Here is a 57,671-nt window from a genome sequence, read left to right on the forward strand (position 1 = left end):
GCGCCTCTATCCGAGGCGAGGTCTCAGCGACAGGCATTGCAGGCACTGTCGAGCGGAATCAGGCCAGCGCCGGTCAGCATGTCGTCGATACGGCTGCGCACGTAGGCTGCATCCGCTGGTGCAGCGCTACTCAGCACCGCTTCGGCACGCGCCTGAAAATCGAGATAGTCGAAATCTGCATCTTCATCTGCCGACAACTGCGGCAGCGTGTCCTGCAGCGCATCCAGCTGGGTATCGAGTTGTTCGCGCGTAGGCATTGCACACTCCAACGACAAGACACGCTACGGTTACGGCAAGGCCGTCAAGGGTGTGCGAAGCACGACTGCGCAACGCTTCATTTTCCTGTCCGGTGTCGCGGCCCGTGCATGCTCAACTTTCGCAAGGCACAGCCGATAATGATCCCGACTCCTACAGAACCTTCCCTGTGATCCTCCACCTGCGGCGGGATTTTCGCCTCGGCATCGTCAAGATGCTCGGGCCAATCACCGCGCTGTTGCTTTGCCTCTATGCGGTGTACCTGGCCATGACCGGTCAGGTGGTTGCTTGTCTTGTCACCGCGTCGCTCGGCCTGTTGGCGATCTGGCGGGGCTGGCAGATGCGCGATGCCGAACACACCGGCGTCGGCGGGATCTGGCTGGCATCGATCAATGTCGGCGGCTGCCTGCTGGCCTGCTGGACCGGCGGTGATGGCGCCCTGCCCTGGCTGTTCCCGGTGCTGGCCACCAATTATTTCCTGTGCGGGCCGCGGCGCGCGGTTCTGCTGAGCCTGCCGTTATTGGCGGCGCTGTTGTTCCTGCCCGGTTTGATCGTCAGCCCCGGCCAGGGCACATCGACGGTGGTGGTGACACTGGTGACGCTGGCGGTGGGCTATGCGTTTTCGCTGCGGATGCAGGACGACCGGGTGCATCTGGAAGAGCTGGCCTCGCTGGATGCGCTCACCGGTTTGCCCAACCGCCGCATGCTTGAGCGCGCGCTCACCCATCAGATCGATCAACGCCAACCGCACGACCGCCTCAACAGCCTGATCATTCTGGATCTGGATCATTTCAAGGAGGTCAACGATCTGTACGGTCATGCCGCGGGCGATGCGGCGCTGTCGGATCTGGCGACCATCCTGCGCTTTGAAATCCGCGATCCGCATCAGGTGTTCCGCTTTGGCGGCGAAGAATTCGTGGTGTTGCTGCGTGCCGGCTCGTTGCAGGAACTGGAAGCGGCCACCGAACGCCTGCGCAAGGTGATCCGCAATGGCTTGCGTGGTCCGGGCGGACGCATCACGGTGTCGTTGGGCGCCGCACGTCACGATGGCGAAACCCATTGGCAGGACTGGTTCTCGCGCGCAGATGCTGCACTGTATCTGGCCAAGAACGGTGGCCGTGACAGCGTACGGGTTGCCGACTGACGCACGATCTGCGGGGCGACCTGGCGGCCGCCCCGCACGCGTGTGTCAACGTTTGACCACAGCCACCGGTGCTGCAGGCGCCTCGCCCTGCTTCCAGCCGCCCAGCGCCTTGTACACGCCGACCACACCGACATTCACCGCCGCTTCGGCCTGGGCCAATGCATCGTCGGCCGCCAGTTGGGTGCGTTGCGCGTCCAGCAGGGTCAGGAAATCTTCCGAACCCTCGCGGTAGCGGATCTGCGCCAACTGTTCGGCACGCCGTGCGGCATTGGCCTGCTCTACCACGATCGCCAGGCGCGCCTGCTGACGGCCATAGCCGATCAATGCGTTCTCGGTGTCTTCCAACGCCAACAACACGCTCTGCTGGTATTGCGCCAATGCACCCTCGGCCTGTGCCTTGCTGGCACGCAGGCGTGCACGCACGGTGCCGAAGTCCAATGCCGCCCAACTGATCGATGGAGTGATCGACCAGGCCTTGCCGCTGCTTTCGGTGAGTCTGGCCGCATCGCCGGACAGGAAACCGACGAAGCCGCTCACGCTGATGCGCGGAAACAGATCGGCAGTGGCAACGCCAACTTGCGCAGTGGCCGCCGCCAACCGACGTTCGGCGCTGCGCACGTCCGGGCGCTGACGCAGCAATCCGGCGGTATCGCCCAATGGCAGCGGACGGGCGAACGCGGGCATGCTGCGTGCGACCAGGGTGGCGTCCAGCGCGTTGGGCTGCTGGCCGAGCAACACCGCCAGACGATGACGGTATTGCGCTTGGGCAGTTTCCAGCAACGGAATATCGGCCTCGATGGCCTTCAACCGCGCCAGGCTGCTCTGCACATCCAGCTCGCTGCCGGCGCCCAGGTCCCAGCGCGTCTGCGTGAGCCTCTTGGTATCGCGCAGATTGGTCAGTGTGCGCCTTGACACTTCCAGCTGCTTCTGCGTGCCACGCAACTCGAAGTAATTACGCGCCACTTCTGCGGCCACGCTGACCTGCACGTCCTGCAGGCCAGCCTGCTCGGCGTCGAGATCGGCACGCGCCGCTTCGGAGGCGCGCCGCTGGCGACCGAACAGGTCCAGCTCCCAGGCCGTATCCAGACCGAGCGTGGTGGTCTCGGTGAGAAAGCGTTGATTGCCGGCGATCACCTGCTGTTGTTCGCGACGATCGAAGCTGCCTTGCGCGGTGATATGCGGTGCCTGGTCGAGGCGACGCTCGACGAACACCGCGCGCGCCTGCTTGACGCGGGACACGGCGATGCGCAGATCGTGGTTGGCGAACAAGGCATCGCGTACCAGTTGCTCCAGTACCGGGTCGTCGAACTGCGACCACCAGTTGCCCACCGTCGATTCGGCGCTGAAGGCCGCATCCTGCGCACCCTGCAAGGTCACCGATGCGGGCGGGTCGGGCCGGTAATCCGGCCCGACCGCGCAACCGCTGAGCACCAGTGCGGCCAGTGCCGCACTCAGGAAGGTTCTTACCATGGCAACACCTCGCCCAGATGGGTAAAGCTGCCGGTGGCGCCGTGCGCGTCGAGCAGTGCCATCTGCACGCTGCTGTGTGCGCCCTGCTCCACTTCGATGTCGCCGCCACCACCGTTCATGTCGGTCTTGACGTAGCCCGGATGCACGGTGTTGACCTTGATCGCGGTGTCGCGCAACTCATAGGCCAGATGCACGGTCCAGCTATTGAGCGCGCTCTTGGACGCGTTGTAGGCGGGAATCTTGAAGTCGTAGATCGGCGAGCCGGGCTGGCTGTGCAAGGTGAGCGAGCCGAGAATGCTCGACACATTGACGATGCGCCCGGCCAACGAGCGACGCAGCAGCGGCAGGAATGCCTTGGTCACACCGACCACTGCGAACAGATTGGTCTGAAAGGTGCGTGTCCACACTTCCGCGCTTTGCTGCGACGGGGTGCGCTGCATGTCGTCGACCATGATCCCGGCGTTGTTGATCAAGATATCCAGGTGGCCGTAACGCTGCTCCAGCGTGCCCACCGCCGCTGCGATGCTGATCTCGTCGTTGACGTCGAGCTGGATGGCTTCCACCGGCAGGCCTTCGGCCTGCAGCTTGAGTGCCGCGGCGATGGCATCGTCGCGCTTGCGGCCGGCCAGCAGCGTGTGCACGCCGGCCTGCGCCAGTTGCCGAACGGTTTCCAGGCCGATGCCGCGGGTGGCGCCGGTGACCAATGCGATCTTGTCGTTGCTCATGTGAATGTCCTTGGATTGCGAATGGGAAGGAGGAAAAATCGCGCGCTCACGCCTTGGCGTGATCGTGCGAAACAGCGGCCGGTGCGGCGGACTCGCCACGGGTCACCCACTTGCGCAGGGCCACGTAGAACACCGGGGTCAGGAACAGGCCGAACAGGGTCACGCCGAGCATGCCGGCGAACACGGTGATCCCGGTGACCGAGCGCACTTCGGCGCCGGCACCATGACCGAACACCAGCGGCACGGTGCCGGCGATGAAGGCGATGGAGGTCATCACGATCGGGCGCAGACGCAGGCGACAGGCTTCCAGCGCTGCTTCGACGATGCCCTTGCCGTGCATTTCCAGTTCGCGGGCGAACTCCACGATCAGGATCGCGTTCTTGCACGCCAGGCCCATCAGCACCACCAGCCCCACCTGCACGAACACGTTGTTGTCGCCACCGGTGAGCCACACACCGAACAACGCAGACAGCAAGGTCATCGGCACGATCAGGATCACCGCCAGCGGCAGCGTCCAGCTTTCGTACAACGCGGCCAGCACCAGGAACGCCAGCAGCACCGCCATCGGGAATACGATCAACGCCGAGTTGCCCTGCGTGGACTGCTGATAGCTCAGGTCGGTCCACTCGATGTTCATGCCATTGGGCAGCACCTTCGGCGCCATGCCGGCCAGCGTGTGCATCGCTTCGGTGGACGACAGCACACGCGGGTCCGCTTCGCCGATCAGATCGGCGGCCGGGTAGCCGTTGTAGCGGATCACCGGATCCGGGCCGTAGGTCTGGCCCAGCGTGACCATGCTGCCGATCGGCACCATTTCGCCGTTGGCATTGCGGGTGCGCAGGTTGGCGATGTCCTCGACGCTGTCGCGGAACTGTCCATCGGCCTGGGCGATCACCTGGTAGGTGCGACCGAAGCGATTGAAGTCGTTGATGTACGACGAACCCAGGTAGGTCTGCAGCGTGTCGAACAGATTGGTCAACGGCACGCCCTGCGCCTTGGCCTTGTCGCGATCGACCTTGGCGTCGAGCTGCGGCACGTTGGCCTGGTAGGTACCGATCGGGAACTGCATGCCCGGGGTTTGCGAGATCGCACCGGACATCGCATTGACCGCACTCTGCAACTGGCCATAGCCCAGACCGGCGCGGTCCTGGATGTACAGCGAGTAGCCCGAGCCCTGCCCCAGGCCCAGAATCGGCGGCGGCATGAAGGCGAACGCAAAGCCCTGCTGGATCTGGCTGATACGCGCGTTGATCTCCGCATTGATCTGCACGGCACTGCGGCTACGCTGGCTGAACGGCTTGAGCGTCAGGAACACCGTGCCGGTGTTGGGCGTGTTGGTGAACTGCAGCGGGTTCAGACCCGGGAACGCGATCGCGTGGTCCACGCCTTCGGTCTGCAGCGCGATCTGGGTGATCTGGCGGATCACCTCGTTGGTGCGCTCCAGCGAAGCACCTTCCGGCAGCTTGGTGCCGGCAATCAGGTACAGCTTGTCCTGGGTCGGGATGAAGCCGCCCGGCACGATCTTGAACATGAAACCGGTGCCGACCAGCAGCAACAGATACACCATGAACACCGCACCACGCTTGCCCAGCGCACGCGACACCGCGCCTTGATACTTGTGCGAGCTGCTGTTGAAAAAGCGATTGAACGGACGGAACAACCAGCCGAACAAGCGATCGATCAACCGCGACGGGCCATCCTTCGGTGCGTCGTGCGCCTTGAGCAACATCGCCGCCAGCGCCGGCGACAAGGTCAGCGAGTTGATCGCCGAAATCACCGTGGAAATGGCGATGGTCACCGCAAACTGCTTGTAGAACTGGCCGGTCACGCCCGACAGGAACGCCATCGGCACGAACACCGCGCACAGCACCAGCGCGATGGCGATGATCGGCCCGGACACTTCGCGCATCGCCTGATGCGCAGCAGCCAACGGACTCAGGCCTTCTTCGATATTGCGCTCGACGTTTTCCACCACCACGATCGCGTCGTCGACCACGATGCCGATCGCCAGCACCAGGCCGAACAGGCTCAGCGTGTTGATCGAAAAACCCAGCAGGTACAGCGCCGCAAACGTACCGACCACCGACACCGGCACCGCCAGCAACGGAATGATCGAGGCACGCCAGGTCTGCAGGAACAGGATCACCACCAGCACCACCAGCAGCACCGCTTCCAGCAAGGTATGCACCACCGCGCTGATCGAATCGCGCACGAACACGGTGGGGTCATACGCAGCCGACCACGCCATATCCTGCGGGAACTGCTTTTCCAGCTCGGCCATCTTGGCGCGCACTGCGTCGGACAACTCGATCGCGTTGGCACCGGGCGACTGGAACACGCCCATGCCGACCGCGTTCTGGTTGTCCAGCTGCGAGCGCAAGGTGTAGTTGCCGGCACCCAGCTCAAGACGCGCCACATCCGACAAACGCACGATCTCGCCGCTGTTGCCGCTGCGGATCACGATGTTGCCGAACTCTTCTTCGGTGGTGAGGCGGCCCTGTGCATTGATCGACAGCAGGAAATCGCTCTTGTTCGGCATTGGTTCGGCACCGAGCTGACCGGCGGAGACCTGCACGTTCTGCTCGCGGATCGCGGCGACCACGTCGCTGGCAGTGAGCCCGCGCGCAGCGACCTTGTCCGGATCCAGCCAGATGCGCATGGCGTAATCGCCCGCACCGAAGATCTGGATCTGGCCCACACCTGGCAGGCGCGACAACTCGTCCTTGACCTTCAAGGTGGCGTAGTTGCTCAGGTACAACGAGTCGTACTTGCCCTTGGGCGAGGTCAGATGCACGACCATGGTCAGCGTTGGCGATTGCTTCTGCGTGGTCACGCCCTGGCGCCGCACGTCCTCGGGCAGACGCGCCTGCGCCTGACTGACGCGGTTTTGCACCTGCACCTGCGCCTGGTCCGGATCGGTGCCGGGCTTGAAGGTCACGGTGACCACCAGCACGCCATCGGAGCCGGCGACCGACTTCATGTACATCATGTTTTCCACGCCGTTGATGGCTTCCTCAAGCGGCGTGGCGACGGTCTCGGCGATGACCTTGGGATTGGCGCCCGGATACACCGCACGCACCTGCACGCTCGGCGGCACCACTTCCGGGTACTCGCTGATGGGCAGCAGCGGCATGGCGATCAGGCCGGCAGCGAAGATGATGATCGACAGCACCGCGGCAAAGATCGGCCGGTCGATGAAAAAACGGGAAAAGTCCATTGGGGTGGTCCTGAAAGAGGTTGCCGCCGGGTGGCGGCGCGGCACAGCGGCCCCGAACCGGCCCTCCAGGAGGGCCGGCGGTCGTGGGCGCGATGCAGCGATGAATCAGTTCGACGCGGTGCGTTTGTCCGGTGCAGCGGCCATCGCCACGGTCTTGGCATCGACCGGCATGCCGGGCATGAAGATCTTCTGCACGCCGTCGACCACCACGCGGTCGCCAACGGCCAGCCCCTTGCGCACGATGCGCAGACCATCGGCATTGCGGCCGAGCTCCACATCGCGCCGCTGCGCCTTGCCGTCCTTGTCGACCACGTACACGTACTTGCGGTCCTGGTCGGTCAGCACGGCCTTTTCGTCGACCAGCATGGCCTTGAACTGGCCGCTGCCCAGCAATTGCACGTGGGCATACAGGCCCGGCGTGAACTGCCGTTGCGCGTTGTCCAGCACTGCACGCACGCGGATGGTGCCGGTGCTGCGGGTCACCTGGTTATCCAGGAAATCCACGCGCCCGGTGTGCGGGAAGCCCTGCTCGCCGACCAGGCCGATACGCACCGGCAACTCGCCACCGCGCGCATCCGGACGCTCGCCGTTGCGGGCCATCTGCGAATAGCGCAGGAAGGTGCCTTCGTCGGCATCGAAGTAGACGAACACCTTGTCCAGCGACACCAGCGTGGTCAGCACGCTGGCGCTGTCGCTGGCGGTGACCAGATTGCCGGCGGTGACCATCGCCCGTCCGGCGCGGCCGTCGATCGGTGCGCGTACGCGGGTCCAGTCCAGGTTGAGCCTGGCGGTATCCAGCGCGGCCTGTGCGGCCAGCAGATCGGCGTCGGCCTGATCGGCGGCAGCGCGACGCTGCTCCCAGGTCTCGGTCGAAATGGCCTGCTGCTCGGACAACTTGCGTGCGCGCGCCGCTTCGCTGCGGGCCAGCGTGGATTGGGTGCGCGCCCGCGCCAGCGCTGCGTTGGCGCGGGCGAATTCGGCACGGTAGCTGCGGTCGTCGATGCTGAAGAGCACGTCGCCCTTCTTCACTTCGGCGCCTTCGACGTAGTTGACCTGCTCGATATAGCCGGACACGCGCGGACGCAGCTCGACGCTTTGTACCGGCTCGATGCGGCCGCTGAATTCGTCCCACTGGCTGATGTCCTTGCTCAGCACCGGAGCGACGCTGACGCTGGGCGGTGGCGGAGCACCGGTCTCGGCAGCCTGGCTGCCGCAACCGGCCAGCACGACCGCCAGTACGGCACCCGTCAATACGGTACGCAGGGGAAAACGGAACGGAGTGGCGTTCGGGGTCATGGGGAAATCTCTCGGGTGGGGATGGGAAACTGCAGACCGGCCAGGCGGTCCGCCGACGGGGCGGCCTGCGGACGACGGCTGACGGTCACGATGGCTTGTCCGGGCTGGCCAGGCCCGGCGATCAGGGAGACAGCGGCGCGGCCGACATCCACGGCGCGAATCCATTCCGGACATGCGTCCTTGGCCCGGCCGGGCGTACACACCGGCTGCTCGACCGACAACAGCTGCACGCGAATGCCCAGTGGCTTGGCTTCTTCGTGCAGTACCTGGGCGAGCATGCGGGTGGCCGCCGCCGCAACCGACATGTCGCCATGCGCCGACCAGGCACGCAGCGCGCACGGGCTGCCGAGCAATAGATAGCGACCGCCGCCATCGGCTTCGGCCAGCAACGGCATCAGATGACGCGCGGCCGCCAGATGCGGCAGCACGTCGCGTTCCAGGCGTCGGCGCAGCGCGCTGATCGGGCGGTCCAGCAGGCGTCCGGCCTTGAGCGGGCTGCCCAGACTGGCGATCACCGCTCCCAGCGGCCGTGGGCGCTGCGCCAGTTCGGCAGCCAGTGCCTGGGCTGCGGCATCGTCGGCCACCGAGCCTTGCAAGGTTTCCAACAGCGGGCAATCGCCGTGCCGGGCGCGCAACGCGTCGAGCTTGGCGGCATCGCGTCCAATCACCAGCACCGGCAGGCCGGCATCGAGCAGCGCAGCGACGATGCCGGCGCCCACGTTGCCCGCGCCGCCAAGGACGACTGTCTCGGATTGGACCATCCCAGTCATGGGACTTTCACTCCCGACATCGGGACAATTCCGCGCTGCATCCAGCGCCGTTGCAGTCCAGTCCGCTGCGTTGGCGCACCGCCGGCCTGCCGCTTCGGCGAGGTGGCAAACGCCCGCGGCACGTTGGCACGCGGGCTTCTGCCCGTGGGAATCACTGGGTCGAAGGCAGTTTCGATGGCGCTACGCGCACTGGAAGACACGCCGAACACATTGCACAACCACATGGCCGTGCTCCTGCATGGAGGGGATGCCGCATAAGCTAGGCCTCAAAGCAGCACTTGATTAGTCCTGATTTAGGGGAATAATCGTCCCGTAAGCGGTCTAATCCCTCCTGACCTGCGGAAGCCACCCAATGACTCACGATCTCAACGACACCCTGATCTTCGTCAAGGTGGTCGAACAAGGCAGTTTCATCGCTGCCGCCAATGCGCTCGGCCTGCCCAAGACCACCGTCAGCCGCAAGGTGCAGGAACTGGAAACCCGGTTGGGCGCGCGTCTGCTGCACCGAACCACCCGTCGCATCGGCCTGACCGAAGCCGGCTCGGTGTATCACGAGCATTGCCAACGCATCGCGCGCGAACTCGAAGAAGCCGAAAGCGCGGTCGGACAGTTGCAGTCCGGCCCACGCGGCTGGTTGCGCTTCACCGTGCCGTATTCGCTGGGCATCACCTGGATCGCACCGTTGCTGGGCGAATTCCACGCGCAATACCCGGAAATCCAGCTGGATATGCATCTGGGCAACGAGAAGCTGGACCTGATCGGCGGCGAAGCGGATCTGGCGCTGCGCGTCGGTGCCCTGCCCGATTCCAACCTGGTGGCGCGCAAGCTCGGCAGCCTGCGCACCCAGGTGTTCGCCAGCCCGTCCTATATCGAACGCTATGGCGAACCGCTGCATCCGGACGAGCTGCAATTCCACCGCACCCTGGCACTGCGCAAGAACCGCAACGTGCACAACAACCGTTTCTTCTGGTCGCTCAGCGACGGCAGCGACGTGCGCGATTTCCCGGTCAACCCGCTGATGGTGGCCAACGACCCGGCCGCGTTCAACGGCGCAGTGCTGTGCGGCGAAGGGTTGCTGCTGACCGGCGATGTGATGGCCAAACCTTTCGTGCAATCGGGCCTGGTGCGTCGCGTACTGGCCGGTTGGACGGGACCGGAAGTGGATTTCAATGCGGTGTTCGCCGGCGGCCGCCTGGTCTCGCCGAAGGTGCGCGCCTTCGTGGACTTCCTGGTGACGCGGATGAATTTCGACGCCGACTACATGATGGCGCAATGCCCAGCGCGCCTGGCCGAGCAGAAGGCGGTCAACGATGCAAAGGTCGAGGTCGGAGCGGAGGCGACATTGCGCGCTGAAGGCAAGCGCATCCTGGAAAATGTCACTGCGTAGCGCTGCAGGGCGTCCCGGCGATGGTCGGCGATGCCATCTTTCTGCTGCGGGGAGAAGGTGCCGGAGTGCGGATAAGGCTAAGGGTCACTTGCGATGATTGACCACGCTAAAGACCAAGCTTTCATGCTGGAACGCACACGCAACCTTATCCCGCTCAGACACCCTCCCTTCTCCCGCCCCGGGAGAAGGTGCCCGAAGGGCGGATGAGGGCGCTTTTCACACCGAAAAAAGGCCGCTTTTGCGGCCTTTTTTCTATTGCTGCACCATCAGCGCGCTAGCCACACACTCTCAGCGCATTGCATCGCGCGACACGACTCAGCGCATACCGGTGCTATTGGCCGCACCCTCGGCACGCAATGGAATCAAACGAATTTCCACGCGGCGGTTCTGTGCACGGCCGGCGTCTGTGCTGTTGTCGGCAATCGGGTAACGCTTGCCGGCGCCCATGGTTTCCATACGCTCGCGCTGCACGCCCTGTGCGGTCAGATACTGGGCAACTGCGCCGGCACGCTCCTCGGACAGGCGCTGATTGACCTCGTCGCTGCCGACACTATCGGTATGCCCGACCACTTCCACCATGGTCTGGTTGTACTCGCGCAAGGTGGAGGCCACGCCGTTGAGCGCACCATAGAACTGCGGCTTCAATGCAGACTTACCGAAGTCGAAGGTGATGCCGTCCGGCAGGTTCAAGGTGATGTTGTCGCCCTGGCGCTGCACGTCGATACCGGTATTGGCGGTGCGCTCGCGCAACGCGCGTTCCTGACGATCCTGGTACTGGCCGACCGCCGCGCCGCTCAGCGCGCCGATGCCTGCACCCACCATCGCATGCTGGCGACGCTCGGTGGCGCTGTCGCCGGTCAGCAAGCCTGCAGCCACACCGATGGCAGTGCCGATCAGCGCATTGCGGCCAGTGCGGTTCTGCTGTTGCGTCTGGTCGCCGTACTGGTCGCGCTGCACATACGAGCCGCCGGTGGCGCAGGCGGACAACGCGATGGCGCTGGCCAGGGCAACGGCAAGGCTCTTGGTGGCTGCTGGGGACATGGTGTTCTCCTATGGCCGGACGATCCGGCATTCAATCGTGACGGCGAGGATAAACAGGCCAACGCGACTGGCGCATGATGAAACTCACCGCAGCGCCCATGCGGCTAGTGCTGCATTCAGGAAAACGCTTTCGGTCGAGCGTGACTTGAAACCCTGCCTGCGATTTCCGGATGCAGCGAGACAGCACGCACACCTGCCACCAACATCGAGGTCTGCAGGTCGAACGCCGAACGCACAGCGCGTTGGAACGCGCATGTGCTTGCGCCACGCGGCTATCCACGCGTTTTCGCATACGCCGCCAACGCCGCATCGCGTCCTTCGGCCAGGCCGATGATCGGCATGCGCGGGTACTCCGGCGCCAAGCGTGCCAGCGACAGCGGATGCAACCACGGGGCAAACCGTTCCTTCACCGCGAGCTTGCCGAGTTCCGGCACCCAGCGCGTGATGTAGCTCGCCTGCGGATCGAACTTCTCTGCCTGGGTGACCGGATTGAACACGCGAAAATACGGCGCGGCATCTGCACCGGTACCAGCGACCCACTGCCACCCCATCGTGTTGTTGGCCAGATCCGCATCCACCAGCGTGTCCCAGAACCAGCGTGCACCCTCGACCCAGTGCACGCGCAAATGCTTGCACAACAGGCTGGCCACGATCATGCGCACGCGGTTGTGCATCCAGCCGGTCTGCCAGAGCTGGCGCATGCCGGCATCGACGATCGGAATGCCGGTGCGGCCGCGCCGCCAGGCCTGCAATGCGACCGGGTCCACCTTGGCCCAGTCGAAACCTTCGAAGCGCGGGTTGAGATTCCGGTTGGCGGTGTCGGGAAAGTGATGCAACAGGTGATAGGCAAAATCGCGCCAGCCCAGTTGGCGGATATAACCGTCGATCTCCGCAGCGTTGCGTGCGTTGCGATTGGCTTCCAGCGTGCTGGCGATCCGCCACGGGGCGATCTCGCCGAAGTGCAGATGCGGCGATAACTGCGAGGTGCCGACCCGGTCGGGCCGATCGCGGTTTTCGCGATAACCGGACAGCGCACCATCGATGAATATCTCCAGCATCTCGTGCGCGCCGGCCTCGCCGGGCTGCCAGTGCTCCCAGAAGCCACGATCCCAGTCCAGCGTCGGCAGCAACCCGAGCGTGTCCAGCGCAGCGGTGTTCAATTGCGCAGGCAACGGCGGCAGGCTGCGCGGTGCCGGCACGGCAGCAGGCAGGTGCAGCTGGGTGAGCGCATTACGCCAGAACGGGGTGAACACCTTGTACGGACCGCCCTGCTGCGTCGACAACTGCCAGGGCTCGAACATCAGTGCGGAGTTGCAGCTCTGCACCTCGATACCGCGCTCGCGCAATGTGCGTTTGATCTGCGCATCGCGCGGCTGCGTGGCTGGCTCGTACTTGCGGTTCCAGTACACCGCTACCGCGTTGGTCTGGGCGATTACCGCGTCCAGCACCTGCGCACTGTTGCCGGCGCGAATGACAAGGCCACTGCCGAGCGCACGCAACGCCGCATCGAGCGCGGCGAGCGAGCGATGCCGCCAGCTGCGCGATGCGGCGCCCGGGGTCCACTCGCCTTCTTCGTGCGGCGCATCGATGTACAACGGAATCGGGTCGTGCCCGGCATCCAGCGCAGCACGCAAGGCCGGGTTGTCTTCCAGGCGCAGATCGCGACGGAACCAGACGATGGCGTATGACATACAAGCTCGGCAGCGGCAGTGAGGCGCGCAGGATAAGCCAGCCGCTGCAACGATGGCGCGATGCCGGGGCGAGCATGTGTCGCCCGGCAGCGTGGACGATGCTTACTCGAAACTGCCCACCGAGTCGTGCGCAAGATTATCGAAACGGGTGTATTCGCCGAAGAATTTGAGCTTGCACGAACCGGTCGGTCCGCCGCGGTGCTTGCCGATGATGATCTCGGCCAGGCCCTTGTCCGGCGAATTTTCCTTGTTGTAGTAGTCGTCGCGGTAGATGAAGACGATCATGTCCGCGTCCTGCTCGATCGCGCCGGATTCGCGCAGGTCGGCCATCACCGGGCGCTTGTCGGTACGGGTTTCCAGCGAGCGGTTGAGCTGCGACAGCGCAATCACCGGCACGTTGAGTTCCTTGGCCAGACCCTTGAGACCACGCGAGATTTCCGAAATTTCGGTCGCGCGGTTTTCGCTGTTGCCCGGCACCGACATCAGCTGCAGGTAGTCGATGACGATCAGGCCCAGGTCGTGTTCGCGCTTGAGCCGGCGGCACTTGGAACGCAGCACTTCCGGCGACACGCCCGGCGTATCGTCGATGAAGATCTTGGTTTCTTTCAGCATCTTGATCGCGCCGGTCACACGCGCCCAATCCTCGTCTTCCAGCGCACCGGTACGCAGACGCTGCGCGTTGATGCGACCGTTGGAGGAGATCAGACGCATCGCCAGCTGCGATGCCGACATTTCCATCGAAAACACCGCCACGCCCTTCTTGGACTTGATCGCGGCGTATTCGGCGATGTTGAGCGCCAGCGTGGTCTTGCCCATCGCCGGACGCGCGGCCAGGATGATCAGGTCGGTCGGCTGCAGGCCGGCGGTCATCGCATCGAAGTCGGTATAGCCGGTGGGCAGGCCGGTGATGTTGCCGCCGTTTTCGAAACGGTTGCGCAGCTCTTCGAACGCGTCCTTCAACGCGCCCGGCATCGCCACGAAATCGGTGCGCCCGCGCGCGCCGGCTTCGGCGATCTTGAACACTGCTTTTTCCGCAGATGCCAGCAACTCCACGCTCTCGCGGCCTTCCGGCTGGAAGCCATCGTTGACGATGGTGGTGCCCACTTCGATCAGCTGCCGCAACACCGCCTTGTCGCGCACGATCTCCGCGTAGGCGGCGATATTGGCGGCCGAGGGCGTGGTGCTGGCCAGTTCGATCAGGTACGCGCCATCGCCGACCTGTTCCAGCTTGCCCTGCGACTCGAACCACTCGCCCAGGGTCACCGCATCGAAGGGACGGTCTTTCTCGTTCAGTTCGCGAATCGCGCGGTAGATCAACCGGTGATCGCGGCGGTAGAAGTCGTTGTCGGTCAGCTGGTCGTTGACCCGATCGAACGCATCCGGCGCCAACATCAATCCACCGAGCACGGCCTGCTCGGCCTCGACCGAATGCGGCGGCACCCGCAGCTGATCAAGACGCGGCTCGGGACGATCGTAATCGTCGTCGTCGCGATCACGATTGCGCTTGGAACGGAAACCAGGACGAGCGGACATGGACAAACAGACCTGACGCGAGGGAGACGAAGGCAGGAAGCATAGTCATCGGCGCCGCCGACGACCATGCACAACTCTGTGGATAACTGGTGGACAGCCGGTGTATCACCGTTCTACCCGGAGGCCGTCGCAGCGACCGAGACCCTTGACCTGTCTGGCTTTGCGCGACATGGCCAGGCCCACCCGGCATAGGCCACCGGGTGGACCGCCGCTGTGATCAACTCAGCGCTTGCTGTGCGCGATCAGACCCAGGAACTTGTCGACAAAGCCTTGCAGGAACTTCCGGCTGTCGGCGTTGGCGACCTGATCGTCGGCGCCGAACAGGCCGTCCTTGTACTGCAGGAAGACTTCCGGCTGACCGAGCACCTGCATGTCCAGATACGCCAGCACGTTGCGCAGATGCTGCTGCGCGGTGGCGGTGCCGATCGCCCCGACCGAGATGCCGACCACCGCCGCCGGCTTGCCGGCAAAGGCGCTGTCGCCGTAGGGGCGCGAGCCGGTATCGAGAGCGTTCTTGAGCACGCCGGGGATCGAGCGGTTGTATTCGGGGGTCACGAACAGCACCGCGTCCGCCGCCCGGATCTGCTGCTTCAGCCGCGCGCCTTCTGCCGGGTAGTCGCCGTCGCGGTCCTGGTTGTACAGCGGGATGTCGCCGATCTCCACGTAGTCGAACACGGCCTTGTCGCCGGCCAGATGTTCCAGCGCGCGCGCCAGCTGACGGTTATACGACGCTGCACGCAGGCTACCGACCAGCACGGCGATGGTGATCTTGCTCATGGGAACGCTCCATTGGGGAAATCAGCGCCCGACTCTAGTCAGCCTGGCGCTCACACCCGGTGAAGCGCGGCCGCCTCAGCGGCCGATCGCGGCGCGTTGCGTGCGCCAGTGCGCCTGCCAGGCCTGGAACATCAGCACCGTCCACAGATGCGTATGCCATTTGCGTTCGCCGCCGTTGAAGTCCCGCCATAGTCCGGCCACGGTGTCGGCGGCGAACACGCCGTCGCGCTCCAGCGTGGCATGCGCCAGCAAATCGTCGGCCCAGCCGTGCAGATCGCCGCGCAACCACGCGCTGACCGGCGCACCGAAGCCGCGCTTGCCACGGTAGACCATCGGCTCGGGCAGATAGCGGCACAGCACGCGCTTGAGCAGGTACTTGCTGACCCCGTCGCGGTACTTCAACGACAACGGCAGCGACCAGGCGAACTCGGCTACCCGCCAGTCCAGCAACGGCGCGCGCGCTTCCAGCCCCACCGCCATGGTGGTGCGATCCACCTTGCATAGCAGATCGTCGGGCAGATACGCCGCGAAGTCGGCCAGCATCATCGCGTCGGCCGGCGTACCGGAGCCATGCAGCGGGTCGGCCAGGCTGTAGAAACTGTCCGGTTCGGTCGCGCCCAGCACCACCGCGGCCGGATCGCGCCAGCGCGAAATACGGTTGCGGTAGATATCGCCGATGCCACGTGCGCCGGCTTCGGCCACCAGGGCCGCAAGGCCGCCGGTGCGCGAGGACTCGCCATTACGGCGCGCTGCCACCGCCATCAGCTTGCGTAGCGGCCCCGGTACCAACCCGTGCATGCGCCAGTTGCGCAGCGCACGCTGGTAACGGCCGTAGCCGAAGAACAACTCGTCGCCACCGTCGCCGGACAGCGCCACCGTCACTCCGCCACGCGCCAGCCGCGCGACCAATGCGGTCGGCACTTGCGAGGCATCGGCGAAGGGTTCGTCGAACATGTCCGGCAGGCTCGGCACCACCGCCAGCGCATCGGCACCGCTGACATACAGCTCGGTGTGATCGGTGTGCAGATGGGTGGCCACTTCGCGCGCCAGCGGCGCTTCGTCGTGGTGCGAGCCCTCGAATCCGATGCTGAAAGTGTGCACCGGCTGGCTGCTCTGCGCCTGCATCATCGCGGTGACGATGGACGAGTCGGTGCCGCCGGACAGGAACACGCCCACCGGCACATCAGCCACCATGCGCAGCGCCACCGCATCGCGCAGCACGCCATCGAGCTGTTCTTCGGCCTGCGCGTCACTGCCGGTAAACGGCGCTGCCAGGGCGCGCTGCATCGCTTCGCGTGCGTTCCAGAACGGCTGTTGCGCCTGGTCGGGACGGTGCGCTGCCGCACCTGCCGCCACGGTTTGCGCATCCATCCGCAACACGCGCCCGGGCATCAGCTTGAAGGTGTGCTCATGGATGCAGGCCGGCGCCGGGATGTAGCCCAGCCGAAGCAGCAAGGTCAACGCATTGCGATCGACGCCGTTGTCGAAATCCGGGTGCTGCCACAACGCCTTGAGTTCGGAGCCGAATACCAGCGTGTCGCCGGCCCAACCGTAGTACAGCGGCTTCTTGCCGACGCGGTCGCGGGCCAGGAACAGGCAGTTGTCGCGCTCGTCCCACAGCGCAAGCGCGAACATGCCGTTGCAGCGGGTCAGGGTGTCGTCCAGCCCCCACTCCACCACCGCCGCCAACAGCACTTCGGTATCGGAGTGACCACGGAAGCGGTGCCCGAGCGCGGACAAGGCCGCACGCAGCTGCGCGAAGTTGTAGATCTCGCCGTTGTAGGCCAGCACGTAGCGTCCGTCGGCCGAGCGCATCGGCTGATGGCCGAGCGGCGACAGGTCCAGAATGCTCAAGCGCTGGTGCGCCAGCGCCACCCCGGCCTGCGCATCGCACCAGGTGCCGGCATCGTCTGGACCGCGGTGGCGCAGGGCTGCGCCCATCGGCCGCACCAAGGCATCGAGTTGTTCGCCATGCAGGCGTGGCGTGGCCAGCAACAGTCCTGCCAATCCGCACATCGTCAGTACCCCTGCAGACTGCGCATGCCGCTCACGCGCTCACCGAGGTGGACGCAGGCGCCGGCATCGCGATGAAACCGGGCAAGCTCTGCACGCGTTGCAACCATGCACCGATCGCCGGCCAGCGTTCCAGATCGAAGCCGCCGTCTTCGGCGCAATGCGTGTACGCAAACAGGGCGATGTCGGCAATGCCGTAGTCGTTGCCGGTGAACCAGGCATGTTGCTGCAGATGCTGCTCCATCACCGCCAGCGCCTGCTCGCCACGGACGCGCAATTGCGGCAGTTCGGAGCGGCGCACTGCATCGCGCGGTGTCCACAGGCTGATGAAACGCGCCACCGCCACATACGGCTCATGGCTGTATTGCTCGAAGAACATCCAGCTCAATGCCTGCGCGCGCTGCCACGCATCGGTGGGCAGATACGGCGTGCCTTCGGCCAGCCAGAACAGGATCGCGTTGGATTCGGTCAGCACGCGGCCGTCGTCGCGCTCCACCATCGGCACCTTGCCGTTGGGATTTTTCATCAGATACTCGGGCGTGCGGGTCTGCCCCGCCGCGCTGTCGACCTCCACCCAGTGATAGCGGCTACCCAGTTGCTCCAGCAGCAGACGCACCTTGTAGCAATTGCCGGAACTGGACATGCCATGGACGGTCAACGGGGGACGCACGGTCGACATCAAGCTGGCTCCACGGCAATACACAGGGGCTGGCAGTGTCACAGCCCGGCGTGTCTTTGCAAAGCCCTGCACCGATTCGGTTGCAAGGCGATGCGGTCGCGTGCGCTGCACTGCCCTGCGAGCCCGGGCCATGCAGCGCGTTGCATCAGCGTGTCACCAGCACGCCCACCGGCACGCCCAGCACGACGATCAACACGCACAGCCCCGACACCGTCAATGCCAGCGCGCCAAACGCATAGGCTCGCCTGCAAGCGGCCACGCCAGCCACCGCCTGCACCGCACACACCGACCACCACAGCCCACCCAGCAGCATCAGCAGTACGTACATGACCAGCTTTGCCACGCGTACAGGATCGCGCACGCCGGTCTGCAGTACGGCCAGATCGCCGCCCACTGCAACCAGCCCCGCCAGCAGGCAGACCAGCCACGGCAAGGCGCTGCCCAGCAGCGCCGGCAACAGCTGGCCGAACCGCGTCGCGCTGCCCATCCAGCGCAACAGCTGCTGCAGCAGCGCGCAACCGCACAGCGCGATCGCCAGCATCACCACCGCCGCAATGGCCAGCAGCCACAGCGGCCCCGGATGCACGCCCATCCACGACGACAGCACCACGATCAGGCCGAACACTGCCCACGCGCTCCAGCGTAGACCGGCCTGCTGGTGCATGCGCTGCGCCACGCCGTGCGGATCGAACAGCATCCCGCCCAACCCACCGCCGCGCCACCAGAGCAGACACGCCAGCACCAAGACGATCAACGCAGCCAGCCCGGCAACCGGATAGCCCAGCGCACGCCAGTTGGCTGGCGCGTTGCGGCGCTGCGGCTTGAAGTCGTGCGTGAAGTACAGCAGGTCGCGTGCGCGCTCCATGTCGGCCGCCGCACGCTTCACGTCACTGGCCGGAATGCGGTCGGCGAACCGTTGCCACTCGCCCACGATGACGACGCGCCCGTCCTGCATGGAGATCGTGCGCGAGAACCGGAACCACGGATTGACCACCGTTTGCGTGTCCGCGTCCACCCGGATCACCGGATCGGTCTGCACACGCACGGTCTGACGCGCCAGCTGCGGGCCGCGCAATGCCAATGGCCCCTTGCGCGCTTCCTTGGGCAAGGCGTCCATCCAGTCGCCGAGCTGGAACAGCGGGAAGCCGATCTCGTCGCCCTCCCGCGCCGGCCACTCCAACCGGTAGGCCTCGTGCGTCCGCACATCCAGCGCATTGGCATCGTCGATGGTGGGCACGGCGACCTGGGTCAGCGCGGAGTAGTACTGCTGCATGAACTCCAGATAGCGCTCGCCCACCGCCTGCGCACCATCGTTCTCGAAACTGGCCGCCACGCGTTCGCCGCGTCCCTGGCGATAGGCCGTGTCCACGCTGAAGGTGGCCAGCCGCTGCGGTTGACGCAACGCGATCACCACGTCCTCGTTCACTTCGATCTGCGGCAGCGTCGGCATCGGCGATGGCACTGCCACCAGCTCGGTCTGCCCGGCCAGCACCGGCAGTCCGCGCACGAATGGCAGCGGCCGGCGTTGCGCAAGCGGGCCGTCTTCGCGGTCGCGGGTGGCATCCACCCACACCTCGCCCTGTGGCAGATGCGCGCGCACCACCACATGATCGAACGCGTACGGGCTGGGCAAGCGATTCTCCAGCCCGTGCCCACTATCGCTGCTGACCAACACCGGCTCGGCACGGATGCCGGCCAGCTGCAGCAGCGCGATCAACAGCGTCGCCTTGTCCTTGCAGTCGCCGTAGCGGTTGCGCAGCGTCACTTCCGGCGTATGCGGCGCATGCGAGTTCTCGCCCATGTCCAGGCCGACGTAGCGGATCTCGCCCTGCACGAACGCCACAGCACGCAGCAATGCGCCCTGCGGGTCGTCGCTGCGCAGTTGCAGGCTCTGCACCATGCGCTCGGCAATGCGCGCGTCCTTGAACCCGCGTGGATACAGCTGCGCTGCCCACGCCGCCACCGTTTCCCAGTTGCCGGCAGTGGAGACTTCGATCAAGCCATACGGATCGACATCGGGCGGCGCGCCCTTTTCTTCCTGCACGGCGGCGAGGTTGTGCGCTGCGATGTCCAACGTCGCCACATCACCGACACGGCTGACGTTGCGGCTGAAGCCCGGCGCGCTCACCCGCCACTGCAGCCCCATGGCGGCTGGGTGACGCACGCGCACCCGGCGCTCGCCCAGCGGTACGCCATAGCGCGCATCGAACACGTCGTAATAGCCCTTGCCGAACACCGGATTGCTGCCGGTGATGGTCACGCCATAGTCGACCCGGTCGCCCACGCGCAGATCCGGCAAGGTGATCGACAGCGTCAGCGCGCCATCGATCAGGCCATCTTCCAGCCCGCTTTCGCGGCGCAACTTGGCGTAGTGCGCCTGTTTGCGCATGTCGATGCGCTTGCCATCGCGCCAGACGTCCAGGCTGTTGAGTTCGAGGCGCTGGTACTGCGGCTGGTAATCGATGGAAATCTGCCCGGCTTCGTCCAGGCTTTTTGCGCGCTGCACGGTGTAGCTGAGGCGGCGATACGCCTGCGGCGCGCGGCCGGTCAGATCGACCTGATCGGACACCAGCTCATAGCGCAGTCCGCTGGCGCCCGGCACGTTGCCCGGCACCGCATCGGCGATCACCCAGGCCGGCGCCGGCGCCATGCTCGGCGCTTCGTCGGCCTGCGCCGGCGCAATCACCAGGGCGGTGCCAACCAGCACGCATATCGCCCGGAAGACGCCCCGCAGGCGTCGCGTCACATCCTTGCTGATCAACACCCACTCCTCGTTAGAATGCATTGAGTCCGGTCAGTGCACGTCCCACGACCAACTGGTGCACGGTCTCGGTGCCCTCGTAGGTGATCACCGACTCCAGGTTCAGCGCGTGCCGGATCGCCACATGCTCGGTGGTGATGCCGGCTGCGCCCAGCAGATCGCGGCACTCGCGCGCCACGTCCAGCGCCATGCGGCAATTATTCCACTTTGCCAGCGAAATCTGTTCCGGCCGCAGCGTGCCGGCATCCTTCAAGCGCCCGAGTTGCAGCGCGAGCAGTTGCGCGGTGGAAATCCGCCGCGCCATATCGGCCAGTTTGATCTGGGCGCTTTGCGTGGCCGCCAGCGGCCGGCCGAACAGCATGCGCTGCCCGCTATAGGCCAGCGCTTCACGCAGGCAGGCCACCGCCGCACCGATCGCGCCCCACGCGATGCCGTAGCGTGCCTGGTTGAGGCAGCCCAGCGGCGCCTTCAAGCCGGCCGCGTTCGGCAGCCGCATCTGCTCCGGCACGTACACGTTGTCCAGGAACAGGCCGGACGTCACCGAGGCGCGCAGGCTCATCTTGTGCGCAATGTCCTGCGCACTGAAACCGGCGCTACCCGTGTCCACCAGAAAACCGCACACCCCGTCGTCGGTATGCGCCCAGATGATCGCAATGCCGGCAATGCTGCCGTTGGTGATCCACATCTTGGCGCCGTTCAAGCGCCAGCCATCGCCCTCGCGCACGGCGCGCGTGGTCATCGCCGCCGGATCCGAGCCGCCTTGCGCCTCGCTCAGGCCGAAGCAGCCGATCAACCGGCCGGCGGCCATCTCCGGCAACCAGCGTTGACGCTGTTCGTCGCTGCCGTAGGCATGGATGGGATACATGCACAACGAGGACTGCACGCTGACGAAACTGCGCAGGCCACTGTCGCCGCGCTCCAGCTCCTGGCAGATCAGCCCGTAGGCGACCGCTCCCAATCCCGCACCGCCATCGCGGACCGGCAGGCTGGCGCCCAGCAGCCCCAGCTCCGCCAGTTCCGGCACCCACTCGCGCGGGAAGCGCCCCGCATCGAAGGCATCGCCGATCGCCGGCAGCACCCGCGTGTCGGTGAAGCGCGCCACGGCGTCCTGCACCGCCCGTTCCTCGTCGGTGAGCAGCGCGCGGACATCGAACAGATCATCGGGACGCAGCGGCATGTCGGCTTCCACTCCAGGAGAAGCGGCGATTATCCGTCAGTTGCCGGCCCACCATGGCGCCGCATCGCCGCGCGCCGGACCCACCAACGAAAAGAGCCGGCAATGCCGGCTCTTTTCTGCTATCGCAGCGATCCTGTGAAGGACGGCCGCCAGCGTTTTACTGCCGCGTGCTGCCCGTCTCCACGCGAACACCCCGGTCACCGGCGGTGGAAGCGGTCTGCGTCACCAGCTGACCATCGACCACCGGCAGGCGATCGCTGGCCGGCTTGTCATTCATGCGCACGGTCTTCTCGAAGCCGTCGTAGCGATAGGTCACGTCGTAAGCCACCACGTTATCGGCATCGCCCAGCGAGATGCGCTCGCCCGGCTTGCTGTCCATGCGCATGGTGCCGGTGGTGCCATCGGCATTGCGGTAGGTCACGTCGTAGCCGACCACACGTGAGGACTGCGAGTTGGCGTTTTCGGTATGGCACTGGCGCTCGGTGCGATCGACCACGCGACCGCCGACATGGTTGCGGTCCACACGGTTACCGATCAGGCCGCCACCCACGGCGCCGGCCGCGGTCGCCAGCTTGCGGCCATTGCCGCCGCCGACCTGGTTACCGATCAGGCCGCCAATCACAGCGCCGGCCACGGTGCCGCCGACGTTGCCGTCACGCTCGGGAAGGCGCTCTTGCACCACCACGTCGCGGCAGACCTCGCGCGGCGAGGAACTGGTGGTGGTTTCACGAATGGCAGCGCTGTTGACGACCTGCGCGTACTGCGGTTCGCGCTGGCTGATCGGCGCCACCTTGACCACATCGGCGTATTCCAGACCACGCGGTGCGGGCTCGCCATTGGCCACGAAATCACCGGACGATGGACGGTTGTTCATGAAAGCGGCAGTGGCCACGCCTCCGACCAGCAAGGCACCGGCGGCGACCAGTATAGTTGTCGTGTTGCTCTTCATGACCAGCTCCCTGCGGACGCGCCGCGTTGTTGACGGCGCTGATTCCAGCACGGGAACCCTGAACAAAAACGCCCTCGCTCATGAACGCGGCGGTTAAGTTCAGCTAGCGGTTACTTCATGGATCTCTAACAGCCGGAGCATTCGCATGCGAAATCCTCTTACCTCGCGCGCCCTGGAGTGGGCCGGCAAGCTGCGCTATCCGACGCTTTTCAAGCTGGCCGCAGCGCTGTTTCTGGTGGATCTGGTGATCCCGGACCCGATTCCGTTCCTGGACGAATTGCTGTTCGGCCTGACCACGCTGTTGCTGGCCAATTGGAAGACGCGCAAGGCGCCGCTGCCCGCACCGGTTCGCCGCGATTGATGCAACTGATCGACAGCCACTGCCATCTGGATGCCGGCGAGTTCGACCACGACCGCGCTGCGGTGATCGCACGCGCGCAGGCGGCCGGCATTACCCGGCAGGTGGTTCCGGCGATCACTGCCGCGAGCTGGCCTGGCCTGCGCGAGGTGTGCAGGCAGGCGCCGGGCCTGCATCCGGCCTACGGGCTGCACCCGATCTTTCTCGATCAACACCGCCCCGCGCACCTGGACCTGCTGGCCGAGTGGATCGAGCGCGAGCGCCCCTGCGCCATCGGCGAATGCGGACTGGACTTCTATCTGGACGGGCTGGATGCGCGCGCGCAGCGCGACTATTTCGATGGCCAGTTGCAGTTGGCCAAGCATTTCGACCTGCCGCTGATCGTGCACGCGCGCCGCGCCACCGAAGAAGTGATCGCCCGCATCAAGGCAGTCGGCGGCCTGCGCGGAGTGGTGCACAGCTTTGCCGGCAGTCCCGAACAGGCGCAGCAATTGTGGAAACTGGACTTTCTGATCGGCCTCGGCGGCCCGGTGACCTACCCGCGCGCCAATCGTCTGCGCGGACTGGTGGCGACGATGCCGCTGCAACACCTGTTGCTGGAAACGGATGCGCCCGATCAACCCGACGCGGCCATTCGCGGGCAACGCAACGAGCCGGTGCGCCTGACCACCGTGCTGGACTGCATCGCGCACCTCCGCAACCAGGCCGCTGCCGACATCGCCGCGCAGACCAGCGCCAACGCGGAGCGGTTATTTGGCCTGGCGGCCTGATTCACTACGCGGCGTCGCACCAGGCAACGTCACGCACAGGACTTACGACGCCGCAGCAACCTCGGCCGCCGGCCCGGCGACGGCGGCCTTGGGCTTGAGCAGCATCTCCAGCGCCTTGCCCACCGCGACAAACGCAAACGTGCCGGTGATGTGCGTGGCAGCGCCCAGCCCTGCCCCGCAGTCCAGCTTGAGCGTGGCATCGGCATCCAGTTGCGGGCGAATGCCGCAGACACTGCCGTCGGCCTGCGGATATTTGACGTTCTCCAGCGAATACACCGCCGGCACGCCGAAGTAGCGCTGCGGATTCTTGGGGAAGTTGAACTCGCTGCGCAGCTTCTTGCGGATCAGCGCCAGCATCGCATCATGCTCGGTGCGCGAAACATCGCGCACCCGCACCAGGGTGGGATCGGTCCGGCCACCGGCAGCGCCGACGGTCAACAACGGCAACTTGCGCCGACGGCACCATGCGATGGTTTCCACTTTCACCCGGAAACTGTCGCATGCATCGATGACCAGGTCGAAGTCGTCGCCGAGCAGGCTTTCGATATTGCCGGCAGTGAGAAACGACTCCACCGCGTCGGCGTCGATTTCCGGATTGATCGCCACACAGCGCTCGGCCATCGCGCGCGCCTTGTTGCGTCCGTACTGCCCCGCCAGCGCCGGCAATTGCCGATTGGTGTTGGACACGCACAGGTCGTCGGCATCGATCAGGCGGAGATGCCCGACGCCGGTCCGCGCCAGCGCCTCGACCACCCACGAGCCCACACCGCCCATCCCGACCACCGCCACGCGGCAGACCGACAGCCGCTCCACCGTGCCGACTCCATACAGCCGGTCGATCCCGGCAAAACGTTCACGCCATTGTGCTTTCATCGGCCTATTTTACGCGCGCCACCCGCGCGTTCACCAAGACGCATCATTCCGGAACCAGCATCCATGCCAGCCACGCCTCCCAGGCAATCACGTGCGACCCGCTACGCCTTCATGCTGGTGCTGGGTCTGTTGATCGGGCTGGTGACCACCGTCATGGTGGCGCGCGTGCTGCAGGCCAGACGCGACCCGGTGCCCGATAGCCTGATGCAGGTGATGGCCTACCAGCTGCGCGCGCTGCAGCCGGCAACCAGCAGCGCCTGCAAACCGCCCACGCAGCGGGCGCGACTGCAGTCGCTGCGCCTGTTGGCCGACGAATTGGAACCGGCCTTTCCTAATATTGGTGAGGACCGCCGCTTCATCGCCCATGCCCAGGCGCTGCGCGCAGTGCTGGAACAGGCCCAGCAGACGCCGCTGACGGATTGCGCAGCGACCGCAGGCGAAAAAAACCGCATTTCCGAGGCCTGTGAGGCCTGTCATCGCGAATTTCGTTGACCGCTCGCCCCACTGCGCGCGAACGGCAGCAGATGACCTCGGTAAATATGTCGTGCGGTTTTCGTTAAGCCTGGAGTGATCCAGTTGGCAGGCCGTTCACCCAGCGCGTTACAGGATGACGTCGCCGCGGCCCCGACCGCTTTTTTGAACACCCGGAGAGACTCCATGAAAACCCGACTGCTCGTCATCGGCCTGGCTGCCACCGTCACCCTGGTCGGCTGCGCCACCTCGCAGCCCCAATACGGCAGCTATCGCGGCGACCGTGGATACGACCAGGGCAGCCCGCAACAGGCACCACGCTGCGTGGATTGCGGCATCGTCACCCGCATCGATGAAGTGGGCCCGACCCGTAGCGCGCCCACCGGCACCGGCGCGGTGCTCGGCGGCATCGTTGGCGCAGTCGCCGGCCGCCAGATTTCCAAGGAAACCGGCGGCAGCAAGGGCAACAAGAACGTCTCGGCGGTGGCCGGTGCGGCCGCCGGCGCGCTGGCAGGCAACGCGATCCAGAACAACGTCACCAGCGACAGCTTCGATGTGCAGGTGCGCATGGATGATGGCCGCGTCATCGTGGTGAACCAGCGCGACCTGGCCGGCGTGCGCGAAAACGCCTACGTGCGCGTGGTCAATGGCAAGGTCGTGCTGCGCTGATCCAATCACGCAAGGCAGCAGCACCGACATCGCTCGCCACCAGGCAGGCGCTGTCGGTGCCGGGATTGGCATGCACATGTCGTGCAGTGCGGTTTTCCGTGCTGTCTGACCTGCCCGCAGTCTCCGGCCACATGCCGTCGGCAATGCGGCTCGTCGCGTGAAACAGCAGAAAGGCCCGGAAACGGGCCTTTCTGCTGCCTGCCTGGCGCAATACCGCGTTTGCGCGGCTCAGACCACCTGGACTGCATCGGCCTGCAGGCCTTTCTGGCCTTGCACGACGGTGAAGCTGACCTTCTGACCTTCCTTGAGACTTTTGAATCCCTGGATCTGGATCGCGCGGAAATGGACGAACACGTCCTCCCCGTTTTCGCGACTGATGAATCCAAACCCCTTGGCATCGTTGAACCACTTCACGACACCATTCTCGCGCTCGATGTTGGACATCTCGACTGACTCCCTACGACACTGTGATGGACTGGCGGCGGTCGCTGTGATTGCAAGGAGGAAGCGAGGTACAAGGATGTAGCGGATCGAGCGATCTACCGCATCAGGCCACGATTCGCGGTGACCTTTGCAAACAGCAGCGGCAGCAACTTAACCCGCAAAAAACCAATTTTCAAGCAGCCTTTTCGAATTTTGTCAAGGCCGAAACAGGACACTTCTGAACCATCATGGATACAACCGTTGTCTATTACGTCCTGGCTGGTGCGCTGGTGCTGGTTGGCCTGGCCGGCGTCGTGCTGCCGGCCTTGCCCGGCTTGCCCTTGGTATTGGCGGGCTTGCTGGTGGCCGCGTGGGCCGATGGCTTCAACCATGTCGGCGGGATTCCGCTGGTGGTCCTGGGCCTGATCACCGCGCTGTCGTTCGTGGTCGATTTTCTGGCAACCCTGTACGGGGCGCAGCGCGTGGGTGCCAGCAAGCTGGCGTTGTGGGGGTCGGTGATCGGCGCCATCGTCGGCATCTTCTTTATGCCCATCGGCCTGTTTGTCGGCCCGTTTGCCGGCGCATGGATCGGCGAGTACTACCAGACCCGTAAAACCGGCCAGGCGACCAAGGTCGGCATCGGTACCTGGCTGGGCATCATGCTCGGCACCGCGACCAAGCTGGCGCTGGGCCTGTGCATGCTCGGCGTGTTTGCGATCGCCTGGTTTTTCTAGCGCCCTGACCGCGGCCGGATCGCGCCGCGCTATCGGTGCGGCGGCACACGCTCGCCAACCAGTCCAGCTGGGGGCCCCCCCCCGATCGGATGTTATGCCGGCGTGTACACATTGCGCATGCAGACGCGGCCGTTAAGCTTCGCATCTCTGCGCCGGCCTGGCGCTTTCACCATCGACCACACTGCCCATGTCCAGACACCGTACCCGCCCCTTGATGTTGATTGCACTGGCGGCCGCACCGCTGGCGCATGCGCAGGAAATCGCACCGACCCCGGCATCGCCGCAAGCCTGCACCTCGGTCACCTCCGATGCCGCGCGCCTTGCCTGCTACGACCAGGCACTGGGCCATACGCCGCAACTGACTGCCGAGGCCGACGCCGCCGCGCAGATGGCCAAGCAGAAGGACGCCCAGCCGCAGGACAAGCGCACGAGCAGCCGCGTCGGCGATTTCTTCCGCGCCGATGGTCAGGACCAACCCAAGGCCGAGGCGGTCGCCAACGCCGGCCGTGGCTCGCTGCTGGATCGCCGCTGGGAGCTGGCCAAGGATTCCAAGCTGGGCACGTTCCAGCTGCGCGGCTACAAGCCGGTATATCTGTTGCCGGCGTTCTGGACCAGCAACTCCAACCGCACCCCGCAGTCGCCGAACCCGGCCAACTCGGTGTCCACGCCGCAACAACTGGACAGCACCGAGCTCAAGTTCCAGCTCAGCTTCAAGACCAAGGTGGTCGAGGATGTGTTCGGCGACAACGGCGACATCTGGATGGGCTACACCCAGAGTTCGCGCTGGCAGGCCTACAACGCCGATGCCTCGCGCCCGTTCCGCGAGACCAATTACGAGCCGGAAGCGATGCTGGTGTTCCGCAACAACTACAGCCTGTTCGGCTGGAAGGGCCGCATGAGCGGCATCAGCATCAATCACATGTCCAACGGCCGCGAAGATCCGTTATCGCGGTCCTGGAACCGGGTCATCCTCAATGTCGGGCTGGATCGCGAGAACTGGGCGTTGACGCTGCGTCCGTGGTTCCGCATCAAGGAAGACCGCGTCGACGACAATAATCCCGATATCGAAGATTACATGGGCCGCGGCGACGCCACCCTGGTCTACAACAAGGACGGCCACGAGTGGGCGTTGATCGCGCGGCATTCGCTGCGCGGCGGCGACCGCTCGCACGGCTCGCTGCAGCTGGATTACGGCTTCCCGATCACCAACCTGCTGCGCGGCCATGTGCAGGTGTTCGACGGCTACGGCGAAAGCCTGATCGACTACAACCACAAGGCCACCTATATCGGCCTGGGCGTCTCGTTGCTGGAGTGGTTCTAAGCGCTTGTCGTGCACTGGCCGACGGCTTGCTGGCCAGTTGCCACCGCCGCCTCTGAAAGGGCTGCGCCGGCTATTGCGCTGCCCGCCTGCATGCGCGACCGAAATCCGCTGTGGCATGCACCATGCCAATTGCGATTCAACGCAGCGGCGACATCGGCCTGACTCGTACTCGCCATGCAAGTCGCCACCCGCGCCACCCGCCAGGCCGTCGATGACACGCCTGGCAGTCGCGCGGGTGGCGCCGTCGCGTTGGCCGGTGGTCTGCTGGCCGCGTTAGCCGGCGCAGGCGGTTTCGTTGCAAAACGCTTGCGGCCGGGCCCGCGGACTGGGAGCATGACGGCATCACCTCCCGTACACGGCCGAACAGGCCATCCCCGCCGACAGGACGTCCAATGGCCCGCCCGCATCGCTCCTTCTTCGCCTACGCTTCCGCGCTGCTCGGCGTGCTCAGTCTCATGGGCGTGGTGTGCTTCCACTTCCCCGACCTGTTGACCAGCCGCGAATTCCGCGCAGCCTACAACGAGCAATTCGCCCGTCACCTTCTTCTGGTGGGATTGGTCGCTGCGTTTTTGCTGGGCACCTTTGCCATCCTGCGCGACCGCAACAAGCGCATCGCCCTGGTCGGCGTGGGCAGCGCAACGCTGGCGGTCCTGTTTGGCGGCACCAACGTGCAGTTGGATACGATCGGCCGCACGCCCTACTCGCTCGGCCTGGACTGGTTTGTCATCTCGCTGTTTTTCTCGGCACTGGTCTTCGTGCCGCTGGAACGCTATCTGGGCAAGCGCCGCATTTCGCCGTTGCGCCCGGGCTGGCGCACCGATATCGGCTATTTTTTTATGAGCCATGTGCTGGTGCAGTTCATCCTCATCCTGGTCACCGCCTCCACCGGAAGCATCGCCGGACTGGCCGCATTTCCATCGCTGAAAGCGGCAATCCAATCCATGCCGGTGTGGGCACAGTTCCTGATCGCCGTGTTCGTCGCCGACATGGCGCAGGCATCGCTGCACCGGGCATACCACAACATTCCCTGGCTCTGGCGCTTCCACGCGGTGCACCATTCCAGCCGCGAAATGGATTGGCTGGCGGGGTCGCGCATCCATTTCGTGGAAATCGTGTTGACCCGTAGCGCGGTGTTGTTGCCGCTGCTGATCCTTGGCTTCTCGACACCGGCAGTCAACGCCTACGTGATTCTGGTCGGCCTGCAGGCAGTGCTTGCGCATTCCAATCTCGGCCTGCGTTTCGGCTGGCTGGAATATGTCCTGGTGTTGCCGCGTTATCACCATTGGCACCATGCGCGCCAGCAGGACTATATCGACGTCAATTACGCCATCCATCTTCCGTTGGTGGACATGCTGATGGGTACGTTCAAGCTGCCGCCGGATCGCGACGCCTGGCCGCAGGAGTACGGCGTGATGAAACTGGAAACGGTGCCCAAGGGGTTGATGCGCCAGCATCTGATGCCATTCCGTCGGCGCAAGACCTTCGACGATTATGTCGATTGACTCCGTCGCAGTGGCGATGAAGCGATTGCACGCAGCATGATCTGCCGACTGGCGCGCAGCGAGCGCGCCGCCTTATCCGTACGCGCACCAACCATGCAGTAACCACGGACTAACCGGCGTTTAGAAACACGTCGCAGCAGATGGACGCATGGCAAAGGCGTCGATGTGCATCTTGCCGATGGCGCAGGCACTGGCCGGCGCCATCGCCGAGGCGAACGATCCGCCAATCAGACGTCGAAGAAATCCACTTTGCCGTCTTTCAGCGTGTAATACGCGCCGACCACGCGCACATTGCCGGCGCGCAGCGGTTCGAGCAGCGCAGGTTCGGAGGCAGCACGCAGACGATCGACGGTGCGCTTGACGTTGGCCTTGACCGAGGCGGCCAGCAGATCCTCGCCCCCCTGGCTCTTGGCGGTCAGCACCGCCGGCACGATGGGCTCGATCATCGCGCCGATCGCGCCAGGGTAAAACGCGTTCTTTTCCACCACCGATACCGCTGCAGCCACGGCGCCGCAACTCTCGTGGCCCATCACCACCACCAGCGGAACACCGAGCTGACTCACCGCATATTCGATCGACCCCAGCGCAGTGGTATCGACGGTGTTGCCGGCATTGCGAACGATGAACATTTCACCCAGGCCGCGACCGAACAGCAGTTCCGGCGGCACGCGCGAATCCGAGCACGACACCAGGATCACGAACGGGGTCTGACCCAGCGCCAGTTCCAACCGGCGCCTGCTGTCGGAAATCACCTTCTTCGGGCGGTTTTCGACGGACGCGGCATTGCCGTCACGCAGAACCTGCAATGCCTGGCCGGCATTCAAATCGGTTTTCTTCGACGGTGCCGCGCGTACCGCCAACGGCAGGGACGTGGCAGCGGCCGCGATCGGCGCGCAGCAGGCGCATTGCAGCAGTTTTCGACGAGATGCGGAATGCGACATGGACGAGCCCCCCTGAGCTCTGAGTGTGTGCCGATCGTACACCGCAGCGGGCGCGGAAAATCGCTACACGGCGCAGTGATTCAACATTGCTCGCACGCTCACTGGACAATTCAGGTCCAGTCCGTCAGCCCTTCGCGGCGGTAGGTTTCCTGGAACGCCGGCCGGGCCTTCATGCGCTGCGCATGCGCCTGCAGCGCCGGCCAGGTATCGGTCGGACGCGGCATGTTGCGCGACCAGCGCATCAGCATGGTGAGCATGAAGTCGGCCGCCGACAGGGTCTGGCCCAGCAGGTACGGGCCAGTGGCCTGCAGGTGGGCATCGACCTGGCTCCAGGCCGCTTCGAGTTTGTGGCGTGCCTGCGCCTGCGCGGCATCGGCATGCTCGGCACCCGCCGGCTCGCCCGGGTAGAACCAGGCGCGATAGGCCGGCTGCAGCGTGTTGGCGCAGAAGAACATCCACTTGTAGTACGCGGCGCGCTCGGGCGTGCCGAGCGGTGGTGCCAGCCCGGCCTGCGGATGCAGGTCGGCCAGGTGCAACACGATCGCGGCCGCCTCGGTCAGCACCTGTCCGTCGAGCACCAGCGTCGGCACCACGCCGGCCGGATTGAGGGCCAGATAGTCGGCCGATTTCTGCTCGGCGCGCTCGAAGTCCAATGCGTGCAGGACGTGCGGCATATCGAGTTCGATCAGCAGCCAATGCACGACAAATGCTGCGGTGCTGGGGGTGTGGTAGAGCGTGTTCGACATGGGACGTCCTGTGCGAATGAGTGCCGGGGGGCAGCGGTCTTCCAGCGCGACAACGGCAGCGTTGCATCCATGTTCGGCACGTAGACGGCTGGCGGGAATGCACGCCACATCGACAAAAAGAAAGCCGGAGGATGCACCGGCTTTCTCGCGACGACATGGCGTTGGATCAGGCTTCCACCACCACCGGAATCTTGCCGATGCGCGACTGCCATTCACGCGGGCCGGTCTTGTGCACCGACTCGCCAGTGGAATCCACCGCCACGGTGACCGGCATGTCCTTGACCTCGAATTCGTAGATCGCCTCCATGCCCAAGTCTTCGAACGCCAGCACGCGCGCGGCCTTGATCGCCTTGGACACCAGATAGGCCGAGCCGCCGACCGCCATCAGATACACAGCCTTGTTGTCGCGGATCGCGTCGATCGCTGCATCGCCGCGCTCGGACTTGCCGACCATGCCGAGCAAGCCGGTCTGTTCCAGCATCTGGCGGGTGAACTTGTCCATGCGCGTGGCGGTGGTCGGGCCGGCCGGGCCGACCACTTCATCGCGCACCGGATCGACCGGTCCGACGTAGTAGATGAAGCGGTTGGTGAAATCGACCGGCAAGGTTTCGCCCTTGTTGAGCATGTCGATCATGCGCTTGTGCGCGGCATCGCGGCCGGTCAGCAGCTTGCCGTTGAGCAGCACCACTTCGCCCGGCTTGAAGCTGGCGACTTCTTCGCGGGTGATGGTGTCCAGGTTGACCCGGCGCGCGTTGGTCGGGTTGTAGGTGAGCTTGGGCCAGTCTTCCAGCGACGGCGGGTCCAGCATCACCGGGCCGCTGCCGTCCAGGGTGAAATGCGCGTGGCGGGTGGCGGCGCAGTTGGGAATCAGCGCCACCGGCAGATTGGCGGCATGGGTCGGGTAGTCCTTGACCTTGATGTCCAGCACCGTGGTCAGGCCGCCCAGGCCTTGCGCGCCGATGCCAAGCGCGTTGACCTTTTCGTACAGCTCCAGGCGCAGTTCCTCGGCGCGATTGGAGGCGCCGCGCGCCTGCAGGTCGACGATGTCGATCGGCTCCATCAACGCTTCCTTGGCCAGCAGCATGGCTTTTTCGGCGGTGCCGCCGATGCCGATGCCGAGCATGCCCGGCGGGCACCAGCCCGCGCCCATGGTTGGCACGGTCTTGAGCACCCAATCGACGATGGAATCGGACGGGTTGAGCATGGCGAACTTGCTCTTGGCTTCCGAACCGCCACCCTTGGCCGCGACGATCACGTCAAGATGGTCGCCCGGCACGATCTTGGTGTTGACCACCGCCGGCGTGTTGTCCTTGGTGTTCTGGCGCTTGCCGGCCGGGTCGGCCAGCACGCTGGCGCGCAGCTTGTTGTCCGGATGGTTGTAGGCACGACGCACGCCTTCGTTGACCATGTCTTCCACGCCCATGGTCGCGTCGGCCCAACGCACGTTCATGCCGATTTCGAGGAACACGGTGACAATGCCGGTGTCCTGGCAGATCGGGCGGTGGCCCTCGGCGCACATGCGCGAGTTGATCAGGATCTGCGCAATCGCGTCCTTGGCGGCCGGCGACTCTTCGCGCTCGTAGGCGGCCGACAGATTCTTGATGTAGTCGACCGGGTGGTAGTAGCTGATGTACTGCAGCGCATCGGCGACGGACTGGATGAGGTCTTCCTGCTTGATCGAGGTCACGGCTGGCTCTACGGCTGGCGGGGGCAATCCCGACATTTTAGTCGAAACTTCAGGCGTGTCCGGGCGTTGCGTCAATCGATGCGATTGATCGGGCAACCGATCGCGCGGGGCCGGCACGAGGCACGGGCGCGCTGCAGGCCATCGACCGCGTTGCCTGGCAAGCGTGCAGTCAGCGGCGCCACGGCGACCACGCGCAAATGTCGCAGGGCGCACCGATGCACCTCCAAACACCCCATGCCCACGCGTGGCGCTGCACACTAACCCCATGTCAGCTTCCCGATCAGGCGCCACTGCGCCCGCCGCCGCGCGTACCGGCCCCACCCTGCGCGAGCGCCTGGATGCCTTGCGCAACCTGCCGCCGTTCCTGCGCCAGATCTGGCAGACCAGCCGCTGGTTGAGCGCCAGCAGCATCGGCCTGCGCGTGCTGCGCGCGTTGATGCCGGTGGCGACGCTGTACATCGGCAAGCTGATCATCGACGAGGCCATCCACCTGGTCGGCCAACCGCCGGCCTTCGACTCGCTGGCGCAGGCACTGGGCAGCGGCCGCTTGAACCGGTTGCTGGAATTGCTGGCACTGGAACTGGCGCTGGCAATCGGCTCGGACCTGCTTGGCCGGCTGGTCGGCTATGCCGATGCGCTGCTGTCGGAACTGTTCAACAACGCCGCCAGCGTGCGCCTGATGGAGCACGCCGCGCAGCTGGATCTGGAGGATTTCGAGGATCCCGACCGGCAGGACAAGCTGGATCGCGCGCGGCGCCAGACCATGAACCGCATGAACCTGATGAGCCAGTTGTTCGGCCAGGTGCAGGACGCCATCACCGTGGTCAGTCTGGCGGTGGGCCTGGTGGTGTATGCGCCGTGGTTGATCCTGCTGCTGGCGATCGCCCTGATCCCGGCCTTCATCGGCGAGGCGCATTTCAATGCGCTGGGCTATTCGCTCAACTTCCAGTGGACGCCGGAGCGGCGCCAGCTCGACTACCTGCGCCAGGTCGGCGCCAGCGTCGAGACCGCAAAAGAAGTCAAGATCCTCAACCTGCACCGCTTCCTGATCGCGCGCTATCGCCGCCTGGCCGACAAGTTCTTCCAGGCCAATCGCGCACTGGCGCGCAAGCGTGCGTTGTGGGGCGCACTGCTGGCTGCGCTGGGCACCCTGGGCTACTACATGGCCTATGGCTACATCGCCTGGCGCACCGTGCGCGGCGATTTCAGCATCGGCGATCTGACCTTCCTGGCCGGCAGTTTCCTGCGCCTGCGCCAGCTGCTGGAAGGCCTGTTGATCGGGTTTTCGCAGGTCGCCGGGCAGGCGCTGTATCTGGACGATCTGTATTCGTTCTTCAACATCGTGCCGGAAATCCGCTCGCGCCCGAATGCGCTACCGGTGCCGCGCCCGATCCGCCAGGGCTTCGTGTTCGAGGACGTGGGCTTCCGCTACCCGGATGCCGAGCAGTGGACGGTGCGGCATCTGGATTTCGAACTGCGCGCCGGCGAAGTGCTGGCGCTGGTCGGCGAAAACGGCGCCGGCAAGACCACCCTGGTCAAGCTGCTGGCACGGCTGTACGACCCGGACGAGGGCCGCATCCTGCTCGATGGCCACGACCTGCGCGATTACGATCTGGACGACCTGCGCGCCAACCTGGGGGTGATCTTTCAGGACTTCGTGCGCTATCACCTGAGCGTGGGCGAGAACATCGGCGTCGGCCAGGTCGATGCGATGGATGATGCGCCACGCATCCAGGCCGCTGCGCAGCGCGCGATGGCCAGCGAGCTCATCGACAGCCTGCCCGATGGCTACGACCAGCTGATCGGGCGCCGCTTCAAGAACAGCGTCGACCTGTCCGGCGGGCAATGGCAGAAGATCGCCATCGCACGCGCCTACATGCGCGATGCGCAGCTGATGATCCTGGACGAACCCACCGCGGCACTGGATGCGCGCAGCGAGTTCGAGGTATTCCAGCGCTTCAAGGAGCTGTCAGACAACCGCACCGCCGTGCTGATCTCGCATCGTTTCTCTAGCGTGCGCATGGCCGACCGCATCCTGGTGCTGGCCGATGGGCGCATCGAAGCCAACGGCACCCACGCAGAATTGATGGCGCAGGGCGGGCGCTATGCGGAGCTGTTCGAGCTGCAGGCGGCGGGGTATCGATGAGGCGGGGAATCGGGAATCGGGAATGGGGAGTCGGGAATCGTTAGAAGCGGCGTTCCCGACGTCTGATAGGTACTGAGCGCCCTGATCCGAGCGCGTACGGGATCCTTCGGCAACTGCACCCATTCCCCATTCCCGATTCCCGATTCCCGATTCCCGATTCCCGATTCCCCATTCCCGGCCAGCCAAATGAGAGTTCATCTCATTTGATCGGCTTGAGGTAGAATTGGCGGGGACTCTTTCCCACGACACTTACCGGTATGTCTTCCGCTTTCGGCGCCGAAACGGTGCTTGAGGTCCGTCATTGGACCGATGCCTACTTCAGCTTCACCACGACCCGCGATGCCGGTTTCCGCTTCGAAAACGGCCAGTTCGTGATGATCGGGCTGGAAACCGAAACCCGGCCGTTGCTGCGCGCGTATTCGATCGCCAGCGCCAACTGGGAAGAGCATCTGGAGTTCTTCAGCATAAAGGTGCCGGACGGCCCGCTGACCTCGCGGCTGCAGCACATCAAACCGGGCGACAAGGTGCTGGTCGGCAAGAAGCCCACCGGCACGCTGTTGATCAGCGACCTGCACCCGGGCCGCAACCTGTACCTGCTGGGCACCGGCACCGGCCTGGCGCCATGGCTGTCGATCATCAAGGACCCGGAAACCTACGAGCGCTTCGACAAGGTGATCCTCACCCAGGGCGTGCGCTTCGTGCAGGATCTGGCCTACCGCGACTACTTCGAGCGCGAGCTGCCGCAGCACGAATTCCTCGGCGACCTCCTGCGCGACAAGTTGCTGTACTACCCGGCGGTGACGCGCGAAGCCTTCGCCAACCAGGGCCGCCTGACCGAGCTGATGGCCGATGGCCGCATGCAGCAGACGCTGGGCCTGCCGACCCTGGATCCGGCCAACGACCGTTTCATGATCTGCGGCAGCCCGCAGATGCTGGCCGACCTGCGCACCCTGCTGGATGCGCGCGGCTTCCAGACCTCGCCGCGCATCGGCACGCCGGGCCATTACGTCTTCGAGCGCGCGTTCGTCGAGAAGTGATGCGGTACGCACGACACCTTTGGTGTCGTAGCGTGTGCTTGCGCGCCATGAGGCTTCATTCCTGGAGCCTCGTCTGGCATACCCGTGCTCTTACTTGTGCGTTGAGGGCATGCCGCTAGCGAGACATGCACGCCTGCCACTCAGCCGAGCGCACGCTCGATATCCGCAGCCAGGGCGTCCGGCTTGGTGGTCGGCGCGTACCGTTCCAGCACCGTGCCGTCGCGGCCGATCAGGAACTTGGTGAAGTTCCACTTGATCGCCTGCGATCCCAGCACGCCACGCTGTTCGTGCTTGAGCCATTGCCACAGGGGATGTGCGCCGCTGCCATTGACCTCGATCTTTGCCGACAGCGGAAAATCCACCGAATAATCGAGCGAGCAGAACTGGCGGATCTGCGCAGCATCGCCCGGCTCCTGATGACCGAACTGATCGCACGGGAAACCGATCACCACCAACCCGCGCTCGCGATAGCGTTGCCACAGCGCCTGCAGGCCTGCGTACTGCGGCGTAAAACCGCATTTCGACGCGACATTGACCACCAGCACCACCTTGCCGGCGTAATCGCGCATCGACTGCGTGCGACCTTCCAGGTCGGTGAATTCAAAACTGGAAACATCCCCCATGGCAGCCTCGACGTGTGTAAAGACCGCAGCGTAGCGCAGCCGACCGCGTTGCTGTATCGCCATCGCAAAGCGCCTTCGGCACGAACGCAAGGCAGGCTGTCGCCATATCCGACATCGTGCCTGGCCGCCAGCGTCGGGCAGACAAACGACGAACTCGACTGAAAATGGCCGCGTGGAAACCAGGCCGGCACCCGCAACGTCGTGCGCGGTCGTCAGCTGCATGGGACAGCGCGGCGCAAGTCGAATGCACGACCTGGAACGCGCCGCACCAAGAGCGACCAACACAACGTTGCGAGCAGTCCTCAGGTGCGCGTGGACGGCGCGCTCGAAACCGGCATGGACGTGTGGCACACGCCGATTGCGAGCACCGGAAGCGTCCGCCTGTCACCTGTGCAACTTTTTAGCCGCTCCAAGCGACGGCTGCGCCTGCCAACGGCAACGCGATTGTCTTGTGAGTCGCCCTCACCCTACCGAGCCGCACTTGTCGCGTCCGCCTGATGGCGCCGCAATGACCTCGCAGCCATGCCTTTTGTCACACGCCTGTCCCGGCCGGCTGGGTTAGCCTCGGCGGTTCGCACTTTGGAGCAACTCTCTTGACCACCCGTCTCGCCTTTGCCCTGGCCGCTTCCCTGGGACTTGCCATGCCGTCCTACAGCATCGCCGCACCCGCCACCACGCAGGCTGCCGCACACGCCAACCCGTTCTTCGCCGACAGCACGCTGCCGCTGCATTACCCACAGTTCGACAAGATCACCGACAGCGATTTCGCACCTGCCTTCGACGCCGGCATGACCGAGCAATTGAAGGAAGTGGAAAAGATCGCCAACCAGAAGGCCAAGCCGAGCTTCGACAACACCCTCATCGCGCTGGAGAAGAGCGGCGCCACGCTGGATCGCGCCACCACGGTGTTCTTCAACCTGGTCGGTGCCGATACCAACGACGCGCGCAAGAAACTGCAGGCCGATTATTCGGCCAAGTTTGCCGCGCACCGCGATGCGATCTCGCTCAACGGCAAGCTGTTTGCACGCATCCAGACCTTGTACGACCAACGCAGCACGCTGGGGCTGGACGCACAAGGTGTGCGCCTGGTCGAGAAGTACTACAGCGACTTCGTCCGCGACGGCGCCAAGCTCTCCGATGCCGACAAGACCACGCTCAAGGCGATGAATGCCGAGCTGGCCAACCTGGGCACCACCTTCAGCCAGAACGTGCTGGCGGAGGTCAATGCTGCGGCCGTTGTCGTCGATGACGTCAAGCAGCTGGATGGCCTGTCCGACGAGCAGATCGCCGCTGCCGCCGAAGCGGCCAAGGCGCGCAAGCTCGACGGCAAATACGTGATCGCGCTGCTCAACACCACCGGCCAGCCGCCGCTGACCCAGCTGAAGAATCGCGACCTGCGCAAGAAGATCTACGACGCCTCGGTGTCGCGTGGCAGCCACGGCGGCCAGTACGACAACACCGCATTGGTGGCGCGCATCATGAAGCTGCGCGCCGACAAGGCCAAACTGCTCGGTTTCCCGACCTACGCCGCGTATTCGCTGGAAAACCAGACCGCCAAGACCCCGGAAGCGGTCAACGCGATGCTGGGCAAACTAGCCCCGGCCGCAGTGGCCAACGCCAAGCGCGAAGCGGCCGATCTGCAGGCGATGATCGACAAGGAGCAGAAAGCCGCGCGCAAGCCCACCTTCAAGCTCGAAGCCTGGGACTGGGCCTACTACAGCGAGAAGGTGCGCCAGGCCAAGTACAACTTCGACGAGTCGCAACTCAAGCCATATTTCGAGCTCAAGAACGTGCTGGAAAACGGCGTGTTCTATGCGGCCAACCAGGAATACGGCCTGACCTTCAAGCAGCGCACCGACCTGCCGACCTACCGCGACGACATCACCGTCTACGACGTGTTCGACGCCGACGGCAAGCAGCTGGCGATCTTCATCGCCGACATGTACGCGCGCGAATCCAAGCGCGGTGGCGCATGGATGAACTCCTACGTGTCGCAGTCGGCGCTGACCGGGTTCAAGCCGGTGGTGGCCAATCACCTCAATATTCCCAAGCCGCCGGCCGGCCAGCCCACGTTGCTGACCTGGGATGAGGTGACCACCATGTTCCATGAGTTCGGCCATGCGCTGCACGGCATGTTCTCGGACGTCAAATACCCGTATTTCTCCGGCACCAGCGTGCCGCGCGACTTCGTCGAGTTCCCCTCGCAGGTCAACGAAATGTGGGCCGACGAGCCGTCCATCCTGAAGAACTACGCCAAGCATTATCAGAATGGCACGCCGATGCCGCAGGCATTGCTGGACAAGGTGATTGCGGCGTCCAAGTTCAACCAGGGCTTTGCCACCACCGAGTATCTGGGTGCGGCCATGCTCGACCAGAACTGGCACCAGCTCAGCGCCAACCAGGTGCCCGACGCAGCCGGGGTGATGGCCTTCGAAGCCAAGGCCTTGCAGCAGGACGGCATTGCCTACGCGCCGGTGCCGCCGCGCTACAAGACCCCGTATTTCAGCCACATCATGGGCGGTTACGCGGCTGGCTATTACGCCTACATCTGGTCCGAGGTGCTCGACGCCAACACCCAGCAGTGGTTCAAGCAGCATGGCGGGTTGAGTCGCGCCAACGGCGATCGCTTCCGCAAGACCCTGCTCTCGCGCGGCGGCAGCGTGGACGCGATGGAGCTGTTCCAGAACTTCGCTGGTCATGCACCGCAGATCGAACCGCTGCTGGAAAAACGCGGACTGAGCGAACCAGCGGAAACCCCGCGCCGCTGAGTGTGAAGCTGCCGGTGTAGGCGGCGCCGCGACCTTTTTGCCAAAGAAAGGCCGCCCGCATTGCCTCCCTTCCCCCGCTCGCGAGGGAAGGAATTGTCGCGGCGTCCTGCAACGCAACGGCGCCCGGTCACGCCGGGCGCCGTTGGACTTGCGCTCACCATGAATGGCGCGACATCCGTCGCACCGACACAGGTTGGATTACTGGACCTGGCCCGACGCACTGGCATTGGCGTCGGCCGCCGCCGAACCGCTGGTACCGCCCTGCACATTTCCCGCCTGCACGGCGCCAGACCCGGAGGCGCTGCCACCACCCGATACCCGCGCCGACGACGGGTTCACGTTGGCATCGACACGGTGCGATGCACTGCCGTCAGCCGTGCCGCCGCCACTCAGTGCAGGCGTCTCCAGCGTGCCGGCATTGCCGGCAGCACCTGCCCCGCCGACCGTCTGCATGCCTGCCGTGCCTGTCGCACGCGCCGCAGTCTGAGCGCTACCGGCAGCGCCGTTGACGCTGTTACGCGCCGTACGTGCGGTATTGCGCGCGGTCGACACACCGTTGGCAGCGGTCGTATCGGCAAGGGTCTGCGCGCCCATGGCCGCATGGCCGGCGGCATCCTGCGTCGCCGATGCAGCGGCGGCACCGCGTACCGCCGTGCGCTGCGTTGCGCTACGCACATGCCGCGATTGCGCATCGATTGCGTTCTTCGCGCCGCCCACCGCAGAGCCGGCATCCAGCGTCCCGGCACCGGCGGCGTTGCCGCCTAGCGTCGCACCACCGACTCCACCGACCGTGCCGCCCACCGTGCCACCCAGGCCACCCGCACCGCCGAGTACCTGCGCGCCAGCCAAGCCAGGGCTCAGTGCCAGCATCGCGACAACCACTGCACCGGGGATCAAGGTCTTGCTGTTCATCGCGTTCTCCTGCTCTGCCACAGGCAATCTGCGGCTCTCACCCACCCATACGAACCGGACGCGAGCGCACATCCCGACCACCGGGTGCGCAGACAGGCAGCATTCACCCGCCCGGCGCGCGTTGCAGCGGGAGATCCTCTCCCAGCACGCCGTTGCCGTAGACCGGGTCCACACCGCTGGCGCCGAGGTCGCGCGCGCGGCGCTGCAACTGCGCACGCAGCATTGCGGCGGCCTGCGGGTCGGGCTTGGACAGGGATTGCGCGGCGATTCGCGCCACCAACGGCGCGGCGAACGAAGTCCCACGCTGCTGCTTCCACTGCCCCTGCGGCGCGGCGGCAATGACCTCGCCGATCGCGGCGAAGGCCACCTGCATGCCGCGACCGGCTTCGGGCAGTACGCGTCGCCGCGTGTCGAGCGCCGTCACGCCGATCACGCCTGGATAAGCCGCCGGATACAGCGGCGCCGCCGCCGGTCCATCGTTACCGACGGCGGCCACCAGTAGATGGCCGCGCGCGACCAGCGCCGCCACCGCGCGTTCCAGCAGCCGGTTGGGTGCACCGATCAGGCTGATATTGATCACCGCAACGTCTTGCTGCGCCATCCAGGCCAACGCAGCAACCAGCTCGACCGCTGCGCCATCGGTGGGGGTGCCGCAATAGAGATCGGCCGCATACAAGGTGCGCGCGATGGGGCCGTGCGCCACCGCGCGTCCGGCCAACAGGGATGCGACCGCGGTGCCGTGGGTCTGAGCAAGCGCGCGTCCGTCGCATCCCCAGCGCTGCACGTCCACGCCGGCCAGCGCTGGATGCGCGGCATCGACCCCGCTGTCGATCAGCCCCACGCGAAACCCCGCCGCCGCATCGGTCGCTTCCGGGGCTGGAGACGCAGGCGTAGCGGCGTGAAGGCGAGTGGCTGACTCGCTATAGAGATGGTTGTAGACATACTCGCCCTGCGGATCGAGCTGGCGCAGCCGCTGCATCGCCCGTTGCGTGGACATACCCGGCGGGGCGTGCAACACCACCACGCGCAAGCCGAGCGCATCGAAGCCGCGTTGCTCGCCGACCACGAAACCGGCCGTCTGCGCTGCCTGCAAGGCAGCCGGACCAGGCGCCAGCGCCACGATCTGGCCGCGCATCACGATGGCGCCGTCGGCATCGCGATCCAACTCGCGCGGACGGGCGCGCAGCAGCGCGTCCAGACGTTGCCTGCGCAAACGCTGCAGATCGCCCTGCGCCTGCTGAAAGGAGCGATCCAGCGTGGCCGGCAACGCCGGTACGGCTTGCGTCACGTCTTGTACCAGCCCGCCGGCAGAGGGCAACGCCAGCTGCGCCGACGCCGACGGGCCGACCACCAACGCCGCGAGCCACAGCCAACGCGTCCACGCTACTTTCGCCATCGCCCACCCTGCCGTGGTTGCTTGCCGCACGCCATGCCACACTAATCGCGTATCGACGACGCACCGTGAACGCCTCGCCGCGTGGACGGAAGAAAACCACCTTGCCGAACGTAGTGCTGATGAAAGAGCGCGATCCCGTGGCAACCGTCGGCGATGGCATCTGCGCGCTGCTGCCGCGATTGCGGCGCTTCGCGCGGGCCATTGCCGGCCATCCGGCCGATGCCGACGACCTGCTGCAGATGGCGATCGAACGCGCCTTGCGTCATGCAGAGCAGTGGCGACCGGAGACGCCACTGCAGTATTGGCTGTTCGGCATCATCCGCCACGCGTGGCTCGATGAAGTCCGCGCGCAGCGGCGCAGACGGCAGCTGTTCGTCGGTGCCGCAGAAGGCGAGCAGGTCGGCGACAGCCCGATGGAGCGCCAGCAGCAATGGATGGCGGTACAGGCGGCCATGGCCAGGTTGCCCGACGAGCAGCGTTGGCCGATCGCATTGGTGTTGATCGAGGGATTGTCGTACCGGGACGCCGCAGCGGTCCTGGACATCCCGATCGGCACGCTGACCAGCCGCCTGGCGCGCGGCAGGGAGGCGCTGCAGGCGTTATTGGAGGAAGAACAGACGTGAACGAGATCGACCAAGCCACCCTGCAGGCCTACGCGGACGGCGCGTTGACGCCCGAGCAGGTCGAGCGGATCGAGGCCGCGCTCGCAACCGATCCGCAGCTAGCCACCGCAGTGCGCACGCTGCAACGCGTGAACGCGCAACTGCGTGCCGGCTTCGCACCGGTGCTCGACGAACCCATACCGGTGCGCCTGCTGGAAGCGGCGCGGCGGCGCCCGCCGATCACGCCGCAGACATCCTCCGACACTGCCACCGTTGCGCCCATCCGCGCACCTGCGCGGACCGCATCGCGGCAGCCGATCCGGCGCTGGGCCGTGCCGGCATCCATCGCCGCCGCGCTGCTGGTCGGCATCTGGATCTGGCAACGCCAGCCGCCGCAGCCCGCACCATCGGCCGCGCTGGCCGAGCAAGGACACGACGCCAGCGGCGCGCTCGCCCTGGCGTTGGACCGCCAGCTCTCCAGCGACCGGCAAGGCGACGTCCGCATCGGCTTGAGTTTTCGCGCGCGCGATGGCCGCTATTGCCGCAGCTTTTCGCTGAAACGCAGCAGCGCTGGACTGGCCTGCCGCCAGGGCGAGCGCTGGCGCGTCGAACTGGTGTCGCCGCTACCGCAGCAAGGCGACGAGGGCGAATTGCGCATGGCCTCCAGCGCGATGCCCGCAGCGGTATTGACTGCCATCGACGCTCGCATCGACGGCCAGGCCCTGGACGCGGACGACGAACGCGGCGCACGCGCGCAGCACTGGCGCTGACACCTCCCGTTGTCGGCGACGGCGCTGCCCGCTAGCGGACCCGGATGCAACCGCGAACCGGACGCCCGGCATCCGCATTCGCGGCGGACGTGGTCATCCTTCGGCGACGGCGTCCACGCTCTCCAGCAGCTTCTTGAGCAGCTTTTCCAGACGCACCTGTTCGACCTCGCTTAGCGCGGCGGTCTCTGCATTCAACAAGGTGCAGGCATCGGGCAACAGGCTTTCGATCAGGGCCAGGCCCGCCGGCAGCAGGGTCAATGCGATCTTGCGACGATCATCGGGACTGCTGCCGCGCGCGATCAGTCCCTTCTCGCACAGCTGATCGGTAAGCCGGGTGATATTGGCCGGCTTTTCGCTTGCAGCCTCCGCCACCTCGGTCGGCGTGATCGCCTGCTCGGGCGTGCCGTAGAGCATCATCAGGATTTCGTATTCCGGCGGGGTTATCCCGTAAGGCTTGAGTCGTGCGCAGCCGTGTGTGTGCAGTCGCTTGTAGAGATGTTTGATCAACCTCACCAGCACGGCCGGCTCCCGTGGGAATGCCGGGTACCGCACACAGGTATGGTCCACGCGATTTGCGGTTGGATCGAAGCTGCTCATATCACCCGTTTGGTTGCACTATTGAATGCCCAGGCCATTCAATCACATCGCCTGCGGGGCGACATCTCAACGTGCGAAGAGATGTACATATTCCGGCGCGACCCACGGGAGTAACGTGGCGGCGGCAACATCGGCTGTTTGCGTGCCATCCGAGTACGGCCCGACCTGATACGGCGGAAACACGAAGCGCAACGCCGTGATCTGCCCGGCCGCGTTCAATAACGGAATGAACTGCGAGAAGTTGTCGCTCTGCGCCGCTGTGCCTTCGGCGATCATGCGATCGGCCGATGCAACCTGTTCGGCCTGCTGTTCGACCGGCACGCGATCGGCCTCCACCCGTTGGGCGGCGGCGTCGTGCAGTTGTGCGGCCACCGCGCGACCGATCTTCTCCCAGCCGGCCGGGTCGGGAATCAACGCCTGCGCAGTGAGTTGCTTGCGCTGCTTGACCAGCCACACGAAGCGCGCCACCAGCGGCTCGCCGTGTGCACCGCCGGTATAGCGGCTGCCATCGGCGGCGACCACGATCAGGTCAGCGGTCTGCAATACCGTCTCGAATGCCAGCGACAATTCGTACGGCGCGGCCGGCTTGTCGTTGCCGAGGCCGGAGACCGCCTCCATCAATTCGGTACGCGCGTCCTGCGCATAGCTGCGGATCGCGGCGGCTAGTTCCGGATACGCATCCAGCCCGCGCGGATAGCTGATGCCGACCATGTAGGCAGGCGCATGCTCGATGACGTCTTCCAGCGGACCGCTCTGCACGAGAACCGGTTCGGCGGGCGGCGCGGTTGCGGCCGCTGCATCGGCTGCAGGCTCGGCCGGCTCCACCGTGGCGGGCTCGCGCTGCTTACACCCTGCCAGCAAGGCCAGCATCAACAGGCCCCACGCTGCGTTTACTCCAAACAACCGCCCCATTCCCACTGCTCCCCTGATCGAATAAGCACTGCTGGCGATCAGGCCAGCAGATCCTGAAACTCTTGATGCCGACGGAGATACGCATCGGCGTAACTGCAAGCGGGCACGACCTTCAGGCCGGCCTCGCGTGCATGGTTCAACGCGGCCTGCACCAGCACGCCGGCAATGCCGCGTCCACCGATCGCATCCGGCACCTGCGTATGGGTGATGGTCATGGTCTGGCCTTCAAGACGGTACGCCAGTTCGGCATGGTGTCCATCGCTCTCGACAGCGAAACGCTGCTGCGTCGAATCGTGCTCTGCGTGCACTGTCACTGACTCCATTGGCGTCTGCACACGGCAGCGAATGACAGCAAGTGTGACCAGCGCCATGCCGCGCCTGCGTGAAAGTGAATCGATGCTGTGACCTGAAACGCAGCCTGCGTCGAACGCCCTTAAGTTCACCTGCGTAGCGCCGATAGCTGACCCGAAGGCGCTTGCTGCACCGGTCTCCGGTAGCCGTCGAGGCCTTCGCCTTACCTACGAGGAGTCATCGCATGCACAACGATTCGGCAGGGCACAGCGCAGACAGCGACAGTTCGTTGCTGGAAGGCCTGTTCCAGCTCGCCATCAACGGCGACACCCACAGCCAGGACTTCGCGCAGCTCAACGACACGGTCTACCGGCGCCTGCAGCAGGCCTACGGCGCCGCCTCTGGCGGTCCCGCCAACGCCGACCAGGAACGCAGCGCGGCCTGAGCCAGCCCACCTTGTCCACCAGGATCCGTCACTCCGTTGGCGGTCCTGACCAGGTTGCCGCAGACAACCTGCCAGCACCAATGACCGGCCCGGACTGCGGCCTAGCCGTTGTCCCGCATGTCACGCTCAGCCGAAGCGCGGATTGGATAGCTGCTCCAGAAACACCTGCCACACGCGTGGCTCCATGATCAGCATGAACATCACACCAAACGCAGCGCCGGCCAGATGTGCGCTGTGGTTGACGTTGTCGCCGCCACGGCGGTCCATCCAGATGCTGTAACCGACGTAGAACACCGCATAGATGATCGCCGGTGCCGGAATGAACAGCACCAGGATGATGGTCCACGGTTGCAGCAGGATGAAGGCGAACAACACCGCCGACACCGCACCGGACGCGCCAAGGCTCAGGTAATTGGGATTCTTCTGGTTCTTCAAGTAGCTGGGCAGGATCGACACCACCAGCGCAAACAGATAGAACAGCGGATAGGTCAGCACGCTGCCGGTCAGCCGCGCCATCACCTGTTCGATATACCGCCCGAAGAAGAACAGCGTGATCATGTTGAAGACCAGATGACCCAGATCGGCATGGATGAAGCCGTAGGTCACCAGGCGGTCGTATTGCTTGTGCTTGTCCAGGGCCGGCGGCCACAGGATCAGGCGGTCGTGCAGCTGGCGATTATTGAAGGCCATCCACGAGACGATGCCGGTGATGGCGATCAGGATCAGGGTAATCATGCGGACCTCAGGCAGAACGGTAATTGTCGACCATGCGATACCGGCGTGCGTATAGCCCGAAGGCCAATGCCGCCAGAAACGCGAAGGCCGCGAAGAAGAACATCAGGAATGCCGCTTCGCTGAGTCCAGTATCGGCGATGTGGGAGGTCACCGTCGCGTTGCGCACCGCCACATTCGACAGCAGCACCCACAGATTGCCCACCGTGGTGGTCAGATACCAGAAGCTCATCACCACGCCCTTCATCGAGGGCGGCGCCTGGCTGTAGGCGAACTCGATCCCGGTGGCCGACACCAGCACCTCGCCGAAGGTCAGCAGCGCATAGGGCAGGATCTGCCAGGCGATATGCATCGGCTCGCCGCCGTCCATGCTGATCTGGATGGCACCGACTGCGATCCAGGCCAGGCCGCTGAAGGCGATGCCGCAGGTCATGCGACGCAGCGCGGTCGGCTCCCAACCGCCACGCCGCAGCAAGGGGTACAGCACCAGATTGTTGAACGGGATCAGCAGCATCACCAGCAGCGGATTGAGCGCCTGCATCTGCGAGGCGGTGAACCAGGCCGGCATCGTCATCTCGCGCCCCTGCAGCACCCAGGTCGAGGCCTTCTGATCGAACAGCGAAAAGAACGGCGTCACCAGCGCGAAGATCACCAGCACCCGCAGCAACGCACGCACGCCTTCGACCGCAGCATCCGGATGTGCGCCGCGTGCGCGCTCCAGCTGCCACCAGGTGCCGCCGCCGATGCCTCCCAGCACCAGCACCAACGCCAGGCACAGACAGACCACGATGCCCAATTGTTCGACCAGCAAAAAGCAGCCCAGCGCCAGCACCATCGACAGCGCCGCCAGCAGCAGGCCGGGCCGGCCTTGTCCCGGCGCACGCGCCAGCAATGCCGTGCGCACCACCGCGCCGAAGGCATGCGGATCCTTGGGCGGCAACGGCACCAGCACATAGCGCTTGCGACCCAGCCAGAACACCAGCGTGGCCACGAGCATCAGGATGCCGGGAATGCCGAACGCCCACGCCGGGCCGAAGTTTTTCAGCGCCAGCGGAATCAGCAACGAGGCGAACAGGGAGCCGAAGTTGATGATCCAGTAGAAGGCGTCGAACACCACCTTGGCCCTGTGCTTGTTGGACTGGTCGAACTGGTCGCCCATGAACGAGGCCACCAGCGGCTTGATGCCGCCCGCCCCCAGTGCGATCAATCCCAGCCCGACGAAGAATCCAGTCCGGCTGCCTTCGAACAGCGCCAGGCATGCGTGACCGGCGCAGTACACCAGGCTGAACCACAGAATGGTGTTGTATTTGCCGAAAACGCGATCGGCCAACCAGCCGCCGAGCAGCGGGAAGAAGAACACCCCGATCATAAAGCTGTGCAGGATGTGCTTGGCTTCGGTTTCACGACCGGGCCCGCTGACCTCGTTCAACAGCAGCGAGGTAATCAGGAACTGCACCAGGATGTTGCGCATCCCGTAGAAGCTGAAACGCTCACAGGCTTCATTGCCGATGATGAAAGGAATCTGGCGCGGCAACCGCGCACCGGCATCGGGAGCCGGCAAGGTGGAGGTGGTCAAAGGCAGTCCGGTCGAGCAGAAAACACGCGCTATCGTACCGGGGGGTAGCGTCCGGCCGCCATCGCGGCCATTGGACACGCTGTTGCGTGCGCCGACGCAGTTGCGCTCGCTAGCGCGGGAGCCGTCCGCTTTGCATAGTCGTTTGCATCGTCGTTCGACCTGCCTGTGCTGGAAGCGCGTTCGAGCCAGCTCCATCGGCGCGCTGGCTCGAACGCGATGACGCAGTGCAGATTGGCCTGCTGCGCCGGCTCGGCTACATTGCAAACGTTTTCCTGGAACACTGGACCGCTGGATGCCCCGCTTCACCCGCCTGGCCTTGGGCCTGTTGCTGCTGACCACCGCCCCCGCCGCATTGGCCACCGAACCGCTGACCACCCAGGCCGAGCGCAGCGGCTTTGCGCAAACCGGACGCTACGATGAAGTCATCGCACTGTGCGATGCCTTCGCGCAGCGCCACCCGCAGGCGGTGCGCTGCATCGAGTTCGGCACCACCCCGGAAGGCCGGCCGATGAAGGCGTTGGTCGTGTCCACCAGCGGCGCGCTGGATGCGGCCAGTGCCGCGCAGCGCAAGTTGCCGGTGGTGCTGGTGCAAGGCGGCATCCATGCCGGCGAGATCGACGGCAAGGACGCGGGCTTTCTGGCCTTGCGCGAGTTGCTGGACGGCAAGGCAGGCAAGGGCGTGCTCGACAAACTGGTGTGGGTATTTGTGCCGGTGTTCAACGTCGATGGCCACGAGCGCTTCGGCGCCTGGAACCGTCCCAATCAACGCGGCCCCGAACAGATGGGCTGGCGCGCCACCGCGCAGAACCTCAATCTCAATCGCGACTACCTCAAGGCCGACGCACCCGAAATGCAGGCGATGCTGCGGCTGGTGCAGCAGTGGGATCCGCTGATGTATGTGGACCTGCACGTCACCGACGGCGCCAAGTTCGAACACGATGTCTCGGTGCAGGTGGAGCCGGTGCATGCAGGCGATGCCACGTTGCAACGCGACGGCACGCGCTGGCGCGATGCGGTGATTGCCGATCTCGCCAAACAGGGCTCGCTGCCGCTGCCGTATTACCCATCGTTCGTGCACGAAGACGACCCGACCTCCGGCTTTGCCGACGACGTGTCGCCGCCGCGTTTTTCGCATGGCTATTTCCTGCTGCGCAACCGCTTCGGCATGCTGGTGGAAACCCATTCGTGGAAGACCTATCCGGTGCGCGTACGCGTCACCCGCAACGCGATCGTCTCGGTGCTGCAGCAGACCGCGCGCAACGGCGCCACGTGGCGCGCCGATGCGCTGGCGGCCGATCAACGCGCGACCCGGTTGGCTGGCGAGATGGAGCCATTGAGCTTCGCCGCCGGTCCGGCCGCACGCACCGTCGCCTTCCGTGGTTATGCCTACACGCGCACGCCCTCGCCGATTTCCGGCGCGTTGATGACCCGCTACGACGAGACCAGGCCGCAGATCTGGAAGGTGCCGTTACGCGATCAGATCACCCCCGACGTGGTGGTCCAGGCACCACGCGGCGGCTATCTGGTACCTGCCGCGCAAGCGGCCCAGGTGGCGGAAAAACTGCGGCTGCATGGCATCGCCTTCGACACCATCGCCACTGGCGGCGAGCACCCGGTACAGAGTTTCCGCGCCGACACCGCAACGTTTGCGCCGCGCTCGAATGAAGGCCATCAAAACCTGGAGATCACCGGGCAATGGCGCGACGAAATCCGCAACGTGCCGGCCGGCTCGTTGTTCGTCCCGATCGCCCAGGCCAAATCGCGCCTGGTGATGGCGATGCTGGAACCGCAGGCGCCGGATTCGCTGCTGCAGTGGGGCCTGTTCAACACCGCATTCGAGCGCAAGGAATACATGGAGGATTACGTGGCCGAGGAGGTGGCGCGCGACATGCTCGAACGCGATCCGGCAGTGAAGGCACAGTTCGAGCAGCGCCTGGCCAGCGATGCGGCTTTCGCGGCCGACCCGAAGGCGCGGCTGGAATTCTTCTATCGCCAGCATTCTTCCTGGGATGAGCGCTATCGGTTGTATCCGGTGTTGCGCACCGCGCAGACGCAGTTCTGACGCCGCATCCGATTCCGGCAACCTCCTGATTCGGCGCGTACGCGCGCCATTCCTACTCGGGCACTGCGATGCCCTCCCCTGATTGCAACCGCACCACAAGGACCACCCGTGCCACACCTTGATATGAAAACGTTTACACCCCCCAGGCCACGCCGTCTCGCGCTCGCCATTGTCCTCGGCGTCAGCGTCGCGTTTACGGTCCCGCTCAGCGCACAGCCCGCCGCTGCAGCGCAGCCGTGGATGGACACCGCCTTGACTGCGGACCAGCGCGCCGACCGCCTGCTCGCGCAGATGAGCGAAGACGAAAAGTTCCAGATGCTGCGCAGCTACTTCGGCCTGGGCACCGACAAGATTCCCAAGCCCGACGGCGCGCTGGGCTCGGCCGGTTATGTCCCCGGCATTCCACGGCTCGGCATCCCGGCGCAGCAGCTGGCCGACGCCGGCGTGGGCGTGACCAATCCCGGCGGCATCCGCAAGGGCGACTACGCCACCGCGATGCCGTCCGGCCCGTCCACCGCATCGAGCTGGAATCCGCAGCTGGCCTACAACGGCGGCAAGACCATGGGCCGCGAATCCTGGCAGCAAGGCTTCAACGTGCTGCTGGCCGGCAGCGTCAACCTGCAGCGCGACCCACGCAACGGGCGCAATTTCGAATATGCCGGCGAAGACCCGCTGCTGGCCGGCACCATGGTCGGCGAATCGATTCGTGGCGTGCAGAGCGAGCATGTGCTGTCGACGATGAAACACTTCGCGCTCAACGACATGGAAACGCGGCGCAACTTCCATAGCGCGCAGATCGGCGAGCAGGCGATGCACGAATCGGACCTGCTGGCATTCGAGATCGCGCTGAAGATCGGCGACCCCGCCTCGGTGATGTGCTCCTACAACAAGATCAACGGCATCTACGGCTGCGAGCACGATTACCTGCTCAACCGGGTGCTCAAGCAGGAATGGAACTACCCCGGCTACGTGATGTCCGATTGGGGCGGCGTGCACAGCGGCTCCAAGGCGGCGCTGGCCGGACTGGATCAACAATCGGCCGGCGAAGTGTTCGATGCAGCGGTGTACTTCGACGCGCCGTTGCGCATGGCGGTGTCGGCCGGCGTGGTGCCACGTGCGCGCTTCGACGATATGGCCAAGCGCATCCTGCGCAGCCTGTTCGCGCATGGCGCGTTCGATCATCCGACCCAGCGCCAGCCGATCGACGGCAAGGCCGGGCTGCTGGCCGCGCAACATGTCGCCGAAGAAGGCAGCGTGCTGCTGCGTAACGAACAGGCCACCTTGCCGCTGTCCAAGGACGTGCGCCGCATCGCGGTGATCGGTGGGTACGCCGACAAGGGCGTGATGTCCGGCGGCGGTTCCTCGCGTGTGGACTACACCATCAACGGCGGCAACGCGGTGCCCGGCCTCACCCCGACCACCTGGCCTGGCCCGGTGATCATCCATCCATCCTCGCCGCTGCAGGCACTGCGCGCCGCATTGCCGAACGTGCAGATCGATTATGTCGACGGCAAGGACCGCGCTGCCGCAGCACGCGCGGCCAAGGCCGCCGATGTGGCCATCGTGTTCGCCACCCAATGGGCCGCCGAATCGGTGGACCTGCCGGACATGCAATTGCCCGACAAGCAGGACGCACTGATCGAGGCGGTGGCAAAAGCCAACCCCAGGACCACCGTGGTGCTGGAAACCAACGGCCCGGTGCGCATGCCGTGGGCCGAGCGTGTGCCGGCGGTATTGCAGGCGTGGTATCCGGGCATCGGCGGCGGCCAGGCGATCGCCAACCTGCTGACCGGCGCAGTGAATCCCTCCGGCCATCTGCCGGTGACCTGGCCGGTGGACGAATCGCAGCTGCCGCGCCCCTCGATTCCGGGCCTGGGCTTCAAGCCGGCCAAGCCGGGCGAAGACAGCATCGACTACGCCATCGAAGGTGCCAACGTTGGCTATAAATGGTTCGCCGCACGCAAGTTGACCCCGCGTTATCCGTTCGGCCACGGCCTGTCGTACACGCAGTTCCGCATGGGCGGGCTGCGCGTGGAGGCCAAGGGTAGCCAGCTCACCGCGCACTTCGAAGTGGAAAATATCGGCCCGCGCGAAGGCGCCGCCGTGCCGCAGCTCTACGTCACCCTGCCCGACGGTCATGCCACCCCGCTGCGCCTGATCGGCTGGCAGAAGCTCATGCTCAAGCCCGGCGAAAAGCGCAGCGTGCAGGTCGTGGCCGAACCGAAGACGCTGGCCGACTTCGATGCCAAGGCGCGTCACTGGACGATTGCTGCCGGCAGCTACCGCGTGCAGCTGGCGCGTTCGGCGAGCGAACCGGTGGAAAGTGCGGAGGTCACCTTGCAGGCGGTGCAGCTGCCGTAAGCCGGTGTCGCGGCAGGCGTGCATCGCACGCGTCCGCCACGCCGTCTTCTCAAGTCGCCGGCAGGCACCAGCCACCACGAAGAATGTATGCGGGATGCGTTGACAGCGTCGTGCGCAACTTGCACAATTCGCCCCCTGAGTCGCCCAGGTGGCGGAATTGGTAGACGCACTAGCTTCAGGTGCTAGCGGGGGCAACTTCGTGGAGGTTCGAGTCCTCTCCTGGGCACCACGACTCACGGTAGATCGCGAAAAACCCCGCTCAGGCGGGGTTTTTTGCGTTTGGGCAGCGCACCTGAATGTCGGCGCGTCGGCATGGATGACGCTGCCGATGGACAGCGCCGCAGCAGCGCGCATGCGGTGACTTTCGACACGCGACCCGTCGCGGCGGTGGCGGCCATGCTCCACGCCTCCGAGACGGGAACCCCAGCCAATGCCTCCCCTCCCCCGGCTTGTCCTGCTGCTTGCCGTTTTGAGTCCGCATGCGTGGGCAGACCAGACCGACACGCGCGATGCAGCTCACCATCGCGCGCACGTGTCGTCGCAGCAATGCGCGCTCGGCACGCCGTTCAATGTGCTCGCCGACAGCGGCGGCATCTGGCTTTACCGCGACAGCGACTGGCCGCGCGAAGTGTTCTTCCACGGCGGCGAACTGAGCATCGACCACAAGCTGCAGCAGATCAGTGATGCCGATGCGCAACGGCTGAGAGAGATGGAAACGCGGACCCGCGCCCTGATGCCGCAGGTCGCCGGCATTGCGCATGACGTGATCGACCTCAGTTACGACGCACTCGGCGGTGTCATCGAGGTGCTGACAGGCAGTGCGCTCAACGCCCGCAAGATCGAACGGATGCGCAGAGGCGCAAGCGCCTATGTCGATGGCACCCTGGGCAATGGGCGCTGGGATCAACAGGCGTTCGACGGCAACTTCGAACGCTACGTCGAACGCCACGCCGAAGACTTCAAAGGCAGCATCGCGCGCCACATGCTCTGGCAGATCGTCACCGGGCGCTCGGAGGGAATCGACAAACGCGCCCAACAGATGGACGGCCAACTGGATGCAAGGCTCGACGCCCAAGCATCCACCATCGAGGCCAACGCCAACAAGCTTTGCCCCCAGGTAGAAGCACTGCGCCAGCTGCAGGACGCGCTTGCGTTCCGCTACCAAGGCAAGCGGCTGCAACTGCTCGCACCGCTGGAGCAAGATACGCCCCACAATGACCGCGCGCATGCCGAACCGAAGCCCGGCAACGGCGACGCACCGCCGGGCGATGCAATCGAGGTGCAACCAGCATCAAACAGATGAGGTCGCGCGCAATCGGGTCAGATCAGCGTTTGCCGGGCGTGGCGGGCATGGTCTTGATGGTCTGCCTGATGGCGCTCGAACGGGTGAGATCTCCGCTTGCCTCGTACGCCTCGGCAAGACTGTCCAACGCATTCCTGGACGCAGGAAACAGCAGCACATTCAGTGCGAACACACGAATGGCCGCATCTGCACCGAGATTGGACAGAACGGTATAGCCGGTCGTGTTGACTATCCCCTCGAGTTGGTCGATGGGCACGCTCTTGTCGGCGCGCAGTGCATCGGCCATCGCCTGCGTGTCGTTATCGACAGGCGACTGCAGCGCGAAGGCGATGAGTTTCTCCGACACGGCTTCAGCGGGGAACCTCCGTGGCGCGATGCTCGCCATGAGGCTGTCGACCAGCACCCTGGACCACACACCGCGCGTGCTGCCATTGGTCAGGTAAACGATGGTGTAGCTATCGCCATCCAGCGCGTCGGCGAACAGCAGCCGCACCCTCACCCGCGCGCCGCCATCATGGCCCACGTACCGATAGGCGTCACTTGCGCCAACCTCCCAACCGCTGGCGAACCAACCGCGCTGCCCGTTGGACAGCACCTGCGGTTGCCAGAGCTGTTGCAGCGTTGCCTTGCCGACTAACTTGCCGTTTCGCATCGCTTCCACGAACGTCGCCAGATCATCGATGCTGGTGTACAGCTCGGCATGCCCGAGGGCGTAGTCGGGCCAGGCGATCTCCGGCTCTTTTTGCAGCTTTCCGTCCTTGCCGAGGTAGGCGCTGACGCTCCCATCGACCGGCAGCCGGGAACGTCCGAGGAAGGTGTGAGATAACTTCAACGGATCGATGATTCGCTCGGCCACGACCTGCGGATACGGCTTGCGGTAATGGGTCTGCAGCAGGTACGAAAGCACCAGATAGTTGGTATTGACGTAGCGGGTGCTGCTACCCGGCGCAAACAGCAGTGGCTGATTGCCCAGCGTGGCGAAAACCGCATGCAGATTTTCCGGAAACGAAGCGTTCGCCTGCGGCGAGCCGCGCATCTGCTCCTCGGTGAAATACTCGGGCAGCCCCGCGCTGTGGTTGAGGAGCTGCCGCACCGTGATCTTTCTCCAGCGCAGCGGCAGATCGTGCAGGTAAGCCCGTGCGGGTCGGTCCAGATCGATCTGCCCGGTCTCGACCAACTGCATGATCAACGTGCTCACCAGCAGCTTGCTCAGTGAAAACGCAGGGAATATCCGCTCAGGCGTCACCGGCTGCCGGCTGTCGAGATCGGCCAACCCATCGGCGCCGCGAAACACCAGCTTGCCGTTGTGGGCAACGTACACCGCCTGCCCCACGATGCCGTAGCGCTGCCGATTGCGCTGCATCTGCTGCGTCACGTCGTCAGCCAATCCATCAGCCGATGCGAACAACGGCAACCACAGCGAAAGGAAAAGCGCGGCCTGCAGCAGACACCACGTTGCCGCAGCCGGCGCTCGCAACGGACGATGGCGCTGGACATCGTGCAAATGCCCATCACATCGATGCAGCGCAAACCGGTCTCCCTCCGGTATCCCAGGCATGAGGCAGCAGGACGAAGACGACTCGGGCGTAGAAGGCATCATTGCCATTGAACTGCTCCCACTTGGAGAGCGTCAGTCTAGAGCGTGTTGACAAGCGCAGCACGATTGTCAGATCGGCTCACAAACCGTAGCGAGCACCCGACTGATTCAGCTGCCTCTTGTTGGATGCAGTCAGAACCCCAAGTCAAATACTGCGTCGGTCGAGGCCGCGGTGCCCTCACCGCTCCAAACGGTTTGCTGGTTGTTTTGAGAAGCGCTACGCACGCAGACCATCTCGACTGGTCCTTGCCCGCCCACCGTCGCGTGACCTTACGCGGCATGGATGCCGCGTAAGAGCCTAGATGGACGCACTTGCGACGTGTCCCGCGATGGTGGGCGGGCAAGGGCCCCGCAGCCAAGTCGCAGATCATCCGCTCTGCAGTAGACCGGCGCGAAGTCGTTTTCTTGGCCGCTCGTAGCGCCTTGTCAGCCGCGCCTAATGCCCACCACCCGCCGCTGCACCACCGGCACCCGCGCCGAACGGCGGCTTGGCCAGCCACAGGAAGAAGATGATCGCCAGGAAGGTCCAGCCGAGCAGGTAGAAAATGTCGTTGAAGCCCATCTGCGAGGCCTGGTGATTGATCATGTTGTTGAGCGATGCCGCGCCGCGTTGCAGGTCGCCCTGCCCCATCGCGGTGACCTGCTCCTGCATGCCCGGCGTGTACACCGAGATGTGCTCGGTGAGGTGCGCGTGGTGCACCTGGGTGCGACGGGCCCATAGATAGGTGGTCAACGATGCGGCAAAGCTGCCGCCCAGGGTCCGCAGGAACGTGGCCAGGCCGGAGCCTGCCGCGATCTCGCGCCCATCCAGGTCGGACAGCAGGATCTGCAACACCGGCATGAAGAACAGCGCCACGCCCACGCCCATCACCAATTGCACGGTGGCCACGTGATTGAAGTCCACCTGCAGGTTGAAGTTGGAGCGCAGGAAGCTGGTGAACGACAGGAAGATGAAGGCCACGGTGGCGAGCATGCGCAGGTCGAACCGCAGCGCGTACTTGCCGACGAACGGCGTCATCAACACCGGCAGGATGCCGATCGGCGCGGTGGCCAGACCGGCCCAGATCGCGGTATAGCCCAGATCGCGTTGCAGCCATTGCGGGATCAGCAGACTCACGCTGAAAAACGCCGCGTACGCCACCACCATCGCCAGCGTGCCCGCGCGGAAATTGCGGTGCCGGAACAGCTTGAGATCGACGATGGGATCCTTGTCGGTGAGTTCCCAGATCACGAACACCACCAGCGCCACTGCAGCGACGCAGGCCAGCACCACGATCTTGTCGGATGAGAACCAGTCCTCGTCGTTGCCCAGATCCAGCACCAGCTGCAACGCGCCCACACCGACCACCAGCAGGATCAGACCGATGTAGTCCATGCGCGGTTTTTCCATCTGCTCGGGGCGATGGCGCAATTGCGAACCGACGATGCTGCTGGCGATGATGCCCAGCGGCACGTTGATCAAAAAGATCCATTCCCAGCTGTAGTTGTCGGTGATCCAGCCACCCAGGATCGGCCCGGCGATCGGCGCGACCACGGTGATCATCGCCAGCAGGGCCAGCGCCTGTCCGCGTTTTTCGCGCGGGTAGATCGACACCAGCAGACTCTGGGTGATCGGATACATCGGTCCGGCCACGAAGCCCTGCAGCGCACGCGAGACCACCAGCATGCCCATGCTCTGCGCCAGGCCGCACAGCAGCGAGGCGATGGTGAAGGCCAGCGTCGACCACACGAACAACTTGGTTTCGCCGAAGCGACGGCTCAGCCAACCGGTCAACGGCAAGGCGATCGCCGTGCTCACTGCGAACGAGGTGATGACCCAGGTGGCCTGCTGCGAACTGGCGCCAAGATTGCCGGCGATGGTGGGCAGCGAGACATTGGCGATGGTGGTGTCCAGCACCTGCATGAACGAGGCCATCGCCAGGCCCGCCGTGCACAACGCAACGCTCGCCGGGCGGAAGCCGGCGGCGGGCGCCGGTGCCGCGGGGCCGCCGGGGGTGGTGGGAGCTTGCGAAGACATGGTGGCTTAGCCCGCCTTGCCGGCAGGCTGCGACGGCAGGTTGTCCTGGATGATGCGATGGATATCCGCGTCGGCCGCCTTCAGCTGCTGCGCGTAGACATCGGTGGAGAACACCGCGCCGTTGGCGAACTTGGTCGGCAACAC

At 65.1% G+C, this 57,671-nt stretch carries 50 protein-coding genes, 1 tRNA gene and 1 other RNA gene (1 of these 52 cut by a window edge); 19 read left to right on the forward strand and 33 right to left on the reverse strand.

Annotated features, from left to right (window positions below; all coding sequences use genetic code 11):
- Positions 1-23: 23 nt before the first annotated feature.
- Positions 24-257: a hypothetical protein gene (locus tag GGR61_RS01180; RefSeq protein ID WP_184620196.1), complete on the reverse strand. Its 234-nt coding sequence runs from the start codon at positions 255-257 to the stop codon at positions 24-26.
- A gap of 167 nt (positions 258-424) precedes the next feature.
- Between GGR61_RS01180 and GGR61_RS01185 the strand changes: the two genes are divergently transcribed.
- Positions 425-1,399, forward strand: coding sequence for a GGDEF domain-containing protein (locus GGR61_RS01185; RefSeq protein ID WP_184406063.1), 975 nt, complete (start codon positions 425-427; stop codon positions 1,397-1,399).
- Between the two features lie 45 nt (positions 1,400-1,444).
- On the opposite strand, the gene GGR61_RS01190 is transcribed toward GGR61_RS01185, so the two are convergent.
- The 6 genes from GGR61_RS01190 to GGR61_RS01215 form a co-directional block, all read right to left on the reverse strand.
- A complete protein-coding gene (locus GGR61_RS01190; protein ID WP_184620197.1) occupies positions 1,445-2,869 on the reverse strand; it encodes an efflux transporter outer membrane subunit in 1,425 nt (474 codons plus the stop codon).
- Positions 2,863-3,594, reverse strand: a complete 732-nt coding sequence (locus GGR61_RS01195; RefSeq protein ID WP_184620198.1) for an SDR family oxidoreductase — start codon at positions 3,592-3,594, stop codon at positions 2,863-2,865. Before GGR61_RS01195 ends, GGR61_RS01190 begins: the two co-directional genes overlap by 7 nt.
- 46 nt (positions 3,595-3,640) lie before the next feature.
- Positions 3,641-6,811: an efflux RND transporter permease subunit gene (locus GGR61_RS01200; protein ID WP_184406057.1), complete on the reverse strand. Its 3,171-nt coding sequence runs from the start codon at positions 6,809-6,811 to the stop codon at positions 3,641-3,643.
- A 105-nt stretch (positions 6,812-6,916) separates the two neighbouring features.
- A complete protein-coding gene (locus GGR61_RS01205) occupies positions 6,917-8,107 on the reverse strand; it encodes an efflux RND transporter periplasmic adaptor subunit (protein WP_184620199.1) in 1,191 nt (396 codons plus the stop codon).
- Positions 8,104-8,877 carry an SDR family oxidoreductase gene (locus tag GGR61_RS01210; protein ID WP_184620200.1) on the reverse strand — a complete coding sequence of 258 codons (774 nt, stop codon included), beginning with the start codon at positions 8,875-8,877 and terminating at the stop codon, positions 8,104-8,106. The genes GGR61_RS01205 and GGR61_RS01210 overlap by 4 nt, the downstream gene beginning before the upstream one ends.
- Positions 8,874-9,101 (reverse strand): hypothetical protein, encoded by a 228-nt coding sequence (locus GGR61_RS01215; protein WP_184620201.1) that lies wholly within the window; start codon positions 9,099-9,101, stop codon positions 8,874-8,876. Before GGR61_RS01215 ends, GGR61_RS01210 begins: the two co-directional genes overlap by 4 nt.
- A 128-nt stretch (positions 9,102-9,229) precedes the next feature.
- On the opposite strand from GGR61_RS01215, the gene GGR61_RS01220 reads away from it, so the two are divergent.
- Positions 9,230-10,264 (forward strand): LysR family transcriptional regulator, encoded by a 1,035-nt coding sequence (locus GGR61_RS01220; RefSeq protein WP_184406049.1) that lies wholly within the window; start codon positions 9,230-9,232, stop codon positions 10,262-10,264.
- Positions 10,265-10,579: 315 nt separating this feature from the next.
- Here GGR61_RS01220 and GGR61_RS01225 read toward each other — a convergent pair whose 3' ends face one another.
- The 9 genes from GGR61_RS01225 to GGR61_RS01265 form a co-directional block, all read right to left on the reverse strand.
- Complete coding sequence (locus tag GGR61_RS01225; RefSeq protein ID WP_184406047.1) at positions 10,580-11,305, reverse strand: OmpA family protein; 726 nt, start codon at positions 11,303-11,305, stop codon at positions 10,580-10,582.
- 272 nt (positions 11,306-11,577) lie between these two features.
- Positions 11,578-12,996, reverse strand: coding sequence for a deoxyribodipyrimidine photo-lyase (locus tag GGR61_RS01230; protein ID WP_184620202.1), 1,419 nt, complete (start codon positions 12,994-12,996; stop codon positions 11,578-11,580).
- 102 nt (positions 12,997-13,098) lie between these two features.
- Complete coding sequence (locus tag GGR61_RS01235) at positions 13,099-14,529, reverse strand: replicative DNA helicase (RefSeq protein ID WP_184406043.1); 1,431 nt, start codon at positions 14,527-14,529, stop codon at positions 13,099-13,101.
- A gap of 222 nt (positions 14,530-14,751) precedes the next feature.
- A complete protein-coding gene (locus GGR61_RS01240; protein WP_184620203.1) occupies positions 14,752-15,306 on the reverse strand; it encodes an NADPH-dependent FMN reductase in 555 nt (184 codons plus the stop codon).
- Positions 15,307-15,381: 75 nt separating this feature from the next.
- Positions 15,382-17,322: an asparagine synthase (glutamine-hydrolyzing) gene (asnB, locus tag GGR61_RS01245; protein ID WP_184406040.1), complete on the reverse strand. Its 1,941-nt coding sequence runs from the start codon at positions 17,320-17,322 to the stop codon at positions 15,382-15,384.
- 31 nt (positions 17,323-17,353) lie between these two features.
- Positions 17,354-17,998 (reverse strand): glutathione S-transferase family protein, encoded by a 645-nt coding sequence (locus GGR61_RS01250; RefSeq protein ID WP_184620204.1) that lies wholly within the window; start codon positions 17,996-17,998, stop codon positions 17,354-17,356.
- Between the two features lie 145 nt (positions 17,999-18,143).
- Positions 18,144-20,687: a DUF3857 domain-containing protein gene (locus GGR61_RS01255; RefSeq protein WP_184620525.1), complete on the reverse strand. Its 2,544-nt coding sequence runs from the start codon at positions 20,685-20,687 to the stop codon at positions 18,144-18,146.
- Positions 20,688-20,772: 85 nt separating this feature from the next.
- Entirely contained in the window at positions 20,773-21,948 is a 1,176-nt protein-coding gene (locus GGR61_RS01260; protein WP_184620205.1) for an acyl-CoA dehydrogenase family protein, read from the reverse strand.
- A gap of 145 nt (positions 21,949-22,093) precedes the next feature.
- Entirely contained in the window at positions 22,094-22,885 is a 792-nt protein-coding gene (locus tag GGR61_RS01265) for a glycine zipper 2TM domain-containing protein (protein WP_184406034.1), read from the reverse strand.
- Between the two features lie 145 nt (positions 22,886-23,030).
- On the opposite strand from GGR61_RS01265, the gene GGR61_RS01270 reads away from it, so the two are divergent.
- Positions 23,031-23,246: a DUF6116 family protein gene (locus tag GGR61_RS01270; protein ID WP_184406032.1), complete on the forward strand. Its 216-nt coding sequence runs from the start codon at positions 23,031-23,033 to the stop codon at positions 23,244-23,246.
- Positions 23,246-24,013: a TatD family hydrolase gene (locus GGR61_RS01275; protein ID WP_184406030.1), complete on the forward strand. Its 768-nt coding sequence runs from the start codon at positions 23,246-23,248 to the stop codon at positions 24,011-24,013. The genes GGR61_RS01270 and GGR61_RS01275 overlap by 1 nt, the downstream gene beginning before the upstream one ends.
- A 42-nt stretch (positions 24,014-24,055) precedes the next feature.
- On the opposite strand, the gene GGR61_RS01280 is transcribed toward GGR61_RS01275, so the two are convergent.
- On the reverse strand, positions 24,056-24,886 hold the full coding sequence (locus tag GGR61_RS01280) for a tRNA threonylcarbamoyladenosine dehydratase (protein WP_184406028.1): 831 nt from the start codon (positions 24,884-24,886) through the stop codon (positions 24,056-24,058).
- A 63-nt stretch (positions 24,887-24,949) separates the two neighbouring features.
- Here GGR61_RS01280 and GGR61_RS01285 point away from each other — a divergent pair, with 63 nt between their 5' ends.
- Positions 24,950-25,378: a hypothetical protein gene (locus GGR61_RS01285; RefSeq protein WP_184406026.1), complete on the forward strand. Its 429-nt coding sequence runs from the start codon at positions 24,950-24,952 to the stop codon at positions 25,376-25,378.
- Between the two features lie 165 nt (positions 25,379-25,543).
- Positions 25,544-26,026, forward strand: coding sequence for a glycine zipper 2TM domain-containing protein (locus GGR61_RS01290; protein ID WP_184406024.1), 483 nt, complete (start codon positions 25,544-25,546; stop codon positions 26,024-26,026).
- A 228-nt stretch (positions 26,027-26,254) separates the two neighbouring features.
- On the opposite strand, the gene GGR61_RS01295 is transcribed toward GGR61_RS01290, so the two are convergent.
- Positions 26,255-26,470 (reverse strand): cold-shock protein, encoded by a 216-nt coding sequence (locus GGR61_RS01295; RefSeq protein WP_003483561.1) that lies wholly within the window; start codon positions 26,468-26,470, stop codon positions 26,255-26,257.
- 227 nt (positions 26,471-26,697) lie between these two features.
- On the opposite strand from GGR61_RS01295, the gene GGR61_RS01300 reads away from it, so the two are divergent.
- The 3 genes from GGR61_RS01300 (at position 26,698) to GGR61_RS01310 (ending at position 30,006) form a co-directional block, all read left to right on the forward strand.
- On the forward strand, positions 26,698-27,183 hold the full coding sequence (locus tag GGR61_RS01300; RefSeq protein WP_184620206.1) for a DUF456 domain-containing protein: 486 nt from the start codon (positions 26,698-26,700) through the stop codon (positions 27,181-27,183).
- Between the two features lie 187 nt (positions 27,184-27,370).
- Positions 27,371-28,504, forward strand: coding sequence for a phospholipase A (locus GGR61_RS01305; RefSeq protein WP_184620207.1), 1,134 nt, complete (start codon positions 27,371-27,373; stop codon positions 28,502-28,504).
- A 392-nt stretch (positions 28,505-28,896) separates the two neighbouring features.
- Positions 28,897-30,006, forward strand: a complete 1,110-nt coding sequence (locus GGR61_RS01310) for a sterol desaturase family protein (protein WP_184620208.1) — start codon at positions 28,897-28,899, stop codon at positions 30,004-30,006.
- Between the two features lie 227 nt (positions 30,007-30,233).
- Here GGR61_RS01310 and GGR61_RS01315 read toward each other — a convergent pair whose 3' ends face one another.
- The 3 genes from GGR61_RS01315 to GGR61_RS01325 form a co-directional block, all read right to left on the reverse strand.
- Positions 30,234-30,872 carry a carbonic anhydrase gene (locus tag GGR61_RS01315; protein WP_184620526.1) on the reverse strand — a complete coding sequence of 213 codons (639 nt, stop codon included), beginning with the start codon at positions 30,870-30,872 and terminating at the stop codon, positions 30,234-30,236.
- A 185-nt stretch (positions 30,873-31,057) separates the two neighbouring features.
- Positions 31,058-31,693 carry a glutathione S-transferase family protein gene (locus GGR61_RS01320; RefSeq protein WP_184620209.1) on the reverse strand — a complete coding sequence of 212 codons (636 nt, stop codon included), beginning with the start codon at positions 31,691-31,693 and terminating at the stop codon, positions 31,058-31,060.
- Between the two features lie 166 nt (positions 31,694-31,859).
- The gene (locus GGR61_RS01325; RefSeq protein WP_184620210.1) at positions 31,860-33,380 is read right to left on the reverse strand and encodes a fumarate hydratase; all 1,521 of its coding nucleotides are present in this window, start codon (positions 33,378-33,380) and stop codon (positions 31,860-31,862) included.
- Positions 33,381-33,645: 265 nt separating this feature from the next.
- Here GGR61_RS01325 and GGR61_RS01330 point away from each other — a divergent pair, with 265 nt between their 5' ends.
- The gene (locus GGR61_RS01330) at positions 33,646-35,526 is read left to right on the forward strand and encodes an ABC transporter ATP-binding protein (RefSeq protein WP_184620211.1); all 1,881 of its coding nucleotides are present in this window, start codon (positions 33,646-33,648) and stop codon (positions 35,524-35,526) included.
- A 257-nt stretch (positions 35,527-35,783) separates the two neighbouring features.
- Positions 35,784-36,563, forward strand: coding sequence for a ferredoxin--NADP reductase (locus GGR61_RS01335; RefSeq protein WP_184620212.1), 780 nt, complete (start codon positions 35,784-35,786; stop codon positions 36,561-36,563).
- A 140-nt stretch (positions 36,564-36,703) separates the two neighbouring features.
- Here the strand turns inward: GGR61_RS01335 and GGR61_RS01340 are convergent, their stop codons facing one another.
- Both GGR61_RS01340 and GGR61_RS01345 read right to left on the reverse strand, forming a co-directional pair.
- Positions 36,704-37,186, reverse strand: a complete 483-nt coding sequence (locus tag GGR61_RS01340) for a glutathione peroxidase (protein ID WP_184620213.1) — start codon at positions 37,184-37,186, stop codon at positions 36,704-36,706.
- Positions 37,187-37,462: 276 nt separating this feature from the next.
- A non-coding RNA gene (locus GGR61_RS01345) (sX9 sRNA) lies at positions 37,463-37,539 on the reverse strand.
- A 240-nt stretch (positions 37,540-37,779) separates the two neighbouring features.
- Between GGR61_RS01345 and GGR61_RS01350 the strand changes: the two genes are divergently transcribed.
- Positions 37,780-39,954 carry a M3 family metallopeptidase gene (locus GGR61_RS01350; protein WP_184620214.1) on the forward strand — a complete coding sequence of 725 codons (2,175 nt, stop codon included), beginning with the start codon at positions 37,780-37,782 and terminating at the stop codon, positions 39,952-39,954.
- A gap of 198 nt (positions 39,955-40,152) precedes the next feature.
- Here the strand turns inward: GGR61_RS01350 and GGR61_RS01355 are convergent, their stop codons facing one another.
- The gene (locus GGR61_RS01355) at positions 40,153-40,866 is read right to left on the reverse strand and encodes a hypothetical protein (RefSeq protein ID WP_184620215.1); all 714 of its coding nucleotides are present in this window, start codon (positions 40,864-40,866) and stop codon (positions 40,153-40,155) included.
- Between the two features lie 103 nt (positions 40,867-40,969).
- Positions 40,970-42,262: a S8 family serine peptidase gene (locus GGR61_RS01360; protein WP_221237226.1), complete on the reverse strand. Its 1,293-nt coding sequence runs from the start codon at positions 42,260-42,262 to the stop codon at positions 40,970-40,972.
- A 119-nt stretch (positions 42,263-42,381) separates the two neighbouring features.
- On the opposite strand from GGR61_RS01360, the gene GGR61_RS01365 reads away from it, so the two are divergent.
- Positions 42,382-42,885: an RNA polymerase sigma factor gene (locus GGR61_RS01365; protein ID WP_184620217.1), complete on the forward strand. Its 504-nt coding sequence runs from the start codon at positions 42,382-42,384 to the stop codon at positions 42,883-42,885.
- The gene (locus GGR61_RS01370) at positions 42,882-43,634 is read left to right on the forward strand and encodes a hypothetical protein (RefSeq protein WP_326520603.1); all 753 of its coding nucleotides are present in this window, start codon (positions 42,882-42,884) and stop codon (positions 43,632-43,634) included. Before GGR61_RS01365 ends, GGR61_RS01370 begins: the two co-directional genes overlap by 4 nt.
- A gap of 93 nt (positions 43,635-43,727) precedes the next feature.
- Here GGR61_RS01370 and GGR61_RS01375 read toward each other — a convergent pair whose 3' ends face one another.
- From GGR61_RS01375 to GGR61_RS01385, 3 genes are all read right to left on the reverse strand, one after another.
- Entirely contained in the window at positions 43,728-44,231 is a 504-nt protein-coding gene (locus GGR61_RS01375) for a MarR family transcriptional regulator (protein WP_184406003.1), read from the reverse strand.
- 66 nt (positions 44,232-44,297) lie between these two features.
- Positions 44,298-45,143, reverse strand: coding sequence for a DUF3298 and DUF4163 domain-containing protein (locus tag GGR61_RS01380; RefSeq protein ID WP_184406001.1), 846 nt, complete (start codon positions 45,141-45,143; stop codon positions 44,298-44,300).
- 38 nt (positions 45,144-45,181) lie between these two features.
- Positions 45,182-45,466, reverse strand: coding sequence for a GNAT family N-acetyltransferase (locus GGR61_RS01385; RefSeq protein WP_184405999.1), 285 nt, complete (start codon positions 45,464-45,466; stop codon positions 45,182-45,184).
- A gap of 212 nt (positions 45,467-45,678) precedes the next feature.
- Between GGR61_RS01385 and GGR61_RS01390 the strand changes: the two genes are divergently transcribed.
- Positions 45,679-45,879 carry a hypothetical protein gene (locus tag GGR61_RS01390; protein ID WP_184405997.1) on the forward strand — a complete coding sequence of 67 codons (201 nt, stop codon included), beginning with the start codon at positions 45,679-45,681 and terminating at the stop codon, positions 45,877-45,879.
- Between the two features lie 126 nt (positions 45,880-46,005).
- On the opposite strand, the gene GGR61_RS01395 is transcribed toward GGR61_RS01390, so the two are convergent.
- On the reverse strand, positions 46,006-46,614 hold the full coding sequence (locus tag GGR61_RS01395; RefSeq protein WP_184405995.1) for a rhomboid family intramembrane serine protease: 609 nt from the start codon (positions 46,612-46,614) through the stop codon (positions 46,006-46,008).
- A gap of 7 nt (positions 46,615-46,621) precedes the next feature.
- Positions 46,622-48,187, reverse strand: a complete 1,566-nt coding sequence (locus GGR61_RS01400) for an oligopeptide:H+ symporter (RefSeq protein WP_184620218.1) — start codon at positions 48,185-48,187, stop codon at positions 46,622-46,624.
- Between the two features lie 292 nt (positions 48,188-48,479).
- Here GGR61_RS01400 and GGR61_RS01405 point away from each other — a divergent pair, with 292 nt between their 5' ends.
- The 4 genes from GGR61_RS01405 to GGR61_RS01420 all read left to right on the forward strand — a co-directional run bounded on the left by GGR61_RS01405 (position 48,480) and on the right by GGR61_RS01420 (position 53,913).
- Complete coding sequence (locus GGR61_RS01405) at positions 48,480-50,249, forward strand: M14 family metallopeptidase (RefSeq protein WP_184620219.1); 1,770 nt, start codon at positions 48,480-48,482, stop codon at positions 50,247-50,249.
- A 123-nt stretch (positions 50,250-50,372) separates the two neighbouring features.
- Positions 50,373-52,610 carry a glycoside hydrolase family 3 protein gene (locus tag GGR61_RS01410; protein ID WP_184620220.1) on the forward strand — a complete coding sequence of 746 codons (2,238 nt, stop codon included), beginning with the start codon at positions 50,373-50,375 and terminating at the stop codon, positions 52,608-52,610.
- Positions 52,611-52,752: 142 nt separating this feature from the next.
- A tRNA-Leu gene (locus tag GGR61_RS01415) sits at positions 52,753-52,839 on the forward strand.
- Between the two features lie 201 nt (positions 52,840-53,040).
- Positions 53,041-53,913 (forward strand): DUF2884 family protein, encoded by an 873-nt coding sequence (locus GGR61_RS01420; RefSeq protein WP_184620221.1) that lies wholly within the window; start codon positions 53,041-53,043, stop codon positions 53,911-53,913.
- Positions 53,914-53,935: 22 nt separating this feature from the next.
- On the opposite strand, the gene GGR61_RS01425 is transcribed toward GGR61_RS01420, so the two are convergent.
- From GGR61_RS01425 to GGR61_RS01435, 3 genes are all read right to left on the reverse strand, one after another.
- Positions 53,936-55,519: a serine hydrolase domain-containing protein gene (locus GGR61_RS01425; RefSeq protein ID WP_260286793.1), complete on the reverse strand. Its 1,584-nt coding sequence runs from the start codon at positions 55,517-55,519 to the stop codon at positions 53,936-53,938.
- Between the two features lie 427 nt (positions 55,520-55,946).
- Entirely contained in the window at positions 55,947-57,527 is a 1,581-nt protein-coding gene (locus GGR61_RS01430; RefSeq protein ID WP_184620222.1) for a DHA2 family efflux MFS transporter permease subunit, read from the reverse strand.
- Between the two features lie 6 nt (positions 57,528-57,533).
- Positions 57,534-57,671: the 3' portion of an efflux RND transporter periplasmic adaptor subunit gene (locus GGR61_RS01435; RefSeq protein ID WP_184620223.1), read on the reverse strand. 1,056 nt of this gene lie beyond the right edge of the window; only the last 138 of its 1,194 coding nucleotides appear in the window; its start codon lies beyond the right edge, outside the window; the stop codon is at positions 57,534-57,536.

The sequence above is a fragment of the Xanthomonas sp. 3058 genome (assembly GCF_014199765.1).
GTDB classification, from domain to species: domain Bacteria; phylum Pseudomonadota; class Gammaproteobacteria; order Xanthomonadales; family Xanthomonadaceae; genus Xanthomonas; species Xanthomonas campestris_B.

Coding starts and splice junctions, on each gene's coding strand:
- GGR61_RS01180 (WP_184620196.1), bottom strand. CDS start 257: ATGCCTACGCGCGAACAACTCGATACCCAGCTGGATGCGCTGCAGGAC.
- GGR61_RS01190 (WP_184620197.1), bottom strand. CDS start 2,869: ATGGTAAGAACCTTCCTGAGTGCGGCACTGGCCGCACTGGTGCTCAGC.
- GGR61_RS01195 (WP_184620198.1), bottom strand. CDS start 3,594: ATGAGCAACGACAAGATCGCATTGGTCACCGGCGCCACCCGCGGCATC.
- GGR61_RS01200 (WP_184406057.1), bottom strand. CDS start 6,811: ATGGACTTTTCCCGTTTTTTCATCGACCGGCCGATCTTTGCCGCGGTG.
- GGR61_RS01205 (WP_184620199.1), bottom strand. CDS start 8,107: ATGACCCCGAACGCCACTCCGTTCCGTTTTCCCCTGCGTACCGTATTG.
- GGR61_RS01210 (WP_184620200.1), bottom strand. CDS start 8,877: ATGACTGGGATGGTCCAATCCGAGACAGTCGTCCTTGGCGGCGCGGGC.
- GGR61_RS01215 (WP_184620201.1), bottom strand. CDS start 9,101: ATGTGGTTGTGCAATGTGTTCGGCGTGTCTTCCAGTGCGCGTAGCGCC.
- GGR61_RS01220 (WP_184406049.1), top strand. CDS start 9,230: ATGACTCACGATCTCAACGACACCCTGATCTTCGTCAAGGTGGTCGAA.
- GGR61_RS01225 (WP_184406047.1), bottom strand. CDS start 11,305: ATGTCCCCAGCAGCCACCAAGAGCCTTGCCGTTGCCCTGGCCAGCGCC.
- GGR61_RS01230 (WP_184620202.1), bottom strand. CDS start 12,996: ATGTCATACGCCATCGTCTGGTTCCGTCGCGATCTGCGCCTGGAAGAC.
- GGR61_RS01235 (WP_184406043.1), bottom strand. CDS start 14,529: ATGTCCGCTCGTCCTGGTTTCCGTTCCAAGCGCAATCGTGATCGCGAC.
- GGR61_RS01240 (WP_184620203.1), bottom strand. CDS start 15,306: ATGAGCAAGATCACCATCGCCGTGCTGGTCGGTAGCCTGCGTGCAGCG.
- asnB (WP_184406040.1), bottom strand. CDS start 17,322: ATGTGCGGATTGGCAGGACTGTTGCTGGCCACGCCACGCCTGCATGGC.
- GGR61_RS01250 (WP_184620204.1), bottom strand. CDS start 17,998: ATGTCGACCGTGCGTCCCCCGTTGACCGTCCATGGCATGTCCAGTTCC.
- GGR61_RS01265 (WP_184406034.1), bottom strand. CDS start 22,885: ATGAAGAGCAACACGACAACTATACTGGTCGCCGCCGGTGCCTTGCTG.
- GGR61_RS01270 (WP_184406032.1), top strand. CDS start 23,031: ATGCGAAATCCTCTTACCTCGCGCGCCCTGGAGTGGGCCGGCAAGCTG.
- GGR61_RS01275 (WP_184406030.1), top strand. CDS start 23,246: ATGCAACTGATCGACAGCCACTGCCATCTGGATGCCGGCGAGTTCGAC.
- GGR61_RS01280 (WP_184406028.1), bottom strand. CDS start 24,886: ATGAAAGCACAATGGCGTGAACGTTTTGCCGGGATCGACCGGCTGTAT.
- GGR61_RS01285 (WP_184406026.1), top strand. CDS start 24,950: ATGCCAGCCACGCCTCCCAGGCAATCACGTGCGACCCGCTACGCCTTC.
- GGR61_RS01290 (WP_184406024.1), top strand. CDS start 25,544: ATGAAAACCCGACTGCTCGTCATCGGCCTGGCTGCCACCGTCACCCTG.
- GGR61_RS01295 (WP_003483561.1), bottom strand. CDS start 26,470: ATGTCCAACATCGAGCGCGAGAATGGTGTCGTGAAGTGGTTCAACGAT.
- GGR61_RS01300 (WP_184620206.1), top strand. CDS start 26,698: ATGGATACAACCGTTGTCTATTACGTCCTGGCTGGTGCGCTGGTGCTG.
- GGR61_RS01305 (WP_184620207.1), top strand. CDS start 27,371: ATGTCCAGACACCGTACCCGCCCCTTGATGTTGATTGCACTGGCGGCC.
- GGR61_RS01310 (WP_184620208.1), top strand. CDS start 28,897: ATGGCCCGCCCGCATCGCTCCTTCTTCGCCTACGCTTCCGCGCTGCTC.
- GGR61_RS01320 (WP_184620209.1), bottom strand. CDS start 31,693: ATGTCGAACACGCTCTACCACACCCCCAGCACCGCAGCATTTGTCGTG.
- GGR61_RS01330 (WP_184620211.1), top strand. CDS start 33,646: ATGTCAGCTTCCCGATCAGGCGCCACTGCGCCCGCCGCCGCGCGTACC.
- GGR61_RS01335 (WP_184620212.1), top strand. CDS start 35,784: ATGTCTTCCGCTTTCGGCGCCGAAACGGTGCTTGAGGTCCGTCATTGG.
- GGR61_RS01340 (WP_184620213.1), bottom strand. CDS start 37,186: ATGGGGGATGTTTCCAGTTTTGAATTCACCGACCTGGAAGGTCGCACG.
- GGR61_RS01355 (WP_184620215.1), bottom strand. CDS start 40,866: ATGAACAGCAAGACCTTGATCCCCGGTGCAGTGGTTGTCGCGATGCTG.
- GGR61_RS01360 (WP_221237226.1), bottom strand. CDS start 42,262: ATGGCGAAAGTAGCGTGGACGCGTTGGCTGTGGCTCGCGGCGTTGGTG.
- GGR61_RS01365 (WP_184620217.1), top strand. CDS start 42,382: ATGAAAGAGCGCGATCCCGTGGCAACCGTCGGCGATGGCATCTGCGCG.
- GGR61_RS01375 (WP_184406003.1), bottom strand. CDS start 44,231: ATGAGCAGCTTCGATCCAACCGCAAATCGCGTGGACCATACCTGTGTG.
- GGR61_RS01380 (WP_184406001.1), bottom strand. CDS start 45,143: ATGGGGCGGTTGTTTGGAGTAAACGCAGCGTGGGGCCTGTTGATGCTG.
- GGR61_RS01385 (WP_184405999.1), bottom strand. CDS start 45,466: ATGGAGTCAGTGACAGTGCACGCAGAGCACGATTCGACGCAGCAGCGT.
- GGR61_RS01390 (WP_184405997.1), top strand. CDS start 45,679: ATGCACAACGATTCGGCAGGGCACAGCGCAGACAGCGACAGTTCGTTG.
- GGR61_RS01395 (WP_184405995.1), bottom strand. CDS start 46,614: ATGATTACCCTGATCCTGATCGCCATCACCGGCATCGTCTCGTGGATG.
- GGR61_RS01405 (WP_184620219.1), top strand. CDS start 48,480: ATGCCCCGCTTCACCCGCCTGGCCTTGGGCCTGTTGCTGCTGACCACC.
- GGR61_RS01410 (WP_184620220.1), top strand. CDS start 50,373: ATGAAAACGTTTACACCCCCCAGGCCACGCCGTCTCGCGCTCGCCATT.
- GGR61_RS01420 (WP_184620221.1), top strand. CDS start 53,041: ATGCCTCCCCTCCCCCGGCTTGTCCTGCTGCTTGCCGTTTTGAGTCCG.
- GGR61_RS01425 (WP_260286793.1), bottom strand. CDS start 55,519: ATGGCAATGATGCCTTCTACGCCCGAGTCGTCTTCGTCCTGCTGCCTC.
- GGR61_RS01430 (WP_184620222.1), bottom strand. CDS start 57,527: ATGTCTTCGCAAGCTCCCACCACCCCCGGCGGCCCCGCGGCACCGGCG.